This is a genomic window from Lewinella sp. 4G2 (genome assembly GCF_001625015.1).
Lineage (GTDB): Bacteria > Bacteroidota > Bacteroidia > Chitinophagales > Saprospiraceae > Neolewinella.
Genome location: NZ_LVWJ02000014.1, coordinates 807,402 through 865,072 on the forward strand (window position 1 = coordinate 807,402; position 57,671 = coordinate 865,072).

General features: G+C 56.6%; 43 protein-coding genes (1 of these 43 only partly in view). 18 read left to right on the forward strand and 25 right to left on the reverse strand.

Going from position 1 to position 57,671, the window contains the following annotated elements; genetic code table 11:
• From A3850_RS04735 to A3850_RS04745, 3 genes are all read left to right on the forward strand, one after another.
• Nucleotides 1–345 carry the 3' portion of a diphosphomevalonate/mevalonate 3,5-bisphosphate decarboxylase family protein gene (locus A3850_RS04735; RefSeq protein WP_068214703.1) on the forward strand. The gene continues 759 nt to the left of window position 1, outside the view, so only the last 345 of its 1,104 coding nucleotides appear in the window; its start codon lies off the left edge, out of view; its stop codon occupies nt 343–345.
• Between the two features lie 66 nt (nt 346–411).
• Nucleotides 412–942: a rhodanese-like domain-containing protein gene (locus A3850_RS04740; protein WP_082921625.1), complete on the forward strand. Its 531-nt coding sequence runs from the start codon at nt 412–414 to the stop codon at nt 940–942.
• 182 nt (nt 943–1,124) lie between these two features.
• Nucleotides 1,125–2,393 (forward strand): pyridoxal phosphate-dependent aminotransferase family protein, encoded by a 1,269-nt coding sequence (locus tag A3850_RS04745; RefSeq protein WP_068214705.1) that lies wholly within the window; start codon nt 1,125–1,127, stop codon nt 2,391–2,393.
• Between the two features lie 85 nt (nt 2,394–2,478).
• On the opposite strand, the gene A3850_RS04750 is transcribed toward A3850_RS04745, so the two are convergent.
• The 3 genes from A3850_RS04750 to A3850_RS04760 all read right to left on the reverse strand — a co-directional run bounded on the left by A3850_RS04750 (nt 2,479) and on the right by A3850_RS04760 (nt 6,193).
• Nucleotides 2,479–3,342, reverse strand: coding sequence for a DUF58 domain-containing protein (locus A3850_RS04750; RefSeq protein ID WP_068214707.1), 864 nt, complete (start codon nt 3,340–3,342; stop codon nt 2,479–2,481).
• A 51-nt stretch (nt 3,343–3,393) separates the two neighbouring features.
• Nucleotides 3,394–5,166: an SLC13 family permease gene (locus A3850_RS04755; protein ID WP_231915280.1), complete on the reverse strand. Its 1,773-nt coding sequence runs from the start codon at nt 5,164–5,166 to the stop codon at nt 3,394–3,396.
• 250 nt (nt 5,167–5,416) lie between these two features.
• Nucleotides 5,417–6,193: an SDR family oxidoreductase gene (locus A3850_RS04760; RefSeq protein ID WP_068214712.1), complete on the reverse strand. Its 777-nt coding sequence runs from the start codon at nt 6,191–6,193 to the stop codon at nt 5,417–5,419.
• A 172-nt stretch (nt 6,194–6,365) separates the two neighbouring features.
• Here A3850_RS04760 and A3850_RS04765 point away from each other — a divergent pair, with 172 nt between their 5' ends.
• Nucleotides 6,366–7,547, forward strand: a complete 1,182-nt coding sequence (locus A3850_RS04765) for a hypothetical protein (protein ID WP_068214714.1) — start codon at nt 6,366–6,368, stop codon at nt 7,545–7,547.
• A 339-nt stretch (nt 7,548–7,886) separates the two neighbouring features.
• Here A3850_RS04765 and A3850_RS04770 read toward each other — a convergent pair whose 3' ends face one another.
• From A3850_RS04770 to A3850_RS04800, 7 genes are all read right to left on the reverse strand, one after another.
• Nucleotides 7,887–8,525 (reverse strand): hypothetical protein, encoded by a 639-nt coding sequence (locus A3850_RS04770; protein WP_068214716.1) that lies wholly within the window; start codon nt 8,523–8,525, stop codon nt 7,887–7,889.
• 151 nt (nt 8,526–8,676) lie between these two features.
• The gene (locus tag A3850_RS04775; protein WP_068214719.1) at nt 8,677–10,950 is read right to left on the reverse strand and encodes an aconitate hydratase; all 2,274 of its coding nucleotides are present in this window, start codon (nt 10,948–10,950) and stop codon (nt 8,677–8,679) included.
• 239 nt (nt 10,951–11,189) lie between these two features.
• The gene (locus tag A3850_RS04780) at nt 11,190–13,670 is read right to left on the reverse strand and encodes a zinc-dependent metalloprotease (RefSeq protein WP_068214721.1); all 2,481 of its coding nucleotides are present in this window, start codon (nt 13,668–13,670) and stop codon (nt 11,190–11,192) included.
• Nucleotides 13,671–13,857: 187 nt separating this feature from the next.
• The gene (locus A3850_RS04785; protein WP_068214723.1) at nt 13,858–14,478 is read right to left on the reverse strand and encodes a CoA pyrophosphatase; all 621 of its coding nucleotides are present in this window, start codon (nt 14,476–14,478) and stop codon (nt 13,858–13,860) included.
• Nucleotides 14,479–14,528: 50 nt separating this feature from the next.
• Complete coding sequence (locus tag A3850_RS04790) at nt 14,529–16,439, reverse strand: right-handed parallel beta-helix repeat-containing protein (RefSeq protein ID WP_068214725.1); 1,911 nt, start codon at nt 16,437–16,439, stop codon at nt 14,529–14,531.
• A 204-nt stretch (nt 16,440–16,643) separates the two neighbouring features.
• On the reverse strand, nt 16,644–17,420 hold the full coding sequence (locus tag A3850_RS04795) for a uroporphyrinogen-III synthase (protein ID WP_068214727.1): 777 nt from the start codon (nt 17,418–17,420) through the stop codon (nt 16,644–16,646).
• Nucleotides 17,421–17,489: 69 nt separating this feature from the next.
• Nucleotides 17,490–18,392 carry a DUF4271 domain-containing protein gene (locus A3850_RS04800; protein WP_068214728.1) on the reverse strand — a complete coding sequence of 301 codons (903 nt, stop codon included), beginning with the start codon at nt 18,390–18,392 and terminating at the stop codon, nt 17,490–17,492.
• Between the two features lie 269 nt (nt 18,393–18,661).
• Here A3850_RS04800 and A3850_RS04805 point away from each other — a divergent pair, with 269 nt between their 5' ends.
• The gene (locus A3850_RS04805) at nt 18,662–19,963 is read left to right on the forward strand and encodes a sensor histidine kinase KdpD (protein ID WP_068214730.1); all 1,302 of its coding nucleotides are present in this window, start codon (nt 18,662–18,664) and stop codon (nt 19,961–19,963) included.
• Nucleotides 19,960–20,694, forward strand: a complete 735-nt coding sequence (locus tag A3850_RS04810) for a response regulator transcription factor (RefSeq protein ID WP_068214733.1) — start codon at nt 19,960–19,962, stop codon at nt 20,692–20,694. The genes A3850_RS04805 and A3850_RS04810 overlap by 4 nt, the downstream gene beginning before the upstream one ends.
• Before the next feature lie 58 nt (nt 20,695–20,752).
• Here A3850_RS04810 and A3850_RS04815 read toward each other — a convergent pair whose 3' ends face one another.
• The 5 genes from A3850_RS04815 to A3850_RS04835 form a co-directional block, all read right to left on the reverse strand.
• Nucleotides 20,753–21,439 carry a hypothetical protein gene (locus tag A3850_RS04815; RefSeq protein WP_068214735.1) on the reverse strand — a complete coding sequence of 229 codons (687 nt, stop codon included), beginning with the start codon at nt 21,437–21,439 and terminating at the stop codon, nt 20,753–20,755.
• A 259-nt stretch (nt 21,440–21,698) separates the two neighbouring features.
• The gene (infB, locus tag A3850_RS04820; RefSeq protein WP_068214737.1) at nt 21,699–24,509 is read right to left on the reverse strand and encodes a translation initiation factor IF-2; all 2,811 of its coding nucleotides are present in this window, start codon (nt 24,507–24,509) and stop codon (nt 21,699–21,701) included.
• A gap of 509 nt (nt 24,510–25,018) precedes the next feature.
• A complete protein-coding gene (gene nusA / locus A3850_RS04825; RefSeq protein ID WP_068214739.1) occupies nt 25,019–26,254 on the reverse strand; it encodes a transcription termination factor NusA in 1,236 nt (411 codons plus the stop codon).
• 3 nt (nt 26,255–26,257) lie between these two features.
• Nucleotides 26,258–26,728 carry a ribosome maturation factor RimP gene (gene rimP / locus A3850_RS04830; protein ID WP_068214741.1) on the reverse strand — a complete coding sequence of 157 codons (471 nt, stop codon included), beginning with the start codon at nt 26,726–26,728 and terminating at the stop codon, nt 26,258–26,260.
• Between the two features lie 204 nt (nt 26,729–26,932).
• Nucleotides 26,933–29,128, reverse strand: coding sequence for a S9 family peptidase (locus tag A3850_RS04835; RefSeq protein WP_068219429.1), 2,196 nt, complete (start codon nt 29,126–29,128; stop codon nt 26,933–26,935).
• Between the two features lie 178 nt (nt 29,129–29,306).
• Between A3850_RS04835 and dnaB the strand changes: the two genes are divergently transcribed.
• From dnaB to A3850_RS04850, 3 genes are all read left to right on the forward strand, one after another.
• Nucleotides 29,307–30,851, forward strand: coding sequence for a replicative DNA helicase (gene dnaB, locus A3850_RS04840; protein ID WP_068214743.1), 1,545 nt, complete (start codon nt 29,307–29,309; stop codon nt 30,849–30,851).
• 86 nt (nt 30,852–30,937) lie between these two features.
• Nucleotides 30,938–31,894, forward strand: coding sequence for a class I SAM-dependent methyltransferase (locus A3850_RS04845; protein ID WP_068214746.1), 957 nt, complete (start codon nt 30,938–30,940; stop codon nt 31,892–31,894).
• 77 nt (nt 31,895–31,971) lie between these two features.
• A complete protein-coding gene (locus A3850_RS04850; protein WP_068214748.1) occupies nt 31,972–33,816 on the forward strand; it encodes a cystathionine beta-synthase in 1,845 nt (614 codons plus the stop codon).
• A 132-nt stretch (nt 33,817–33,948) separates the two neighbouring features.
• Here the strand turns inward: A3850_RS04850 and A3850_RS04855 are convergent, their stop codons facing one another.
• Nucleotides 33,949–35,004: a trans-acting enoyl reductase family protein gene (locus A3850_RS04855; protein WP_068214751.1), complete on the reverse strand. Its 1,056-nt coding sequence runs from the start codon at nt 35,002–35,004 to the stop codon at nt 33,949–33,951.
• A 132-nt stretch (nt 35,005–35,136) separates the two neighbouring features.
• On the opposite strand from A3850_RS04855, the gene A3850_RS04860 reads away from it, so the two are divergent.
• The 4 genes from A3850_RS04860 (at nt 35,137) to A3850_RS04870 (ending at nt 38,816) form a co-directional block, all read left to right on the forward strand.
• Nucleotides 35,137–36,978 (forward strand): zinc-dependent metalloprotease, encoded by a 1,842-nt coding sequence (locus A3850_RS04860; protein ID WP_231915281.1) that lies wholly within the window; start codon nt 35,137–35,139, stop codon nt 36,976–36,978.
• A 90-nt stretch (nt 36,979–37,068) separates the two neighbouring features.
• Nucleotides 37,069–37,575: a hypothetical protein gene (locus A3850_RS20390; RefSeq protein WP_231915282.1), complete on the forward strand. Its 507-nt coding sequence runs from the start codon at nt 37,069–37,071 to the stop codon at nt 37,573–37,575.
• Nucleotides 37,576–37,629: 54 nt separating this feature from the next.
• Nucleotides 37,630–38,094: a GNAT family N-acetyltransferase gene (locus A3850_RS04865; RefSeq protein ID WP_068214753.1), complete on the forward strand. Its 465-nt coding sequence runs from the start codon at nt 37,630–37,632 to the stop codon at nt 38,092–38,094.
• 77 nt (nt 38,095–38,171) lie between these two features.
• Nucleotides 38,172–38,816, forward strand: coding sequence for an MBL fold metallo-hydrolase (locus A3850_RS04870; protein ID WP_068214755.1), 645 nt, complete (start codon nt 38,172–38,174; stop codon nt 38,814–38,816).
• Nucleotides 38,817–38,881: 65 nt separating this feature from the next.
• Here A3850_RS04870 and gltX read toward each other — a convergent pair whose 3' ends face one another.
• The gene (gene gltX, locus A3850_RS04875) at nt 38,882–40,411 is read right to left on the reverse strand and encodes a glutamate--tRNA ligase (protein ID WP_068214756.1); all 1,530 of its coding nucleotides are present in this window, start codon (nt 40,409–40,411) and stop codon (nt 38,882–38,884) included.
• 367 nt (nt 40,412–40,778) lie between these two features.
• On the opposite strand from gltX, the gene A3850_RS04880 reads away from it, so the two are divergent.
• From A3850_RS04880 to A3850_RS04890, 3 genes are all read left to right on the forward strand, one after another.
• Complete coding sequence (locus A3850_RS04880) at nt 40,779–41,462, forward strand: polysaccharide deacetylase family protein (protein ID WP_068214758.1); 684 nt, start codon at nt 40,779–40,781, stop codon at nt 41,460–41,462.
• Between the two features lie 153 nt (nt 41,463–41,615).
• A complete protein-coding gene (locus A3850_RS04885) occupies nt 41,616–46,130 on the forward strand; it encodes a gliding motility-associated C-terminal domain-containing protein (protein WP_068214760.1) in 4,515 nt (1,504 codons plus the stop codon).
• Entirely contained in the window at nt 46,127–47,086 is a 960-nt protein-coding gene (locus A3850_RS04890; protein WP_068214762.1) for a type IX secretion system membrane protein PorP/SprF, read from the forward strand. Before A3850_RS04885 ends, A3850_RS04890 begins: the two co-directional genes overlap by 4 nt.
• A 19-nt stretch (nt 47,087–47,105) precedes the next feature.
• On the opposite strand, the gene mnmG is transcribed toward A3850_RS04890, so the two are convergent.
• From mnmG to A3850_RS04930, 8 genes are all read right to left on the reverse strand, one after another.
• Nucleotides 47,106–48,971 carry a tRNA uridine-5-carboxymethylaminomethyl(34) synthesis enzyme MnmG gene (gene mnmG, locus A3850_RS04895; protein WP_068219432.1) on the reverse strand — a complete coding sequence of 622 codons (1,866 nt, stop codon included), beginning with the start codon at nt 48,969–48,971 and terminating at the stop codon, nt 47,106–47,108.
• A 139-nt stretch (nt 48,972–49,110) separates the two neighbouring features.
• A complete protein-coding gene (locus A3850_RS04900; protein WP_082921627.1) occupies nt 49,111–50,706 on the reverse strand; it encodes a sulfatase-like hydrolase/transferase in 1,596 nt (531 codons plus the stop codon).
• A gap of 1 nt (nt 50,707) precedes the next feature.
• Nucleotides 50,708–52,072: a YHYH protein gene (locus A3850_RS04905; protein ID WP_068214765.1), complete on the reverse strand. Its 1,365-nt coding sequence runs from the start codon at nt 52,070–52,072 to the stop codon at nt 50,708–50,710.
• Between the two features lie 133 nt (nt 52,073–52,205).
• Complete coding sequence (locus A3850_RS04910) at nt 52,206–53,183, reverse strand: cytochrome-c peroxidase (RefSeq protein WP_068214767.1); 978 nt, start codon at nt 53,181–53,183, stop codon at nt 52,206–52,208.
• Entirely contained in the window at nt 53,180–53,872 is a 693-nt protein-coding gene (locus tag A3850_RS04915; RefSeq protein WP_068214769.1) for an MbnP family protein, read from the reverse strand. Before A3850_RS04915 ends, A3850_RS04910 begins: the two co-directional genes overlap by 4 nt.
• On the reverse strand, nt 53,862–54,320 hold the full coding sequence (locus A3850_RS04920) for a hypothetical protein (protein WP_068214771.1): 459 nt from the start codon (nt 54,318–54,320) through the stop codon (nt 53,862–53,864). The genes A3850_RS04915 and A3850_RS04920 overlap by 11 nt, the downstream gene beginning before the upstream one ends.
• Before the next feature lies 1 nt (nt 54,321).
• Nucleotides 54,322–54,591 carry a hypothetical protein gene (locus tag A3850_RS04925; protein WP_157500891.1) on the reverse strand — a complete coding sequence of 90 codons (270 nt, stop codon included), beginning with the start codon at nt 54,589–54,591 and terminating at the stop codon, nt 54,322–54,324.
• A 2-nt stretch (nt 54,592–54,593) separates the two neighbouring features.
• Nucleotides 54,594–55,154 (reverse strand): RNA polymerase sigma factor, encoded by a 561-nt coding sequence (locus A3850_RS04930; RefSeq protein WP_068214775.1) that lies wholly within the window; start codon nt 55,152–55,154, stop codon nt 54,594–54,596.
• 247 nt (nt 55,155–55,401) lie between these two features.
• On the opposite strand from A3850_RS04930, the gene A3850_RS04935 reads away from it, so the two are divergent.
• Both A3850_RS04935 and A3850_RS04940 read left to right on the forward strand, forming a co-directional pair.
• Complete coding sequence (locus A3850_RS04935) at nt 55,402–56,265, forward strand: AraC family transcriptional regulator (protein WP_068214776.1); 864 nt, start codon at nt 55,402–55,404, stop codon at nt 56,263–56,265.
• Nucleotides 56,266–56,355: 90 nt separating this feature from the next.
• The gene (locus tag A3850_RS04940) at nt 56,356–57,225 is read left to right on the forward strand and encodes an NAD(P)-dependent oxidoreductase (RefSeq protein ID WP_068214777.1); all 870 of its coding nucleotides are present in this window, start codon (nt 56,356–56,358) and stop codon (nt 57,223–57,225) included.
• Nucleotides 57,226–57,671 lie beyond the last annotated feature (446 nt).

Here is a 57,671-nt window from a genome sequence, read left to right on the forward strand (position 1 = left end):
GTACTCAAAAGGGGAGACGTTGAGCGCTTCGGAGAGATCTTGGAGAGCGAGGCCCTTACTCTTCACGCACTGATGATGAGTAGCCAACCACCCTATGTTTTGATTCGGCCAAATACCCTGGCAGTGATTGAACGCTTGCAGGAATTTCGTTCATCAACCGGTATCCCACTCTACTTCACTTTGGATGCTGGCCCTAACCTCCACTTACTTTATCCAAATGTGGATGCCGCAAGTGTAAAACGCTTCATCCGGGAGCAGTTGCTGTATTTCTGCGAGGACCAAATGTACCTGGCCGATCGGGTAGGTAAGGGACCGGAGCAACTTGAAGTAAGTGTAAGTGATTGATAATCAGTATTTTACGTTCATATTGAGAGATGGTGAACCATGTTTTAACTCTAGTGTACTCTAGTTATGCGCATCGTCCTGACCCTAAGTGCTCTCCTCGTCCTTTTCGTAGCTACTACGGCTTGCGGCCAACAAGCGGTGCCCGAGCGCCTGCTGACCCGCCACGCTCCACTTGATGATAAACTGAGCCGGCTACTATCAGTGGATGCTTACACCATCAGCGCAGAGGAGGCCGTCGATCTACGTGATGCCCTCTTTTTAGATGCCAGAGAAAAGGAAGAGTACCAAGTCAGCCACCTTCCCGGTGCGCTTCACCTGGGTTACGACCGGGTGAAGTACGATCTACTGGAATCTTACGGTAAGGACACTCCTATCGTAGTCTACTGTACCGTCGGTTACCGCAGCGAAAAGATCGCCGAAAAGCTTCGGAAGCGAGGTTATAGTAGCGTACATAACCTTTATGGAAGTCTGTACGCCTGGAAACTGGCCGGACTCCCCTTGGTGGACGACCAGGGTTCCATGACGGACCGTATTCACACCTACAACGAGAAGTGGGGCCGGCTAATTCCCGATGATTTAGGTGAAAAGGTGCACTAGCAAGTTGAGCTATATCATTCGCGGAACTCACACATTCCTGTAGATAATGGAAGTTACCTCAGTAAAAGCCACGAGAGAGTTGAGCAATTTCCTACCGTGGAACCTTGCAAATCACTGACTGGCCGAATAATGACCCTTCCGGCGAAACACGTACCTTTGCAGCGCTAAAAATACCCTCCGCTATGAAGGATCTATTCGACAAATTTGACCACAAAGGCCCCCTCGGCCAGTACCAGGATGTTGCCCACGGCTACTTCTCTTTCCCCAAGCTGGAAGGTGAACTCGGCCCCCGCATGACCTTCCGCGGTAAGGAATGCATCATTTGGAGTATCAACTCTTACCTCGGGATCACCAACCACCCGGAAGTACGCAAAGCTGACGCTGAGGCTGCCGCTGACTACGGAATGGCCTACCCCATGGGCGCTCGCATCATGAGCGGGGAAACCGACGCTCACCTCCAGCTGGAGAAAGAGCTTGCTGAATTTACCCAGAAGGAAGACGCTCTCCTCCTCAACTTCGGTTACCAGGGTATCATGTCCATCGTAGATGCCTGTTTGAGCCGCCACGACGTCGTTGTTTACGACCGTGACGACCACGCCTGTATTATGGACGGAATCCGGATGCACCAGGGCCCCAAGTACGCCTTCAAGCACAACGATATTGACCACTTCCTCGTCCGCATGGAACAAGCCAAGAAGGAAGCGGAAAAGCGGAATTCTGGCATCCTCGTCATCACCGAAGGTGTCTTCGGTATGCGCGGTGAGCAGGGTATCCTCAAAGAGATCTGCGAATACAAAGAAAAATACGGTTTCCGCCTGCTGGTGGACGATGCCCACGGCTTCGGAACCATGGGTGCCACCGGTGCCGGCGCCGGCGAAGAGCAGGGCGTTCAGGATCAGATCGACGTCTACTTCTCGACCTTCGCCAAAGCGATGTCCGGATTCGGCGCCTTCGTATCCGCTGATAAGAGCATCATCGACTTCTTCCGCTACAATCTGCGTAGCCAGGTATTCGCCAAGAGCCTCTGTATGCCCATGGTGAAGGGTGCCCTGACGCGCCTCCGCCTCCTCCGCGAACACCCTGAACTGCGGGAAGACCTGTGGCGCAACGTGAATATGCTCCAGAAGGGTCTCCGCGATGCCGGGTTCGACATCGGTAACACCGGTGCCTGCGTAACGCCCGTCTTCATGAAGGGTACCCCCTACGAAGCCGGAGCGCTGATCTACGATATGCGCGAGAACTACGGTATCTTCTGTTCCATCGTGCTGCCTCCCGTCATCCCCAAGGGCCAGTTGATCCTCCGCCTCATCCCTACCGCCGAACACACCGTCGAGGATATCGAGACCACGCTCGCTGCCTTCCGCGAAGTACGCACGAAGCTGGAAGATGGCACCTACGCGAAGATGGCTGAGATGCTTGCACAGGGTGTTGTGGAAGGAGTTATTCAGTAGTTAGTCGGGCAGTATTTAGTCTGGTAGTCGGGTAGTGCACGTATGTCATGCGCGCACTACCCGACTACCAGACTACGCTACTACATCATCTGCTCTTAAAGAACTTCAGTAGCCCCCGCGTATAATCTTCCGTCGTTTCCAGACTGAGGCTATCCGCACCGGATTTCTTAAACGCATCCTGGTAATACGTCTGGTGCCGGTCGTACCATTCCTGGTATTTGCGCCTCACTTTGCGGCTACCGGTATCTACCCACTGCATTTGCCCGGATTCGGCGTCCCGCGCGTGGATCAATCCTACGTCGGGCAATTCCTTTTCACGGGGGTCGTAGAGGTGCATCCCAATGACGTCGTGGCGGCGGGCGGCCAGCCGGAGGGAACGTTCGTAGCCGTCAGCCAGGAAGTCAGACACGAGGAAGCAAATACTGCGTTTCTTCACCATGTTGGTAAAGAAGGTGAGGGCTTTGCTGATGTCCGTTCCCGTCCCCGTAGGGCGCGTATCGATGAGTTCACGGATGATGCGTAGGATGTGTCCCCTACCCTTTTTGGGAGGCAAGAACTTCTCTACTCTATCGCTGAAGAGTAGCAAACCTACCTTATCGTTATTATTCGTCGCGCTAAAGGCCAGTACGGCGCAGATCTCGGTGATGAGATCATTCTTCATCTGCTTCGTGGTACCGAAGAAGCTGGATTTACTGATATCCACCAGCAACATAACGGTCAGTTCCCGTTCTTCCTCGAATACTTTGACGTAGGGGTCGCCCGAGCGCGCCGTAACGTTCCAGTCGATGTTCCGCACGTCGTCGCCGTACTGGTAGCCGCGGACTTCGCTGAAGGACATCCCCCGGCCTTTGAAGGCACTCTGGTACTCCCCCGCAAAGATCTGCCGGCTGAGGCCTTTAGTCTTGATCTCGATCCGCCGGACGCGCTTAAGTAATTCGCTGGTTTCCATACGAACGCAAGTTAGGTAATTCCGTAGGCCCAACGCCGGACATTTCTCTACCTATAAACCGAATAAGAGAGGGACTAATAACGATGTCAGACCCCAACAGATCAGGTTGAGGGGGGTACCCACCCGGGTAAAGTCCAGAAATTTGTAGCGGCCGGCACCGTACACCATGGCGTTGGTCTGGTACCCCACCGGCGTCATGAAACTGGCGCTGGCGGCGATGGCTACTGTAACCAGTAAGGGTTGCGGATCAATCCCCAACTGGGCGGCGGCGGCAATGGCGACGGGTGCCAGCAGGGCTGCCGTTGCGTTGTTACTCATGAGTTCCGTCAGCAAGTTAGTTGTCAGGTATAGGGCGGCGATTAACGCGAATGGCCCCCAACCGGCTACCGTACCAGTGAGAATACCGGCAATGTCTTCATCGAGGCCACTATTACTCATTGCCTTCCCCAGGCTGAGGGCGCCGGCCAGTAAGAAAACGATCCTCCAATCAATCGCTTCGTAAGCTTCCTGCATGCTTAAGGTGCGGCCTAGCACGAGCATGCAGACACCCATCAGCGCCGCGATGCTGATGGGCAGAATACCCGTCGTGGCCAGCGTCACCAGGCCAATAATGGTAGCCAGGACGAAGTAGAAGCGGTTGCGGTTAAAGTCACCCAACGCATCGCTGGAGAGGAGAATGAACGGGCTATCCTGCCGCTGCTCGATCTTCTGCAGTTCGGTGAGGTAGTGGCTCTTCACTTCGGCCAGGATGACGTCACCCGCCAGCAGGGGGAGTTCGTACAACTGCTCGTTCAGCGTCTCTTCCCGATGGCGGATGGCCAGCGGGACGGCCCGGTAACTCCGCCGGAAATCCACCTGCCGGAGGGTTTTACCCACAAACTCTGAGTTGGGCGTTACCACCATCTCCACGAGGCTGGAGTTATCCCGTTCCAGGCCGGTGCCCATTACCTGAACGCTGCCGGAATGGTCCACCAATTTGACCCAGTCTTTCAGGTTCTTGATCTTTTCCCGGTCGCAACGCACCTTTAGGGTATCACCGGCTAACAACCGAAAATCCCCGGGTGGCAGGGTGAAACGGTCGTTATCGCGGCGGATCTCGATGATGTCCATGTCCATTTCCCGCACGATGGGGCTATCCATGATCCGTACGCCCGCCAGGGTTTGGTTATCCAGAATAACAATCTCGGCCAGGTAGTCGTGGAGCGCAAATTGCTCGGCGAGGCTTTCCTCGGCCTCCCTGTCCGGGAGCAAACGTTGCCCGAAATAAGTCAAGTAGATCACCCCTACGACGAGTAGCGCGATTCCAATCGGCGCCAGGGTGAACACGGAGAATCCCGGTAACCCATTACTCTCCGCAATGCCACTGACCAGGATATTGGTCGAGGTACCGATCAGCGTACACATTCCTCCGAGGATACTCGCGTAGGAGAGGGGAATCAGCAATTTTGCGGGGTTGATCTTCGCCGAAGCCGCAATTCTACCCACGATCGGGATGAATACGGCCACCACCGGAGTATTATTGATGAAGGCGGAGATCACTGCCACCAGCAACATCAGCAGCAGGGTGGCGTAGCGCGGGCGCGTTCGGAACCGCTCCGCCATTCCGCCGGCCACCAGTTGTAGGGCACCGGTTTTTAACAGCGCCGCGGAGAGCACGAACATGAAGGCAACCGTCAGCGTCGCGCCGTTACTGAACCCGTCCAGCCCCTCGGTGGGCGATACTACCCCGGTCGCTACTAAAGTGACGATGATGAGCATCGCGATGAGGTCCACCGTCAGCCATTCGGTGACGAACAGGATCACGGCGCCCAGGGCAACGAGCAAGGTTATGGTAGCGGGGGTGAGGATACCGAAAGAGGATTTTCGTACTAGCCCGCAAATATACTCCGGTGCCGCGTGGTGGTTCGTCCCCTACCCCTACCGTCCCGGAGGGTTCCGTCCTGACATCAGGGCGCTGCCGCAGGTGCGGGGGAGGTCGGCAAGTAAGCGCTTTATCCCCTTTCCCATCACTCAGCACCCGCGGCAGCGCCAAATGGTGACGTTCAGAAAATGACGATTGCAATGCGGCACGGGATTAAGCCTTCGCCTGCATCTTCTCAATCATAGACAGTTGAACGCTCTTCGGCAGGAGGGGCAAGCCGCCCTTGATCATGAATTTGAGACCTACTTCGGTAATGACCTCCAGTTTACCGGCCTCCATGCCCTTGTAGCCGGCTTTTGCGGTGTACTCCGGCGTCTTGGCGTCCTTGAACAGATCGGTATCGGACATATCCGCCGTATCGGCAAACTCGGTGCGGACGGCCCCCGGGTTGAGGGTGGTCAGCATAACGCCCGTGCCCTCCACCTCCTTAGCAACCGCCCAGGTAAAGGAATTTACGAAAGCCTTGGTCGCGAAGTAGGTGGCCTGCAGCGGCCCCGGCATGTAACCGGCCGTGCTGCTCGTGTTGAGGATCTTGCCCCGCCCGTGCCGCACCATCTCGTTGAGAAATAGATGGGTGAGTTTGACGACGGCCTTGACGTTCAGGTCGATCATTCCCAGGTCGGCTTTGAGCGCTCGTTCGTGGAACTTTCCGTGGCCGCCAAACCCTGCGTTGTTGAAGAGGTATTCCACCTCGATCCCGGCTGCCTTGACGGCGTCAAACACCTCCTGACAAGCATTTTCCGCGGTAAGATCTTTGGCGATGACCATCGTGGCCACGCCGTACTGCTTGGTGAGCTCGGCGGCCAATTCTTTCAGTTCCGCCTCCCGCCGGGCGACGATGATGACGTCCCGTTTGCGGGAAGCGTGTTCGTGCGCCAGGGCGCGGCCAATGCCAGAGGAGGCACCGGTAACTAGTCCTACGTTGACCATGAGTTTGTGTTTCTTATTCAAAGGGTATGCCGGTGGGATGTTCGCTCATCGGCCATTCATCCCGCGCAATCGAGATTCGATCCCGCTTCGTCGAGAATGGCTTGACACGGCTGATTTCGGGCCTAGTTTTGGTGGAAACAAGTAATCACAAACACCCTTTAAATACCGCATTATGAAAATTTCCAGTAAGCAAATCCTCATCATCGTCGGCCTGTTGGTCACCGCCGTCGCCGTCTTCGCTTTCAACCCTTTTTCCGTGAATGACCAGGGTTACCGAACGGTCGTACAGGGCATCACGGGCGCCGAAACGGTGCGTTTCCAACCGGGTATGTACTGGGCGGGCTTCTTCAGTAAAACCACCAAGTATGCGGACGTAGTAACCGTACAAGTGGAGAGAGCCGAAAAGCGAAAATCGGACATCAGCTACTTCTCCGAGCCAATCCGCTGCCAGTTTGCGGACGGTACCTACGCCAACCAGGTAGGGTACTCCGTAAAGTGGAAACTCCCCAACAGCGAAGAGCGCATGCTCGCCATCCACAAGGACTACCGCGAGCAGAGCCGGCTGGCCGCTAGCCTGGCCGACTACTCCAAAGAATGTGCCAATTATTCCTTCCAGTTGATGGATAGTGAGCGCCATTACTCGGGAGGCAAGTCGGAACTCGCCGAGGCCTTTAAGTTCCAGCTTCGCAACGGGCAGTACATCATCGACCAGCAGGAGAAGATCCGTATTGACTCCGCCAGCGGGGAAAAGATCCGCTCCTACGAGAACAACCCCCGGACGAACCCGGACGGAACCTTCATCCTCGCCAAGAGTGACGTGCAACAGTACGACATCATCCCCAACTTCGTCGCGATCACGCTGGTCGACTACGAAAGTGTCGTCAACGAGAAGCTTAAGGCGAAGGTCGAGCAGAGCACCCGCGAAGCCATCGCCAAGCAGGAACTCGTCACCGCCCAGCAGGAAGCCCTTACCGCCGAGATGCGCGGCCGCCAGAAGGTAGCCGAAGTACGCGCCACCGAGGAAGCCGCCAAGATCGAAGCCGAGATCCGCGCCCAGGCTGAAACGGCCGTCAGTAAGGAGCAGGCCCTCCAGGCTAAATTCCAGGCCGACAAAGCCCTCGCAGAGGGTCGCGCTTCCGCCGAGGTTGCCCGACTGAAAGTACAGGCCGGTCTCTCCCCCCTCGAGAAAGCTCAGATCGAAAAGGAGACCCGCATCGGGGTAGCCGCTGAGCTCGCCAAAGTGAAGGTCCCCCAGATCGTCATCGGTGGCGGCGACGGCCAGGGCGCGGACGCCATGGATGCTATCGGCGTCAACATGCTCATGGAAGTCATGGGTAAGTTGGAGAAGAAGTAAGGCACTTCTCTGATCTCTACCACGTGGAGCCAAAACATACGAAAGCCCATCCCGCAAGGGATGGGCTTTCTGTGTCTAGTCCCGGAGGGGCGCCTAATGTAGCGAGGGACCGCCGCGCCAGCATGGGGCAACCTTTCTCAACATTATCGATGCGGAATTACTAGTCCCGGAGGGGCGTCTACCGTAGCGAGGGGATGCTTCCCCTCGTTTTCGTTTTTCCCTCGCATTCGTTATTCCCTACGTTTTCAGTATTCCTCGTACTCAATTCGCATTCGTTGTTCTGCCAAATTTTATCGCCACCAAAAATTCAATACCCCATCTCCCAAACATAAAACTCCTTTAATACCGGTACCTAAACTCCATCTCCTCAGGATTAATATTTAAATACCGAGTAACGTAGGTGCGAATGCCCAGTCCTGATTTTTTAAAAGATTGATTCAATACCTTTTCTGGTACTTCTAGTGTTGATGGGAAATCAACTTTCCACCGCCCATCCTCAAGTTCATATTGGTAGGTGGATAGGATCGAAACCTTACCTCCAGTAGGGACTACCACGTAAAGATTAGCGGTTGTGCTGCTGGTTGACATCGCATCATCTAGTTGCAGGCCCGGTTGAAAAGGACCAGTCCCCAAGAAAGTAAACGCACTGAGCAAATCGGGCGCTTCAACACCATCCAGCGAAGTAGAATCTATCCTTAGTTCATTCACCAGTTGCTGAAAGAGCATCATGGTCATCAACGGACGTTCGCTAGAATGGCCTAAATGCAGCATTTCGGTTTCATTGTCCGTCCTGGCGCTTTCGATAATCGTATTCAAATATTGTAAAGAGCCGGTAGTGACCATTGCAGGCAATTCGTCAAACGCTTGGTTTTCTGCGGCGGAACAAAGGTCTGTGAAGGATTGCTTTACGTCATTAGTGCTGCTACACGAGTACAACGTAATCATGAGCAGTAAGGAAAAGAAAGGGGTAAATTTCATTAGGGTTCTAGTTCAGGTGGGCAAGTTGCCCAAAATACAAAAGCTCCCATTCTTCAGAAGAAGAATGGGAGCTTTTGATCTCTAGTCCCGGAGGAGCGCCTAATGTAGCGAGGGGATGTTTCCCCTCGTTTTCGTTTTCCCTCGTTTCCGTCTACTTCCCAGCCGCAACGTCCTCCCGAATCTTATTCAGCGCCGAACCAGCCCGCACCCAGTCAATCTGAGCGGCGTTATAAGTGTGGTTCGTCACGACGACATCGGAGGTGCCATCAGCGTGGTCAAAGGTCAGTTCCAGCTGCATGCCGGGGGCAAAGTCGCTGAAGTTCTTGATGCTCACCTTGTCATCCTGGCGGATGAGTGCGTAATCATCCGGGTTAGCGAACGTGAGGGCGAGCATACCCTGCTTCTTGAGGTTCGTTTCGTGGATACGGGCGAAAGACTTTACCAGTACCGCGTGGACGCCGAGGAAGCGGGGCTCCATGGCAGCGTGCTCGCGGGAAGATCCTTCACCGTAGTTCTCTTCACCCACGACGATCTGGCCAACGCCGTTATCACGGTACGTAATGGCGGAAGTTGGTACCGGGTGGTACTCGTTCGTGAGGTAGTTGATGACCGTGTTGGTCTTTTCGTTGTAGGCGTTCACCGCGCCGATCAGACAGTTCTGGCTGATGTTCTCGAGGTGGCCACGGAACTTGAGCCACGGTCCGGCCATGGAGATGTGGTCCGTCGTACACTTACCCGCCGCCTTGATGAGAATGCGCATATCCTGCACCTGCTCATTCTTGATTGGCTTAAAGGGATCCAAAAGCTGGAGACGATCGGAAGTTGGGCTTACAACAACGTTAATACCGGAACCATCTTCGGCGGGTGCCTGGAAACCGGCGTCCTCTACGGCAAAACCATTCGGGGGTAGTTCGTAACCCTGGGGTGGGTCAAGCTTCACCTGCTCGCCCTTATCGTTGGTCAGCGTATCCGTCAGGGGGTTGAACTTCATGCTACCACTCAAAGACATGGCCGTTACCAACTCGGGGCTGGCGACGAATCCACGCGTCTGGGGGTTACCATCATTCCGCTTGGCGAAGTTCCGGTTGAAGGATGTGATGATGGAGTTGGCTCGGTTCGGGTCGTCCGTATGGCGGGCCCACTGGCCGATACAGGGGCCACAGGCGTTAGCGAGGACGACACCGTCAATTTCTTCAAAGGCATCGAGGATACCGTCGCGTTCCACGGTGAAGCGGATCTGCTCGGAACCAGGTGTTACGGTAAATTCAGATTTGAATTTCAGGCCTTTTGCCTTCGCGTCCTTAGCGATGTTGGCGGCGCGGTCCAGGTCTTCGTAGGAAGAGTTGGTACAGGAGCCGATCAGGCCAACCTCAAGTACGGGCGGGAATTCAAACTCCTCCACGGCAGCGGCAAATTCGCTGATGGGGAAAGCACGGTCCGGCGTGTACGGGCCATTAATGTGTGGTTCCAGTGTATTGAGGTCGATCTCAATGACGCGGTCGAAGTACTTCTCGGGGTTGGCGTAACACTCAGCGTCGCCGGTGAGATGTTCAGCGACCTGGTCGGCGAGCTTCGCTACGTCGGCTCGGTCGGTGGCTTTCAGGTAGCGGCTCATGCTCTCGTCGTAACCGAACGTAGAGGTGGTAGCGCCGATCTCGGCACCCATATTACAGATGGTGCCCTTACCGGTACAGCTCATGGACTGGGCTCCTTCGCCGAAGTATTCGACGATAGCGCCGGTGCCACCCTTCACGGTGAGGATACCGGCTACTTTGAGGATGACGTCCTTTGGGGTCGTCCAACCACCCAATTTACCGGTCAGTTTAACGCCGATCACTTTGGGTTGCTTGAGTTCCCAGGGCATACCGGCCATCACGTCGACGGCGTCAGCACCACCAACACCGATGGCGACCATACCGAGGCCACCCGCGTTGGGCGTGTGGCTGTCGGTACCGATCATCATACCGCCGGGGAAGGCGTAGTTCTCGAGCACGATCTGGTGGATGATACCCGCGCCGGGCTTCCAGAAACCGATGTTGTACTTGTCGGAAACCGTGCTCAGGAAGTCGTACACTTCTTTATTCACGTCGTTGGCAACCGCGAGATCGACGTCAGCGCCAACCTTGGCCTGGATGAGGTGATCACAGTGTACCGTTGAAGGCACGGCAACTTCCGTGCGGCCAGCCATCATGAATTGTAGTAGGGCCATTTGCGCGGTAGCATCCTGCATCGCTACGCGGTCGGGCTGGAAGAAAACGTAGTCACCACCACGGGTGTATTCGCGTAGCGGGCTTTCGGGGTGAAGGTGGGTGTAGAGAATTTTCTCGGTCAGGGTCAGGGGGCGCCCGAGCTTTTCACGGGCTGCGGCTACTTTGCCGGGGAGGTCTGCGTAGACCTTTTTGATCAGATCAATATCGAATGCCATGTGCTAGCGGTTTCTGTTTTCTTTATTTAGATAATCGACTTTCCCAGTTCATCTTTTGCGCTGCCGCAGGTGCCGGGCAAATGGGATAAGTGGCCGTCGTCGGGAAGATAACGCACCACTCTTGAAAAGGTGGACAAAGGTAGAGATTAGTACCGGACTCTGGTAGTATTACTAAGGCCGGTAGAAGATATCGTTTACCTTCCGCCGATCCCCCACGCTATGGGTTTCAACCAAACGGGTTAGTCTACCTCGAGTACCTCATCAACGCGGGCCACCAGGTCCTCCAAATGGTAACGAACGATACCTCTGGGATAACGAGTTGCGGAAGTAATTGCCCGGTCACGGATGTTGCTCAATTCTGCTCGCGCGGCAGCGTTGACGTCGCTTACTGCCTCCCCGTCTTTCACGGTCATCAATTTACCAAGTTGGGTAACGTAGGAGCGTTGCACGTTCCGGCGCACTCCATCAATTGGCGTACTTCTCTTTAGCTCCGAAAAGATGCCGCCGCTGAGGTCCGTCAGGAGTTCCGTCAAACTATAGGCTGAGTTAGCTCCAGTAGCAAAAGCGGACTGTTCCACGAGCCGATCCAAACGGTCTTGCCGCAAAAGGCTCCGCAACTGCCGGTCGTGAAGCTCATGGATCCGCTCCAGCGTGCCGGTGGGGCCGATGTTGCGGATGATGTTCTCCTGAAGTAACCACTGCGGCGTAGTGAATACGTGCTCATTAAGGAATTTTACACTTCGCTTCTGCTCGGCGGCACTCAACGGCGTGTAGGTAAAACCGGCCTGGTCCGTCGTCTTCGGAAGTTCGTAGACGCCACCTACGTTGGCGATGACGTGGCCACCAAATCGGCGCCAAACACCCAGTAATTCACCGTAGAGTTCCTCCAGGTCCGCGTACCCTTCGCCTGGCGTGGCCGTCCATTCCGCCAGGCGGGGAGCAACGCGTTTGAGATTCTTCAGTGCGAGCGTAGAGGCATAGACGGGGTCATCACCGACGGCCTCCGTTTGGCTGGAAGGGTCGAAGCGGTTGCTGCCGCCGAAGAGGTACTTCGGGTCATTATTCTTTTCGTCGATCCAGGAGCGGAGGATGGGGACTTCCGCCGCGGCCGTCTCCGCACCGGGGATGTACCGGTAACCCCAGTTGATGGCGTACAGATCATAGGGGCCGAGCATCCGTACCCAGCGCACGCCCTTGTCCTCGGGTTGGGCGACGTAATTGTACCGGGTGTAGTCCATGATGGTCGTTGCCAATCCCCACTCATTCGTAAAGGTGGCCGAGCGGAGGGAGTCCACGGGGTAAGCAAAGCTGGCCTTCATGTTGTGGGGTAAACCCAGGGCGTGGCCCACCTCGTGGGCAATGACCATCCGCATCATTTCGCCGATCTCCGCTTCCGGCGTATTGAGCGTCCGGGCACTGGGGTTGGCCGCACCAGTTTCGAGCAGGTAACGGTTGCGGTAGGAACGGAGGTGGTTATGGTACCAGATGATGTCCGACTCGATGATCTCACCGCTGCGGGGGTCGCTCACGCTTGGGCCCATAGCATTCCGGGTTTCACTGGCGACGTAGCGGACGACGCTGTAACGGGCGTCCTCCGCGCTCCAGTCCGGATCTTCTTCCCGGGTCGGGGCCACCTTAGCGACGATGGCATTCTTGAAGCCGGCCACCTCAAAGGCTCTCTGCCAGTCCTCAATCCCCTGCTTGAAGTAGGGCACGAATTTGGTGGGCGTGGCCGGGTCGATGTAGTAGACGATGGGCTTAACGGGTTCCACCAATTCACCACGGGCGTAGGCGGCCGGGTCTTTGGGTTCCATTCTCCAGCGGCGGATGTAGCGTTTCCGGTCAGCCTTCAGTGCTTCGGATCCGTAATCGACCTGGCTGACGGTGAACCAGCCCACCCGCGGGTCGTACATCCGGGGCGTCATCGGTTCTTCTGGAAGGAGGTACAGGCTCTGGGCCATTTCCAGGCTGATCGTACCCGTGCGGGAGTTGCTGGGTGGTTCCCCGGCGCTGTAGGTCATTTCGTGGCGGACCTCCACGTTTTCTGGATAGGCTGCCATCCGACTGATGAAACTGCGCTTCCCGTCCAGGCTCCGGACCTTGTATTGTTTTCGGATCCGGCTGGAGAGGCCACTGATGGCCGGAACGTCCGAAGTAAAGAATTTGCTTACCTCAATCACCGCCGCCGTACTGTCCGGATTGAACGTAACGATGGGGAAGGAATTGATCAGCGGTGCAAAGTTGTTATTCTGCACCGAAATATTGATCGGAAGCCGCTCATCGGCCACGCTGCTGAAGCTGACGGACCGCAGGTGAATATTATCAAAACTGCGTTCCCAGTGGACGACCTGCTCGTTCGTTTTCGTCCCCGCATTGAAGTATCCGCCCCCCAGGTTGGCGGGAATCTTCGCGATCCGGCTGACGAGTAACATGTCCTGGCCAAAGCGCCCGAAGGGCACCTCGAAGTAATACTTATCCCCAACCCGGTGGGTAACGAAGAGGCCCCGGGTAGTCTCCACCTCTTTGGTAATCACTTCGTCGTACTTCTTGAATTTTGGCTTAGCCTCCTTCTTCTTTGGGGTAGGTGGCGTGGTGTCTTGCACCATGGTGGTGACCGCCGCGGCTGGGTCAGCCTGTTTTTTCTTCCGTCGTTTCTGGGCGTCCAGTGGGCTGGAAGTAAGTAGTAGGAACAGGGAAAGGAACAATAAATAACGGGTCATACGGGGCTGGTTGTGAGTAGCCCAAAATCAGAACGAGCGGCTACTTTAAATTGGTTAGGGGAAAAAAGCGACCCTAAAGTACAATGATGATCATGGCTTCCCCCCAGTTTACGGATCGTTAACAGCGTCTAGACCAGTGATCGTTGGCTAGTAGACATTAGGACTCCACCTCGTTGACCCCTGCTCTTTATCCAGTAATTAACGCCACCAACTCCGCCGTCATCATGGCGGTGGCGCCCCAGATCTCTTCACCGTTCACGGCGTAGTAGGGGACGTCCTTAATTAATAGCCCACGCGACGTTTTTCGGTCACCCACTTTCCGGTTAGTTGGGTCCAGGAGTTGTTGGAAGGGTACCCAGAGTGTCCGCTCCACTTCGCTTGCTTGCAACTTAAACTCCGCACCTGCGGCAGCGCCCCAGTACCCGACGAAGGGGTCCACGATGAAATTGCTGACGGGAATATAAAGGGGCGTGAGGGCGCCCAGGATCTCAACGTCATTGCGGTCAATACCGATCTCTTCCTCTGCCTCCCGTAGTGCGGTGTCCTTCGCGTCCGTATCGCCGGGATCGACTGAGCCGCCGGGGAAGGAGATCTGTCCGGCGTGGCGGTCGTTCGGCGGGCTCGTCCGCTGGATGAACAGCAGGTTGAGCTCGCCCTCGAAGTGGTGGAAAAGGGCCAGGACGGAGGCTACGCGCGCATTCTTGGGTGGCTCGGGAAAATCCCCCCGGCCGGGAGGGGCAAGACGTGCCTGCGCCTGCCGGCCGGGAAGTGGAGAAGTGCTCAGGGCAAGGCGAATCTGATCTAGCATACCCGCCTAACAGTTAGGCGCCGGTAATGATTAGCCCGGCTGGAGATACCTTAGCGGACGAGCAGCCGAACCGCCTGACCACTATTCAGATCCTGCACGGTGTAGATACCTTTCGGCAGGCCTGCGAGCGATAGTTCTGTTTGACCGGGGCGCAGTTGGTGTGTAGCCAGGGTAAGACCGCGCAGGTCGATGAAACGTAGTACGCGGCCGGCTGGACTCGGTGCGAAGCTTGACCGGTCACTTACCGGATTGGGCCATACGCGCAGGGGTTCGCTCGATTGACAACCATCCACCATTACTACTTTACTGTACTCATAGCTACCATCTACATCAACCATTTTAAGGCGGAAATACTGTTTATTAAGGGCGGATGTAGACGCGGTGTGTTTACCCATCGCCGCTGCGTCACTAGCAACCTTTTGGGAGGCTACTACAGACCAATCCGTCAGGTCATGCTTTGACTCCAGGATGAATTCAGCGACGTCGAGTGCCTCCTCAACCTCCCAAAGGAGCGTGGTTTTGCAAGACGCAACGTCCGTTTTTGCCGTAAAACTGCTCAGCGTTACTGGCAGGACGGTGCAGGCGGTAACATCCAGGGTGAAATTGGCGCAACGCTCGCTATCAAATACCGTATCGATCGGTGTGCCTGCCGCCGCACCGACCTGCTCTACGCAAATGTCTCCCGTAATATCCCGCGGACCGGAGGGGCCGGGGCGGTAGTCCTCAACCGTAATCTGAAAACGGTTGGTCTGGTCGTCGATCAGGCGCACGTTCTCAAAATTGACGTTGCCGTAGCAAGGGTCGTTGACGCCCTGATTAGTATCATCGTAAAAAGGTGGCTGAACGAGAATTGGGCCGGCGCCCTGGTTACGGAAAGAATTGGAGACGTTTTCAACCGTCGTATTGATGATGCTGACCGCGAGCCCATCCGCCCACTGGCGGACGTTGATGCCCGACCATGGCTCATCACGAATTTCGGAATTGCTGAGCACGAACGTGCCCGGAGAAGAGGATCGGTCCGCAACGTTATTCGTGATGTCCGCCCCGTCAAAGGGGTTAAAGATGTTCTGGATATCGACGGCATTCCGTCGCCTTGTTGCATCCTGCCCGTTACCGGTCACCAGCGCCCGGTCGATAACAATGTCCGTTGCGGGGGTGGTGGCGTTGATGTCAACACCTGCGAATTGAATGCCATTACCGGCGTTGCCGGAAAATTCACAGTCGATAAATTCGATATCCTGCATGACGTGGTAACGGCGGAAGGGCTCAAAATCGACGCCCGATTCCGGTTCCGCACCTTCCGTGTTGATGAACTGACTGTTCGTTACCAGTAAACCGATCACGCTCGATACGCTGATGCCCTGCCGGTTATTGTCGTCGCAGATCACGTTATCAATCACGATGTTTTCGCAGGGCGGAATGGGTTCAAAATCCGTGACGTCGCCATCTCCATCGATGTCATTTAGATCTTGTACGAAGGCCGGGCCGACAAGAATTCCGTCTCCGGGCGCGCCCGTAATGGTCAGGTTTTGAATGGTTGCGTTCGTGGCACCGTAGACGTCAATACCGTGGCGAAATTGACTGGCGCGATTATACTCGGTTTTATCCAGCAGGAAATTGCCTCCGTTGCCTTCGATGGTTACCCCGTCCACTTGGCGAATTTGTACGAGGGACTCAAATTCAGAAAGCGCATTCGGCTCTGCTTGTAGCGTTACCGCAGTGTTTTCCAGTTCTAGCGTTACCCCATTTCGGCGGATAAACAGGGCGTCGCTGATCCAGTTTTGACCGACGTCCGCAAGGACAATGCGGGTAAGCGCGGGGTCGTCGAGGGCTGCCTGAATACAAGCCGTGGCGTCGGTAGGGTTACAGTTACTGGCGTTAAGGGTAAGGGTTTGGGCATGAGCGTGGTGGCTACTGAGCACAAAGAGGAGGCTCACGCAGAGGTGTAGAATGGATTTCATCAAAAAAGTAGGTTGCGGGCTCAGTCCGTTCGGGGGGGATAAGACCGCAGAAGTGGGTTTTGTTTGGGTTGGCGGTGTTAAAACGCTAACTGAAGTACGCATGGGTAACGGATACTGCACGGGCGTGCACAACCCATCCGCTCATGGTTACGCCATGGGGCTCAAAGCATACAATTCTTAAGGGATCTATCGCAGTTTCGCCACTTAGGCGTTACTAACCTTGAGGTAATTATCCAAGGCCTTTTCCATGCTGGGCACGGCCGGTGGGCTGGGGGAAATATCCACCCGCAAACCGTGGTCTTCACAGGCCTTGGTTGTCTTACGGCCGGCTACGGCAAGGCGCGTTTCTTTCTGCTCGAACGTAGGGAAATTCTCGTAGAGGGAATCAATACCCATGGGGCTGTAGAAAACAAGGATGTCGTAGTACACCTCTTTTAAATCCGAGAGATCTGCGGCTACGGTGCGGTACATCTGGGCCGGCGTCCAGTCAAAATCGTTATCGTCGAGGTACTTAGCGACGAACTTAGAACCGAGGTTGTTGGTAGGCAGTAAAAACTTCTCCTTACTCCGGTGCTTCTTGAGCGTTGGTGCCAAATCCTGAATGGTACGCTGGCCAAAGAACACCTTGCGTTTGCGGTAGACGATGAACTTCTGCAGGTAGTTGGCCACCGACTCCGTCATGCAGTAGTACTTGGTATCCTGGCTCATTTCAATGCGCATCTCCTTACAAAGGCGGAAGAAGTGCTCGATAGCCAGTTTTGAGGTAAAGATGATGGCCGAGTACTCATCCGGGCGGATGCGCTCTTTGCGAAACTCCTTTTCCGTCAGCCCCTCTACCTCGATGAAGGAGCGCCAGTCAATTTGTAGATCATACTTACTCTCCAGGCGGGAGAACGGGCTGCGTTCCGGAACGGGCTGAGAGACGAGGATCGTTTTAACGGGCTTGCGGGTAACCGCTTGGTCTTCAGATTGGGTAGCCATAACGGAAAGATTTTAGTTGAATGGGGGTGGGGTGTCAGAAAAAAGGGAGGCGCGCCAAAGGGCATGAGATCAAATCAAACTACTGTTCAAGTAGCGGTAAAAGAGGAGGAGCGGCGCAATTTCAATGGCGCAAATATACAAAAGTAAATGCACGGGCCGCGTGGCGGCCACGGGACCAATGATGAAGAAGCCGCGCGTCAGGTGCAGGAAATAGAGGAGCGCAGCCACCGCTACGCCGGCGTACAGAAACGTCACCCGCAGGTTCTCCGGAGCGTAAGAAACCCCCAAATTAATGGGCACGAAAACGATGCCCGCCAGAATGGAAAATACCATCAACACAAAGGCGTAGCGGCTCGTTTCTTTCCGTACGGGGAACAGCCTGCCAACCACCCAAACAACCCACTGCTTGAGATTCACGGCCGCGGCGGCCACCAGGGAATACGTCAGCCAGCTCAACCAAACGTTGCGGCCCAGCCCCACGCTATAGTGCGCCGTGAGTAAGTGCAGAAAGAACCCAATCACCAGGAAATAAAATGAATAGCAAATCCAGAGCGCCGTCTCCTCGCCACCCGACCGGCGCGTATACAGCTGGTTCATCAGGCTTTCGTTGACGGTACCGCGGATGCACTGCCGCAACAAACCACCAAACAATACCCACAGACTAGCCAGGCCGACGAGCAAAATCAGTTGAATGGCCACGATGGCGCCCTTACCCTTATTGGGGTCCGCCGTCTGAATCACGAGCGGCCCGGAGCGCGGTAAATTTTGCGCTGCCGCAGGTGCACTGTTGGAGGGGTTTACGGTACCAGGCCCCCGGCGAATGTCGAAGGGCGTCAACGGAGGGCCCTGCGCTACCGTCGTATCCCCTACCCTGGTGGATTGAGGCAAACGGGCGGTGATCTCGAAGGGGTTGGACCGGTCCTGTGCGCCCAACTCCCCACCCAGCGAAAGGAGTAGAAAAAGGACGTACAATAAGGATCGGTATGTAAGCAAACGGGCCACTAAGCACGAAGGTAAGGCGCGTGGGGCTTGGTCCTACAGTTCGGTGATTCGGGTAAGGAGGGGAAGTCGGGTAGGGAGCCAATTTAGCTGGCGCGGTGTCCGTTCACCCCGTATTAATACCTTGTTAACCAGTCGGGTAATTACCCGGTGGTGGTACCGCAGCCGCCACATTTGCGTTAATTGGTGGGCTGCCACGATATTGTAGCTACCGACCACCCTTCAGTAGTGGGAACCTCATTATGCAAGAAAACGTATTACGCCGCGTCATTACCCTGGGGGTGATTGCCATCCTCGGCATCGTCGGGATGCAGTCCTACTGGGTGATCACTACCTGGGATCTGAACGATACGGAGTTCAGCCAAAAAGCCAAACTGGCCCTGATCGGTGTGGCCCGGCAAATCGCGGCGGCCAATAATGCGGACTTACCAACGGCGGGGATTATCCGTCAGCAATCAAGCAACTACTTCATCGTCAACATCGAGAGCGAGATCGACGCCTTCCAGTTGGAGGACCTAATGGAGCAGGAACTCATCCGGCTGGGGCTGGACGTCCCCTTCGAGTACGCCATCTTTGATTGTACCTCCGACCAGATGGCCTACGGAGCCGTCTGCCAGGCCCCCGGTGGCGATAAAAAAATGGACCTGGACCTCACGGGGAGCTACCTGCCCCCGGATAAGGAACTGCTCTACTACTTCGGAGTGAAGTTTCCTACCCGGACGGGGTACATCTGGAAGAAGATGCAATTGGTCCTCTTCCTCTCGCTCATCCTTGCCCTGACGGTGGCCTTTTTTATCTATTCCGTGATTGTGATCATCCGCCAGCGCCGCCTGGCAACGATGCAAAAGGATTTCATCGATAACATGACCCACGAGTTCAAGACGCCGCTTTCCACCATCCGGATTGCGGCCGGGGTCTTCTTGCGGGACGACTACGTGAGCCACGATAAACGCCTTTCCCGCTACGCGCAGTTAATCCACCAGCAGTACGAACGGCTCAACGGTCAGGTCGAGAAAGTGCTCAACATTTCCCGCATTGAAAAAGGCAACTTTGAGATCAAGCAAGAAAGGGTAGATCTCCAGGATCTCCTGCCCGACCTCCTCAACAGTACGCGGGCCCGCACGGAAGAACTTAACGGCAGCCTCCGCACGGATTTCCCCGACACTCCCCTACCCGTAATGGCGGACCCACTCCACCTGTCGAACATCCTCCATAACTTGTTGGACAATGCGGTTAAGTACAGTGGTAATACGCCTGAATTAACGGTTGCCGGCCACCGGGAAAGCAACCACTTGACGGTATCCGTAACCGACCGTGGCCCCGGGATTGCGCCCGAACACCAGGCTAACCTTTTCGAAAAGTTCTACCGCATCCCTACGGGAGACGTTCACGACGTTAAAGGCTTTGGCCTGGGGTTGTTCTACGTTGCTCAGATCTGTAAAGCCCACGGTTGGCCCATCGACGTAAAGAGCACCCTGGGTAAGGGGACAACTTTCAGCATTCAATTTCCCCTCTTGCCCGTTTTAGAAACCATACCCGCATGAATTCCGCAAGCCAATCCACCACGAGTACCGACGTTGCCCGCGCTCATCTTTTCTACGTAGAGGATGATGAAAGCCTCAGTTTCGTAACGAGGGACAATTTGGAGTTCAGCAACTTCCGGGTGACGCACTGCGCAACGGGTGATGAAGCGTTGGAAAAAATCAACGCGGTAAGCTTTGATTACGATCTCTGCCTATTGGACGTCATGCTGCCGGGTGTGGATGGTTTTGAGTTGGCCGAACGAATCCGGGCACGTAATCAGGACATTCCCATCATCTTCCTTACCGCAAAGAGTCTGAAGGATGATCGCTTGCGTGGTTTGCGGTTGGGAGCGGATGATTACATCACCAAACCCTTTAGCATTGAGGAATTGATCCTTAAGGTGGAGGTATTTCTGCGCCGTAACCGCGTTCGCCCCGCCAGCCCCGCTTACGACCCCAAGCAGATTGGGGACTATCACTTTGCCCTCGATAAGCTTCAGCTGACGTACAAAGACGAAGAACCCCGCCGCCTCACCCGCCGGGAGGCGGAATTACTGCAGTACCTCTCTACGCGTCGGGATCAAGTCAGTGAACGTGGAGACATCTTGGAGAAGATTTGGGGAGAGAATGACTATTTCCTCGGTCGTTCGCTGGATGTATTCATCAGCCGCTTACGTAAATACCTTAAGCAGGACGAGCGGATCGCCATTGAGAATATTCACGGGGTAGGGTTCACCCTGACGGTTAAGTAGATTACCCCATTCTATTGAGGGGTGGAATACATTTCCCATTAGGGCAGCCAGAAGTCCGTTAACGAATTCGGTAGGGAAAACCTCTACTTACCCAACGGGCTACCCGCTCGACGGACTCATTGGCAGTCGTCTGCCAATCGATGTTGATATCGGCTTCATCTCCGTAGAGGACAATGCCATCAGCATCTACGAGGCTGGCTACAACGCCCACGGAATAGGTGCGGGCTCCCCGGTTTGCGATTGCGCCCGGCAATGGCCCGCCAGCGTTGTTGAGCACCGCCCCCACCACGGAGATTGTGGCCGAAGCTTCATCACTAATGAATCGTTCCTTAGTAATGCTGGTGATGACAATAGCATCTACACCTAGTGCAGCGGTGAGAAACTCTGGAGCTTCTAGATGGGCTAGATGAGGTTCAATTCCCGCTTCGCGTAATTGGTTATTCGTCGTATTGATGGATTGAAAATTTATGCGAAGCCCCTGCCGGTAACTATTGGCTCGGTTTAGTAATGCTGACTGAATAGTTCGCTGCAATAGTGTGGCTTCCTCCCTGCGCGTAACGTCTTCCTGTTCCTCTGACCAGTCTCTCGGCATCCGGCCGGTATAGAGTACTTCAGCCGGAATTACCGCAATGACGCGATGTTCTGCCGTGCGGTCATCAAAGTCGTTCGCAACGTAGGCGGGTTGGCGTTGGCAGCTACTTAGGCAAAGCGTGTAGAAAGCGGTAAGGACGAGTAAATAGCGCATGTCGTAGGGTTTGTGGTATTTGTTAATGGATGATTACTGGGTACGACAAACATATGGGGTGGCGTGTGCGGGGTGTCTTATCTGCTTATTAAAGAATAAGCATCAAACCGTTAAAGTGATTTTTTACTAATTAAAAAATGATATTCAATTAATTATAGGGCGTTAGCAAATCACTACGTACCATCACAAAACAAAACCGGCCACCCAACGTATCGTCGGGCGGCCGGTCATTCCTTTTACGCAGGCTGGTTGGCGTGGCTTACTTCATCTTCTGAGCAATTTCCACGATCTCGTAACCTTCAATTACGTCGCCTTCTTTAATGTCATTAAAGTTCTTGACGTTAAGGCCACACTCGAAGCCGGCGCGAACTTCTTTCACGTCATCCTTGAAGCGTTTAAGGCTGGCGAGCTCGCCGGTCATCCCCTCTTTAAGTGGGTAGACAACGATACCGTCCCGAATAACGCGGATGAGCGTGTTACGGGTAACCTTACCCTCGTCGACGTAACAGCCGGCGATGGTACCGATCTTGGAGATCTTGAAGGTCTCCCGAACGGTGATCTGGCAAACGGTACGCTCTTCCTTGGTTGGTTCGAGCATGCCTTCGATGGCATCCTTGATCTCGTCGATGGCTTTGTAGATGACCGAGTAGGTCTTGATCTCTACTCCTTCGCGTTCGGCCAGTTTCCGGGCGGAGCCGGATGGGCGAACCTGGAAACCAACGATGATGGCATCCGAAGCCGTAGCCAACAGAATATCCGAGTCGATGATCTGGCCAACGGCCTTGTGGATCACATTGACCTGTACCGTTTCCTGGCTAAGTTTGATCAACGAGTCAGACAGGGCTTCTACGGAACCATCTACGTCACCTTTTACGATGAGGTTGAGCTCTTTGAAGTTACCCAGTGCGAGGCGGCGGCCGATCTCGTCGAGGGAGATACGCTTGCTGGCCCGGTTAGCCTGTTCACGAGCAATCTGTGCGCGGCGGCCGGCCAATTGGCGGGCTTCCTGCTCACTACTCATCACTTTGAGCATTTCACCGGCCTGTGGCGCGCCGTCCAATCCCAGTAGGAGAGTCGGGCTGCCGGGGTAGACTTCTTTGACGCGTTTGCCACGTTCGTTGAACATGGCTTTGACGCGTCCGGAGTTCTCACCGGCTACGATGATGTCCTGAATTTTCAGGGTACCGTGGTTAATGATGATCTTGGTAACGTAACCGCGGCCCTTCTCCAACGATGCCTCCACGATGGTGGCAACTGCCGGGCGGTCCGGGTTAGCTTTCAGTTCGAGTACCTCTGCTTCCAGTTCGATGAGTTCCATGAGGTCCTCGATTCCAATCCCTTTGAGGGCGGAGATATCGGCGCTCTGGTACTTACCACCGTAAGCTTCGATGGCGTAGCCCATGCTGGCGAGTTCACCCTTGATCTTATCGGGGTTAGCACCCGGCTTATCGATCTTGTTGATCGCGAAGATCATCGGAACCCCCGCCGCTTCGGCGTGGCTGATGGCTTCCTTCGTCTGGGGCATGATGTCGTCATCCGCAGCGATGATGATCACGGCAATGTCCGTCACCTTCGCACCACGGGCACGCATGGCAGTAAAGGCTTCGTGGCCCGGTGTATCGAGGAAGGTGATCTTCTTACCGTTGTCCGTCTTCACTTCGTAGGCACCAATGTGCTGAGTGATACCACCCGCTTCGCCCTCGGTTACGCTGGCTTTACGGATGTAATCTAGCAGCGAGGTTTTACCGTGGTCAACGTGACCCATAACGGTAACGATCGGTGGGCGCTCGACGAGGTCTTCGGGGTCGTCTTCGTAAACGTCTTCTTCTTCGACGTCTTCTTCGGCGGAGATGAATTCCGTTTCGTGGCCAAATTCTTCGGCAACAAGTTCGATGATCTCGGCGTCCAGTCGCTGGTTGATGGAAACGATCACGCCGGCGTTCATACAGGCCATGATGACTTCGCCAATACCGACGTCCATCATGTTGGCCAGTTCCTGCGCGGTGACGAATTCCGTTACCTGGAGCTTATCCGTGGTGCGTTCCGCCTCGACGGCTTCCTGGCGTTCACGAACACGTTCGCGGTGGTCACGACGGGCACGCTGGCGCTTCTTCTTGCCACCACCGCCCTGGATGCGGGCCATGGTTGCTTTGATCTTGTCCTCAATTTCCTTGGCGGAAACTTCTTTGGGTTCGTCCCGACGTCCCTTTCCGGGAGCGGGGCGGCCACGGTTATTACCGGGGCGGTTGCCACCTCCGGTAGAGGGGCCAGTAGTGATCTTCTTGCGCTTACGCTTGCGGCGTTCACCGGCATTTGCGTCAGGCTTTTTGATCTCAATCTTACCCATGACCTTGAGGCCACGGAGCGCTGGGGTCTTAGCACGAACGCGAGGATCTCCCTCGGTCGGGGTACTGGGCGTAGCACCAGGCGTGGTGGGCGCAGCAGGAGTTGCAACGGCTGGTTTGGGAGCATCCGCCGCGGGAGCGCGGTCACCCTGCGGCGCCGGAGCAGCTGGCTTGGGTGTATCTGCTTTAGCGGCTGGCTTTGGAGCTTCCTCCTTCTTTTTGGGTTTCGGCTTAGCCCGGTTCTTGGCGGCGTCCAGATCAATGGTGCCCATGACCTTTAGGCCAGGAACCTTCCGGCCTTCCGTAGCCTCACTACTTTCCTTAGCGGGCGCGGCTGGTGTGGGTGCCGCTGGAGTAATCGGAGCCGCGGCAGCAGGTGGTGGCGGCGGGGTAGCTCCGGGAACGCTCGGTGGAGGCGGCGGTGGTGGCATGCCTGCGGGGCGTGGTGGTGGGGGCAAAGAAGGGCCTTTACCCGCGGCACCGGGAGGTGGTGGGGGTGGAGGTGGTGGAACAGCGGTGGGCCGGGTGTTGAACTCCATGGCATCCGCCTTCTTCTTATCCGACGCGGCGCTGGCAAAGGCGGAACGCACCACGGACATCATCTCCGGCGTAAGCTTCGAGGTTGGCTTATTGTCAATCTCAAAACCCTGCTTGGAGAGGTGCTCGACGATGGTCTGCGTCCCAATATTTAACTCGCTGGCTACCTTGATTAGTCGTTTACTCATTCGATCAATTACGCACAAACAAAAGGTGACCGCGCTGTGCAGACGCGGGGCGATTTAAGACAACCCTAAATAGCCGGTTTTTCCTCTCTTGGCACCACCCTGAAGAGGAACAGGACCGGGACAAATTCCCGGAAGCGATGCAAAGATAAGTCTTTTGGTACAAGCCCCCACGTGATGTGGAAAGTTCGCATTCAGATAACTTATCGTTCAATTTTACCCGCCTGACGGCCACCATTTTAGCTTGGTGCATACACCTCGTAACATACGAGACACGTCCAGCGGGCTATATCCAACAAGGCGAGATAAGCCTTTGTTGCAAACTACTTTTATCTAATACTTCTAGCGCCCACGTTTGGACGGAGTTAAATAGGAAATAGCAGTTGTATGGAGCCATTTTACCAGCATCGAACAACAGTGAACACCTGGTGGTACACCGCCGCGGCGAAGGCTTCCCCAGCCGGAGTAGGGTGATTCTACCTAAAGGACCACCCTACTCCGAAAGGGACTGCTTACTCTTCGAATTCCGCAGCCAGGACGCTGAGGACGGCCATGACCGTTTCCTCCTCCAGGTCCGTACGGCGGATGAGTTCTTCCGAAGACAGCTCGAGTACGGACTTCGCCGTATCCAGACCAATGGCCTTGAAGGAATCCAAAACCCAGGCTTCGATCTCGTCCTTAAATTCGTCGAGGTCGACGTCTTCAATTTCGACTTCGTTGTTGCGGTATACGTCAATCTCGTACTCCACCAGGCGGCTGGCCAGCTTGATGTTGGTGCCACCCTTACCGATGGCCAGGCTGACCTGATCGGGCTCGAGGTAGACCTTTGCGCGGCGGGCTTCTTCGTCCAACTCAATGTTGCTGACGCGAGCCGGCGTGAGTGAACGCTGGATGTACAGCGAGGTATTATTCGTGTAGTGGATCACGTCGATGTTCTCCGAGTTGAGCTCACGGACGATACCGTGGATCCGGGAACCCTTCATACCGACACAGGCACCGACGGGGTCGATGCGATCGTCGTAAGACTCAACGGATACCTTGGCGCGTTCGCCGGGGATGCGGACGATGCCCTTGATGGTGATGAGGCCATCCTCAATTTCGGGGACTTCCTGCTCCATCAGCTTGGCGAGGAAGCGCTCGTCGGCGCGGGATACGATAACAACGGGGTTGTTGTTATTGCGCATCTCGACTTCCTTGATGATGCCGCGGACCATATCGCCCTTGCGGAAGTAATCTCCCCGGACGGTTTCGGTGCGGGGCATCACGAGTTCGCGGCCGTTGGAGTCGTCGATGACGAGTACCTCGCGCTTGAGGATCTGCTGTACTTCGCAGAGTACGAGTTCCCCTACCCGCTCGGTGTAGCTGCGGTAGAGTTCGTCCTTCTCGAGGTCCATGATCCGGCTGATGAGCGTCTGCCGGGCGGCCATAATGGAGCGGCGGCCGAAGTCTTCGAGGAAGAGTTGCTGGTAGCACTCCTCACCGACTTCGTAGTCGTCGTCCACCGCCAGGGCTTCGGAGAGGCTGATCTCGGAGAGTTCGTCGGTTACTTCACCGTCCGGGACGATCTCGCGTACGCGCCACAATTCGAGGTCTCCCCGGTTGGCGTTTACAATGATGTTGAAGTTGTCGTCCGTCGTGAACTTCTTCTTGATGAGGGTGCGAAACACATCCTCCAGTACCCGCACCATGGTGGGGCTGTCAATGGCTTTGCCGGAGCTGAACTCCTTGAAAGTATCTACTAAATTCATGGCTTAGAAGCTGATTTTTACGAGTGCTTTTTTGATGTCGCCAAACACGATGGCCGTCTCTTCCACGACGGTCAACTTACGCTTGCCCTCCTTGCGGCGGACTTTGGCGGTGAGGACAATCCCTTCTTCCGTAACGGAGATGAGCTCGCCCTTATATTTTTCGCCTTCCTGGGTGGTTACATCCAGGGTGCGGCCTTTATTTTTTACGTACTGCCGGTGGAATTTCAGGGGGCGGTCCACCCCGGGGCTGCTGACGTTGAGGGTGTACTTCTCCCCCAGCGGCTGTTCTTCGTCGAGGTAGGCTTCGATGACACGGCTGGTCTTCTGGCACTTCTCAAAGGTCATGGCGGAGTCGCTATCGATGAAGACGTCGAGTTTGGTGTTCGTCTGCTTGACGTCCACCACGTAACAGTCGGCGAATGCTTCGTTCTCCGCAAAAAAGGATTCCACGATTTCGGTGATCTTATCGACCATGTTCGGCTGGTTTGTTTATCCCAATTTCTTCGCACCCGCGGCAGCGCCCAAATTGAAGAACTGCTAAAGGTGATAAGCGACCGACCGGCAAAACGGACGGTACTGGCATAAAAAAGAGGGAATCTTGCGATTCCCTCTGGGTAGTTTTTTAGACTTGTTTGGCAAAGATAACGCTTGTCGCGCACATTGGTTGAATGGCGATTTTTAGCGGGCGCTGTTACCCAGTTTCTCCACGAGGAAATTGGTCATTTTCGTGTAGAGGTGCAGCCGCGTCGGGCCACCGTAGATGCCGTGGTTGCGGTTGGGGTAGAAGTAGGTATCGAACTGCTTGTTGTTCATGATGAGGGCGTTGGCCATCTCCGCGGTGTGTTGGAAGTGGACGTTGTCATCCCCCATCCCGTGCACGAGCAGCAGGTCGCCTTCGAGGCGGTCGGCGTAGTGGATCGGGCTGTTCTTGTCGTAGCCATCCTTGTTCTCCTTGTAGGTACGCATATAGCGCTCGGTGTAGATGGTGTCGTACCACTTCCAATTGGTGACGGGCGCCACGGAAATGGCCGCGGCGAAGGTGTCGTTACCCTGCAGGATGCAGTGCAGGGCCATGAAGCCACCGTAGGACCAGCCGAAGATGCCAATGCGATCCGCGTCGATGTAGGACTGACCACCGAGGTACTTCGCGGCGGCGATCTGGTCTTCTGTTTCCTGCTTACCGAGCGTCAGGTAGGTTTGCTTTTTCATCAGCTCACCCCGGGCGCCGGTACCGCGGTTATCGACGACGGCCACGACGAAACCCTGCTGGGCCAGCATCTGGAACCAGGCCATGTTGGCGCCGCGCCAGTTATCCAGCACCTGCTGGCTGCCGGGGCCGCCGTAGACGTGCATGAGCAGCGGGTGCTCCACGCTTTCGTCCATTCCGGCGGGCTTGATCATGTAGCCATTCAGCGTGGTACCCTCCTCGGTGGTGAAGTCGAAGAATTCTACGGGTTGGTAACCGTAGGCCTGAGTTCTGGCCAGCAGGTCCTCGTTGCTGATGATCCGGCGTACGGATTCTCCGCTGCCGTCCATCACCGAGATTACGGCGGGCTGGTTGATGGTCTGGTGGTTCAGCACGAAGTAATCGTAGGTGCTGGAGAACTGGGCGGAGCTCGTACCTGGCTCAGCGGCCAACGGACGGGGCAGGTCGCGGCCGCGGAGGCTCTTTACGTACACCTCCCGGCCCAACGCGTTCTTTTTGGCCGCCTGGAAGTAGACCTGGCCGTCGTGGAAGCCGTAGAAGTCCGTCACGTCCCACTTACCCATGGTGATCTGCTGTTGCTCCTTGGCGTTGTTCAGACCGTGGAGGTAGATGTGGTTGTAACCATCGATCTCGCTCGTCCAGATGAACTGCTTGCCGTCCGCGAGGAAGGTCAGGTTATCATGCACGTCGATGTAGTACTTACTGGCTTCCTTCAGGATGGTCTTTTCTTCGCCGGTCTTCAGGTCGAAAAGTTGAAGTTGAGTTTGGTTCTGGTAGCGGTTCATGACTTGAGCGACGACCTGATCGCCGCGGGTCGTCCACGTCACGCGGGGCAGGTAGTGCCAGCGGTCGAGTTTGTCCTTATTTACCGTGATCAGGTCTTTGGTCGCGCCGGTGCCGACATTATAAGCGTGGAGGGAAACGGTGCTGTTCTCCTCCCCTACTTTGGGGTATTTGAAGGTGTTGTACTCGGGGTACATGTCGTTGTGGAAGTCCGTGTAGGTGAACTCGGGTACCTGCTTCTCGTCGAATTTCAGGTAAGCGAGGTGGCTGCCGTCGGGGCTCCAGTGGATGGCGGAACTGAAGGCAAATTCTTCTTCGTACACCCAGTCGGCCGCGCCGTTGATGATGGCGTTCACGGCACCGTCGGTGGTGACCTGCGTGAGCTCACCGCCGTCCAGGTTTTTGATCCAGATGTTATTGTCCACCACAAAAGCGACGCGTTTTCCGGTGGGGTCCAGCGAAGCCAGTCGGTGCTTCTTTTCGGGGTAGACGGCCGTCAGTTTTTTGCTGTCCACGTCATAGACGTAGAAGAAACTCTGGCTGCTGCGGCGGAAGAGTTGTTCCGATTCACTACTGATGACGAGTTGCTTTTCGTCGTCGCTCAGGTAATAGTTATCGATGCGGCCGCTGAACCCGGCCTGGCCTTCAAGGTCGGCGCCATCCACGATCACGCCGGTCTCTTTTCCACTGGTGATGTCGTAGGTCCGGATCTTGTTTTTCGAGAGGCGGGTGTAAGTCTTACCGTCGGCCAGAAAGTTGAACCCACTGACGCGGTCGGCGCTGAAGATGTAGTTCTGCCAAATGTCCTCCAGCGAGATGTTCTTGGTCTGGGCGCTGGCGCCGGTGCAAAGGAAGAGGGCGAGTAAAAGGGATAGGTAGCGCATTGGCTCGGTTTGGTTCAGGATAGTAAAGGAACGGCCCGTAAATATGGTTGTATTGTACGGATGGAGATGGGTGCCGAAGGTCTGCAATTTTACCAACAGGTTTTTCCACACCATTCTCCACATTTTGTTTGAAGTATTGTGCCCGTGCAACACGGCCAGTCCGTAACTTTGTGGGGTTATGGCAAAGGACAGGACTTACGATCGCAGAGAAGGGGCAAAGGGCTCTAAATACAGCAACCGCAACACGTTAGCGGAGGCGAATTTACCCGAATACAGCAAGCTGCCCCCCCAGGCAACGGACTTAGAAGAAGCCATCCTCTCCGCCCTGCTCATCGAGAAGGAAGCGATGACGAAAGTGATCGACATCCTGGCGCCGGAAGCTTTCTACAAACCGGCTCACCAGGCCATTTACCGGGCCATGCGCCGCCTCTTTGAGAAAAGCCTACCGATCGATATTCTGATGGTCCGCGAAAACCTGAAAAAGGAGGGCGAAGCGGAGATCGCCGGTGGCGCCGCCTACCTGGCGCAGTTGACGAATAAAGTGTTGAGCTCCGCCAACATCGAATTCCATGCCCGGATCGTGGTTGAAAAGTTCATCCAGCGGGAGTTGATCCGTACGAGCACCGAGGTGATCAAGGAAGCCTACGAGGAAGGCACTGACGTGCTCGACCTCCTCGATCAGGCCGGCCGTAACGTCTTCGAGATCACCGAAAAGAACATGGGCCGCCAGGTGGCCGATATGGGTACGCTGGCCCAAAAACTGATGGACCAGCTCACCATGCTCCGCGAGAAGGAGGATGGGCTGACGGGGGTGCCCACCGGCTTCACCGAGCTGGACCGGCTGACCTCCGGCCTCCAGGGCTCCGACCTCATCATCATCGCCGCCCGCCCGGCGATGGGTAAGACCTCATTCGTACTGAGTATGGCCCGCAACGCGGCCGTGGACTACAAACGCGGCGTGGCCATCTTCAGCCTGGAGATGAGCGCCACCCAGTTGGCCGGCCGGATCTTCAGTCAGGACGCAGAAGTGAATGGCCAGAAAATGCGGAACGGCAAGTTCGACGATGATGAGTGGATCCGCCTCACCGCGGCGATGTCCCGCGTCGGTGAAGCCCCGATCTTCATCGACGACACTCCGGGCATCAACGTATTCGAACTCCGCGCCAAGTGCCGCCGCCTCAAGCAGGAAAAGGGTATCGATATGGTCATCATCGATTACCTCCAACTTATGTCCGGCGCCGGCGAAAGCAACAAGGGCATGAACCGGGAGCAGGAAGTCTCCGGCATCAGCCGTGCCCTCAAAGGCCTGGCCAAAGAATTGGAAGTACCGGTGATTGCGCTGTCTCAGCTCAGCCGGGCGGTAGAGAGCCGTGGTGGAGATAAACGCCCGCAGCTCAGTGACTTACGCGAATCTGGTAGCATCGAACAGGACGCAGACATCGTAATGTTCCTCCACCGCCCCGAATACTACGGCATCCACGAAGACGAAATGGGTAACTCCAACGCCGGTATCGCCAACGTCATCGTCGGGAAGAACCGCCACGGTGAAGCCAAGGACATCCGCATGGCCTTCATCAACGACTTCGCCCGCTTCGCCGACCTCGAAGACCCCGATTTCAACCTCCTGCCCGACGGCGCCATCTCCCCCGAATCCGGCGGCCAGCCCTACGGCTCCACCACCATCCCCTCGCGAATGAATACGGACGAGGATATACCGTTTTAAAGTAGCGAGATTCGAGTATCAAGTACCGAGTTGCTAGACTCAGGCCATGCTACTCGTTACTTGCCACTCGTAACTCGCAACTCCCCATGCTCCCCTTCCAAAACCGCCTCAAGAAAATGGCCCGCCACCACGGCAAATGGGCCCGCCGCCAGGAACTCGACGCCTACCGGATCTACGATGCGGACCTGGACGAGTACCCCATCACCGTGGACCGCTACGGCGAACAACTCTACGTCTCCATCTACCACCGCCGGGGGGAAGAATGGACGGACGCAGACTTCCAGGACCGCAAGCTCGCCTACCGCGATGCCATCACCGAAACCCTGGAAGTGGGCCGGGACCAGGTTTTCTTCAAACTCCGCAAGCGGCAATCCGGGACGGATCAGTACGAAAAACTATCCGTCGCCCAACGCGAATTCACGGTGGCGGAAAATGGCCTCGGCTTCATCGTCAACCTCACCGATTACCTCGATACCGGCCTTTTCCTGGACCACCGCCAGACGCGGATGATGATCGCCAAGGACGTTCAGGCCACGGAGAACGCCGTCGTGCTCAACCTCTTTGCCGGGACCTGTTCCTTCACCATCTACGCCGCGGCCGCGGGTGCCAAGCGCGTGGATTCAGTGGAACTCTCCAAAACCTACCTGGACTGGGGGGAAAGGAACCTCGCCCTCAACGAATTGGAAAAGGGGAACCACCGCTTCCTCCAGGAGGACGCCATGCAGTGGCTGAAGAAGGACCGCAACCCCAATTACGATATCGTGATCCTGGACCCACCCACCTTCTCCAACTCCAAACGAATGCGGGACAGCCTAGACGTACAACGCGACCACGTAGGCCTCATCAACCGCTCGCTATCCCTCCTCAAGCCCGGTGGCCGGCTTTACTTCATGACGAGTTTCCGCAAGTTTAAACTAGCCGAGGACTACCTGAAGGGGGCCGCATCCGTTAAAGAGATTACCGGACAAACGGTACCGCCGGATTTCCGAAAACGAAAGCCACACCGGTGTTGGTTGTTGGTGCGAACTGACGAGGAAGCGTAACCGCTCCGTGAGAAGGCTACCCTTTTAACTTACTCGCCGGATAGGTGTTGGCAACATCACCATTTGAATCTCCTGCCATGCCCGCCCCCGAACTGAATACTTACCTCCGGAAAGTCCTCCACAACTTACCCGCAGACTGGCTCAACCTGACCACCCACCGGCTCAATATCTACGACGAAAGCCAGGCCAAAACCGAGTTTACCGCAGCCTTCGAAGCACACTTCGCCGCTAATAGCGTGGACCGGGTAGCCCTCACGAATTTGCCAACCGCTTACGACTACATCCGCCTCGGCCATCCGCTGTCGTGCGTGTTGGAATGGGCGCTGGCCAAACGATTCTCCCTTCCCGCCACCCACGTCATCAGCTTCTCTTCGCGGACGATGCCGCTACTGGCCATCCTGCGGCAAAACGCCCTGGACGGCAGGGCTACGCGGATCGTAAACGGGGCCGCCCTGCCCAATCAATTCTCTGCGGAAGTCGTCCGCGAAGTCTATGGGTACAGCTTTGAACTGGTTGCTGCATCGGAACTAGCTGCCAGCACGGAGTTTGCCGGCACTACGGTGCTTTACCGTTCGGATACTGAAGAGGCTGCGACGGAAATTCCCGCATGGGTGGACTACCTCGTGCAGTCCTACGGAGACAGCGGGAGCATACTCTACATCGGGCCAGACCACGGCGCCAACATCAGCAATATCCAGCACGTGCGCCGGCGGGAAACCATTGCCATGACGCCGGCCAACTGCCTGCGCGAATTGGAAAAGATGGTTGGATTACCCGTCGTCGAGCCCGTCGCCCAGCTTAATCTCGAAGCGAATCGCAGGGCCGTCCGCGCCGACATCGCCGCAGTGACGGGTACCAAAACTCAACCAATCGTCGGCTCCAGCGGCCTGTCCGTGCAGTACGCCATCATGATGGGGCTGGTGGACGATGCCGCCGCGCGCTACCCCGGTAAGCCAATTCGGTTCGTGGTGCCGCCCAACTGTTACGGGGGGACGAACGACCAGGCCCGCCGCGTCGCCGCTTGCCTGGAAAACGTCACGATCGTCGACCTGCCCGTGGACGGCGATAACGACATGGTCAACAGTACCGAACGGGCGCTGGAGCAACTCGCGGCGGAGGACGCCGTCCCCTATATCATCGCCGAGATCCCCACGAATCCCCGCGTGGAGGTGCCCGATCTGGCCGCCCTCAAATGGGTGCTTAGCACCAAGCGTCAGACGGCGAAGGGTACTGACGCCATTCCGCCCGTATTCATTCTGGACCAGACCTTTTGCCCCAACGTCCACTTTTTGGGGCCGGACGATACGCTTTCCACCGTGCCGGCGGTGGCCTACGCGAGTGGCTCGAAGTTCCCCAGCGGTGGCCGCTGTACGGCTGGTTACTGCGTCGGCAATGCCCTGGCGGAGCCGTTAATGACTAAGATCGAACGCCACTTGTTGCTCTGCGACAACGAGGCTACGGCGGGGCAGTACGCGGTTCTCGCCGAGCAATTTCCGTCCATGCTCGAGCGCATCGAGGCGGCCTACCGGAACACCCGCGCTTTTGTCGATTTCATCGGCCGGGTGCTCCCGGAGGCGAAGATCAATTTCGTCTCCCCCGAGTTGGCGGAGCGGGGCTTCACGCCGTCGGTATTCTCGCTCGATCTACCGACCAAGGGCGCCACGCCGGCCGAGCGGGAGGCCCACAAAAGAGCCCTTAACCACCGCCTAATCAAAATGATGATCACCGAGCTGCCAGAGGAATCAAAATACTGCGTCAGTTACGGTCAGCTGAAGGGTTGTTACTGGACCATCCCGGCCACCTCTACCCAGGGTACGACCAAGGAGGCGGATAAGGACTACATCGCCCGCGTATCACTCTCGCCGGACCTCGATCTGGCCCGCCATCAAGAAGTTTTTCAGGATTTCGTAGACAGCATTTGATGCTGACCCGGTAATTGTTTTAATATCATTTGGGCGCTCACGCAGGTGCCGGGTTATGGAGGATTAAAAAGGATATATCGCCACGGATAAAACTATCCCATAAACTGGTGTATCAGCCTTACTGCTGATGGGCTACAGCACTTCGCGGGTCGTCCCCTCGACTTTCAGAATCAAGTCCGCTCCGTAGCAACCGGCGGGTGTTTGGTAGCCAGGCTGAAGGTCGCCGTCCAGTACGCGTTTAGTGATCATCAGTGCCGTTTCAGCCGTCAGGGTGTAGCCCTCAATCGTGCGGAGGCGCGCCGCGAAGGTCTCGCCTTTTGCATTAGTTGCCCTTCCGTAGACGTAGCTTTCGGCGCGTTCACGACGCTCCGATCCGGGGCCCGCGGGCCGGTCGGCTACCCGTTTCTTGAGGAAGTTCTTAACGAATGAGGATCGGAGTAACGGCCCCAGGTAATTCCCCATTTTCATGAGTTGGATCTGAGAGGTAGGGACGGCGAAATAGGTCTCCACGTTAGGTATGCCGGTCGTATGGTAAGCGGTGAATACATCTCCCCAGGGGATGGTGACGGCACGTAGTTCGTCCTCTTTGGTGAAGGGAAAGGTCTCGGTTTTGTAGGCGCCGGGTACGTCCTGGATCTCACCGTTCCGGCGGACCTTGCCGGGATGGCCAAGGCTTTCCAGCATCGTTTGGGCCGTGCCGTGGGAGATGCTACCACCCTTCCAGGCGAAGGCAAGAACCAACTCCGTGGCATCCGGAAGCTGCTGGTGGCAGAAGGCGGCAATGCAGTCGGTGGGGACGACATCGAATCCGACGCCCGGCATGGCCATCAAACCGGCTTCGGCGAATGCATTACTCAGGCTGGCGGCGTGGGCGAACACGTCGATCTCACCCGTAATGTCCAGGTAGTGCGTTCCGGTGGCGAGGCAGGCAGCAAGCATCGGTGCGGCCGTCTGGCTGAAGGGGCCTGCGGCGTGGAGGACGAGTGGGTAATCCGCCAAGAGTGCCTCGAGCGCAGAGGTGTCGGACAAACTGACGGCGCGGTAATCCAATCCCTTCTCTGCCGCGAGGGGTTTTAGCTTTTCCTCATTCCGTCCACAAAGGAGTGGCCGTAACCCGTAGGCGGCGGCGCGTTCGGTAATCAGCCGACCGGTATACCCGTAGGCGCCGTAGAGGACGAAATCATTCATAGCTTGTCATCAGTAATTATCCGGGACCATAAAGGTAACGAGTTGGCGGGGGCAGCTACCGGTTTACCGCGGGCTCCTTTGTACCTTGGGACGTTCCCAATCCGCTGAGTTTTCATCCCGAACCTTTGTGTTATGTCCTTACCCAGAATTTGCCTCATCAGCTGTTTTTTCCTATTGCTTTGCACCTGCGTCAGCGCCCAAAAAAATGGGGATAAGGCCATTAAAAGTATTGCGGAAGTGACGGCAGGAATGGAGAAGGCCGAAGGCTACTTCACGACCTACTGGAGCGATGCGGAAGGAAAAGTGTACGTGGAGATCGACCGGTTTGACGAGGATTTCCTGTACGTGAACAGCCTCGCCGCCGGCCTGGGAAGTAACGACATTGGCCTGGACCGGAACCAACTGGGGGACAACCGCGTGGTGCGTTTTCAGCGGGTAGGGCCAAAGGTTCTACTCGTGCAGCGCAACCTGGATTACCGCGCCGTAAGCGACAACGAAGACGAAGTCGCCAGCGTGCGCGACGCCTTTGCCCAATCCGTACTCTTCGGTTTTAAAGCCGTAGCGATGACTGGCGGCCGGGCCCTGATCGATCTCACCCCGATGTTGCTGAGTGACGCCCACGGCGTGATCCAAAATCTGAAACGGGGGAAGCAGGGCAGCTTCAAAGTGGATGCTTCCCGCAGTGCCGTGTACCGCGACCGCACGAAGAACTTCCCCAAAAACAGCGAATTTGAAGCCACGCTCACCTTTACTGGAGAAGCTACCGGCAGGCAGGTAAGGAGCGTCGCGGCCACGCCAAACAGCTTCTCGCTGCGGATGCACCACAGTTTTGTGGAATTGCCGGACGATAATTACCGACCCCGAAAGTTTGACCCCCGCTCCGGCTACTTTCAGATGAGCTACGCGGATTACGCCACGCCGATCGACCAACCCCTGCGTAAACGCTTCATCACCCGCCACCGGTTGGAGAAGAAGAACCCTGCCGCCGCCACGAGCGAAGCCGTCGAACCAATCGTTTACTACCTCGACCGGGGTGCCCCCGAACCCGTGAAATCCGCCCTGCTGGAAGGGGCCCGCTGGTGGAACGAAGCCTTCGAGGCGGCGGGGTACAAAAATGCCTTTCGGGTGGAAGTCTTGCCGGAAGGCGCGGACCCGCTGGACGTGCGGTACAACGTCATCAACTGGGTGCACCGCAGCACCCGGGGTTGGAGTTACGGGAGTAGCGTGATTGACCCCCGGACCGGTGAGATCATTAAAGGACACGTCCTGCTGGGTAGCCTGCGGGTGCGGCAGGATTTCCTGCTGGCGCAAGGATTGGTACCCGCCTACGCGGAAGGGGAAACGCCCGACCCCCGGCTACAGGAAATGGCCCTCGCCCGCCTGCGGCAACTGAGCGCTCACGAAGTTGGCCACACGATCGGCCTGGCGCACAATTTCGCGGCCTCCGTAAACGGAAGAAGCTCGGTGATGGATTACCCCCACCCCTACGTCACGCTGAAGGATGGGGAAGTTGATTTCAGCAAGGCCTACGGTGTAGGAATTGGCAGCTGGGATAAACGAACCATCCAGTACGGCTACCAGGAATTCGCCGGAGCCAAAGCGGAGCGGGAAGGCCTGGCCACCCTTCTGGAAGAAAACGAACGCATGGGCCTCCTCTACCTGAGTGATGCCGACGCCCGCCCGGTGGGGAGCAGCCAGCCGAACGCTCACCTCTGGGACAACGGGGTGGACGCAACCCAGGAACTCGTCCGGCTCCTGGAGCTACGGGAACACGCCCTGGCCAAACTGGGTGTCGATAACCTCGCCCCGGGCCAGCCGGTCTCCGAACTGGAGAAAGTGCTTACGCCCGTTTACCTGATGCATCGCTACCAGGTGGAGGCCGTCGCAAAAAAGATCGCCGGCTACCACTACCAATACGAAACCGTGGGCGGCTACGAATCCTCGGGGATCAAACCCGTAAATGACGACGAGTAGCGCCGCGCCATCGCCGGCCTCCTCGGCACCCTGCAGCCGGAAACCCTGAAGTTGCCGGCGCACCTCTACCGGCTAATCCCACCCCCCGCCATGGGCTACGGCCGTGACCGGGAACTCTTTACGAGCCGGAACGGTGGCGGCTTGGACGTATTCGCCATGGCCGAGCTATCGGTGGATAACACCCTGAAGTTCATGCTCAATCCCCACCGGCTGGCCCGGCTGGCGGAGCAAAGGGCGCTCTACCCTGATCTGGAGGTACCTGATTTGGCCACCTACCTCAGCAATACCTGGAAAGCGGCCGGCGATGAACCGACTACGCAGACGGCCGATGCTTACGGGATGGCCCTTGCACGGATGGTCCAACGGCGCATCGTCGAGGCCCTGATGCGGGTTAGTAAGGATGCCTCCGCCGCGGAACTGGTTAGGGTTGCGACTATGAATGAACTCCACCGCATCAGTACTCAGCTAAAAAGTGATAGCCAGAACTACGTCTACCTGAAGGGCCGCATCGATAATTTTCTGCGCAGCCCCGAAGAAACGGTCCTGCCACCAGTGGGAAGTCTACCCGACGGCTCGCCGATTGGTTGTGGGCAATAATTTTCGGATCATTACCACGCTAATACCTACCATTTATTTAATCAGGGAAGACCGATGAACACCTCCCCCGACTTCCGCCGAACGGACTCTACCGACCCGGCGCTGCTACCCCTCATCAAGGAACTCGATGAACACCTTTACGGCATCTACGGCGACCGAATGGAATTTTTCAATCTCTACAATGGGCTGGAGTACATCAAGCACGTCGTGATCGTCTCCTTTGAAGACCAAGCGGTCGGTTGCGGCTCGCTGAAAGAGTATGAATCAGGGACCGTAGAACTTAAACGGATGTACGTTTCACCGGATGCCCGCGGCCGGGGTATCGGTTCCGAACTCGTGGAGGAGTTGGTAAGTTGGGCCAGTGAGCTCGGCTACAGCAGAATGATCCTCGAAACTGGTCACGAAATGCCGGACGCCGTCGCCCTCTACAAGAAAAACGGGTTCTCCCGGATACCCAACTACGGGCAGTACGTGGGCGTGACGGAGAGTTGGTGCTACGAAAGAGTATTTAATCGGTAGACGATCTCCCGCACCTCATTTTCGGAACAATAACCGCTACTTCAACTTACTTCTACCCAACTCGTAACCTCTACCCTATGCCAACTTCCATCGTCACGCTGACCTTCAATGCCGTTCAGGAAAATACTTATATCGTTTACGACGACGATACTCGGGAGGCCATCATCTTCGACCCCGGTTGCTTCAGTAACGCGGAGGAGCAGGAGTTGAGTAAAGCGATCGAGGATCGAGACCTGAAGCCGGTCAAGCTGATCAACACCCACTGCCATTTCGACCACGTGTTTGGCAACGCCTTCGTGAAAGAGAAATACGGGCTCGAATTGGGTATCCACGAGTTGGAGGCGCCTATCCTGGAAGCGGCACCCCTCGTAGTGAGTATGTACGGTATGCCGCCAATGACGGCCTCCCCACCGGCGGACCACTTTATTCAGGAGGGCGACGTCATTTCACTGGGCGAGGCACGCTTTGAGGTGCTGTTTTGCCCCGGCCACTCCCCGGGCAGTATTTGCTTCTATAACCGGGGCGAGGCCTACGTGATTGCCGGCGACGTCCTGTTCCACCGCAGTATTGGCCGGACGGACCTGCCGGGCGGCGACCACAAAACGCTGTTGCGCAGCATTAAACGGGAGTTGTTGGTGCTGGACGACAACGTCCGCGTCTACCCCGGCCACGGAGAACCGACCACGATTGGTGAGGAACGAAGGGAGAATCCGTTCTTCTAAGGAATCCAGCAAATTAAGCGGCCTCTATTGCCAGCGTTTTTTCACCAGGAATAAGACGGCGTGGACTATCCCTTGATCGCATCAAAGGCATCGTACCCAACGCGAAGGCGGCGAACGGATTCCTCCTGGCCGACGACTTCCAGGATTCCGAAGGCATCCGGCCCCTGAACGGTACCCGATACGGCAACGCGGAGAATGGGGAGCACCTGGCCGAAGCCCAACTCGTTGGCCTTCATGAAGGCAACAACGTCTTCCTTGATGCAATCTGCCGTCCAGGTGGAGGAATTACTTAGTTGGTCCGCCAGCGCATTGAATTTTTCCCGGAGTTCGGGCTTCCACTTTTTGCGGATGGGCTTTTCCTCGTAGTCGGTTACGGGCTCCACGAAGTACTTACCCTCCAAGTAGAATTCGGGGATGAGGTGGATTCGCTCCTTGAGGAGGCCGGCAATTGCGGTAGCCTTTTCCACTGGTATTTCGTGGCCATTGGTGGCGAATTGCTCCTGTACTATGGTTGCCAACTCCGTGTCTGACGTAGCGATGAGGTACTGTTGATTGTACCATTTGGCCTTTTCGATGTCGAAGCGGGCCCCGGAATTATTGATGCGGTCCAGCGTAAAAGATTGGGCTAGCTCTTCGAGGCTGAATACTTCCTGCTCCGTCCCCGGGTTCCAGCCGAGGAAGGCGATGAAGTTAACCATGGCTTCCGGCAGGAATCCATCCTCCCGGAAACCGGCGAATTGTTCTTTTTTGACGTGGTCATCCCAGCGGAGGGGGAAGACGGGGAAGCCAAGGTCGGCGCCTTTGCGCTTGCTGAGTTTCCCTTTGCCGTTAGGGTTGAGGAGTAGCGGGAGGTGTACGAAAGTAGGCGCGGACCAGTCCGAAGCCCGGTAAAGCAGGACGTGGAGGGCGGTGCTGGGTAGCCATTCTTCCCCCCGGATGACGTGGCTGATCTTCATCAGGTGGTCATCCACGATGTTGGCGAGGTGGTAGGTGGGCAGGCCGTCGGCCTTCATCAAAACCTGGTCGCCCAGCTCATCGGTTTGGAAGGATACTTCGTTGCGGACGACATCCTGAAAGGTGACCGTCTGGCCCGGATCGATCTTGAAGCGAACGACGTATGGCGATTTGTTTTTGAGCAACTCCTCCGTTTCATCGGTGCTCAGCGAGAGCGAGTTGCGCATGCTCATCCGGGTAGCGGCGCCGTAGCGGAAGTTGTGGTTACCGGCTTCTTTTTCCGCGGCGCGGCGGGCTTCCAGCTCGTCCTCCGTATCGAAAGCGTAATAAGCCTCCCCTTTTTGTAGGAGGTATTCGACGTGCGCTGCGTAGAGTTCCCGCCTTTCGCTCTGTCGGTAGGGACCGTAATTCCCCTCTTTTTCTGGCCCTTCGTCGGGGCTGATCCCGCACCAGGCCAGGGCATCGATGATGTACTGTTCGGCGCCTTCTACGTAGCGTTTTTGGTCCGTATCCTCAATGCGCAGGATGAATTTGCCACCGTTCGCGCGGGCGAAAAGGTAGTTGTATAGGGCGGTGCGCAGGCCACCGATGTGGAGGGGGCCGGTGGGGGACGGGGCAAAGCGTACGCGGACGGGATTCATGGGATCGTAATTAAAAATGGGAAGGGTATAAAAATTATGTTTGGTAAGCAGCGTTTCGGACCGACTGATCGTTCATTTAACCAACCAGCGAAGGGGAACTTTTTAAAATAACTTCGAGTTATCAAGGTAAGGTTCCGCAAATGTAGCTGATATAGTTATAGGCCCGATTGTGCTTCTCCGTTTCCGGGGGATTCCCTTCGGAGCCGCTAGCCTTCTTCCGGTGGTCTTTTGGTCTGCCACCGTATACAACTCCAGATTTAAGCTTTCACTCAACACACCGACTACACCTGCGCAATTGCGGAGGTGATAGACTTTTCTATACACCTGTTTTACATCCATCAACCGTTCTCTCGAAAAAACCGACGTTATGTATTTAGTTAAAACACCACGGCTCGTTCAGAAGCTACTCCCTAATTTTCACTGGAAGGTAACTTCCAGTACGGATGCCCCTACGATCTATCTCACTTTTGACGATGGCCCGATCCCACAAATCACACCCTGGATCGTGGAGCAGTTAGCGGCCTTCAACGCTAAGGCTACCTTTTTCTGCGTGGGCAATAATGTCCGCAAGTACCCCGCGATCGTGGAAGCAACGCTGGAAGCCGGCCATACGATTGGTAACCACACCATGCACCACCTGGATGGTTGGCAGAGTGATAATATGCCGTACTTCCACGACGTACGCCACTGCGCCGTTCAGATCAAGAGCTCTCTTTTCCGCCCGCCCTACGGTCGGTTAAAGCCCAGCCAGGCACAATTTCTGCAGCGTCACTACGAGATCGTGATGTGGGATGTGCTGTCCGGCGATTTCGATCCCGAACTCACTCCGGAGGACTGCTTCCAGAACGTTATCCGTAACGCCGGCCCCGGCAGTATTGCTCTCTTCCACGATAGCCTGAAGGCGGAGCAAAACGTGCGGAATATTCTGCCGCGCATTCTTGCCCATTACGCAGCGCTCGGTTACCGCTTCGAGGCACTCACACCGGAGTTGCTTACCCAAACTGCCGCTGATCCAGTTGTTGCGGGCACGCAGTTACGGACGGCTAGCTAAGCCCCGAACCATTGCTTAAGAAGACGGCCACTCCAGAAAATCTGGGGTGGCCGTCCTGATTTGAGGCCTTTACCAAAAGGTCAATTTGCGCCTTATCTTTATACCCATCCCCTTCGATCGGGCAGATTTACCGGTACATTTCCTCACCAGAACTTGCGCACCATCATCCTTACTCAGTTCAAAACCGCATTTACGCTGGCCCTACTGTTGTTCGCAGGCGGTGCCTACGGTCAGGTAACTCCCTTCTTCTTGGATGCCGCCCCGGCGGATACGATGGTTGCCTGCCAGCAAGATTTGCCGGGGACAGATTCCCTCCGCGCCGTCGTGTTACTCAGCGATGGCGTTTTATTGGATACGGTCAACGTGGGTGCCATCAATACCTTCGGCGTCACTTCTGATGATTGTTCGGGAACCATCCTCCGGATCTGGGTAGTGAGCGACGTTGCTGGGACGGCCCGGGATACCCAGGCCATCGATTATCGGGATACCATCGCTCCTTCTTTTGCGCTGCCGCAGGATACCGTGATCAGTTGTTCAACAACCCTTTCCACTCCGGAACTGACCGGCATACCGACGGACCTCTCCGATAACTGTAGCCCCACCGATTCACTAGTTGTGGGGTACGCCGACACGACGAGCGTGGACCCCTCCTGCAATAATTGCCGGATCGTCCGACGCACGTGGCGCGTGACGGACGAGTGCGGGAACGAAAGCAGCGGCATACAAACCATCCGGGTAGCGGATACGATCGCTCCCTTCAGTAACTGTCGCCTCGTCCGCATCAGTATTGACCCTTCCGGCCTCGGACCAACTCTGGTGGACCCACAGTTATTCAATGATGGCAGTACGGACAACTGCGGTATCGAAACCCTCTCAACTAATATTCTTTCGCTCACCTGTGAGCAAATTGGCCAAACCCTCCCCGTAAGCTTGGTGGTTGCGGACAGCAGCAGTAACCGCGACACCTGCTTTACCACGATTACGGTCATCGGGGAAGTACCCAACCCCACGGCGAGTGACATGACCTGCGGTGGGGATACCCTGCGCCTGTTCGCCAACCCACCGACGGCAACCTCCGGCGGCATATCCTTCTACACCTACCGCTGGTTCGGCCCCTTCAACAACCTCCTGAGTACCGACGAAAACCCAGTGCTTCCCCAAGTGAATCAGAATGCCGATGGTGGTTACCGGGTAGAAATCCGCGGACTCACCGGCTGTACGACCGACAATGTGGTGAACGTCCAAATTGGTGATGTCCCTACCACTCCGACGCTAACTGTTCCGGCTACAGTGATTTGTTTTGGAGACGCCGTTTCCCTCTCCTCGCCGAGTAGTTACGTTGGTGACGTGCGCTACCTCTGGTTTCGGGGGACGCCAAGCGCTGCTACCCCACTGGACACTACCGAAACGGGGTTCCTGATCACCGAATTACCGGCTGATGCAAACTCCGCCACATTTTACGTCGTGGCCGAAGTGGATGGCTGCGTCAGCGCTCCTTCCGATCTGGTCAGCGTGCAAGCCGTGCCCCAGCCAGTAATTTCCGTGGCGACGGCTACGGCCAGCGTTTGCCAGAACGAAGAAATTATCCTGATGGCACAAGGGGATCCCACCCTGACGTACCGGTGGGTAAGCCCCACGGGCGTCCAATTCGCCGGCGCGAACCTGGTTGTCAGCAACGCCCAACCCGGCGATGCCGGTCTGTATACCGTAGTAGCCTTTTCCGACGAGCGCTGCCAGAGTGAACCCGTAACGGTAAGGCTGGACGTACTGCCCTCGCTTCCACCTTCCGCCGTCGAGGGACCCGTGGAGGTTTGCCCGGGCACCACATTCCGACTGTCCGCCGCTAACCCCAACGCGGACGGGTACGAATTCTCCGGCCCCTCCGGCCAACTCATCAACTCAGCTGGCCCGACGATTACCATTGAGAATGCGAATGCCAGCGTGGCCGGAAGCTGGACGGTCAGGCTTTTGAACGGTACCTGCCTGTCCCAACCGGGCCCCCCGCTACGAATCAACCTGTTGCCCGGCGTAACGGCCGCCGCCCGGGTTACCCCCGATCCGGTTTGCGAAGGCAATGACCTTCGCCTGATTGCCACTAACGTCGGAGCCGGTGGTACTTACCGCTGGTCCGGCCCCGAAGGTTTTTCCGAGGTAGGCCGTACCCCCATCATCCAAAACGTAACCCGGGAAAATACCGGCCTCTATAACCTGACCGTCACGGACGGTGCCGGCTGTACGGATGAGACTACCGTAGACATAACCGTCCGCCCAGGCATCACTATCAATGCCATTACCGCCATCGGAAACGAGTGCCTGGAACCCGGTCAGGTCGTTAGTTTGTCTGCTGATGTCACGCCGACGCTCAATCCTGGCGCCTATCGTTATGAGTGGACGGCTCCGGATGGGACCATCAGCGAGAATGCAAACCTGACCATCGCTACCCCTACCCCGGCGGCCAACGGCACCTACCGCCTAAGGGTGGAAAACGCACTGGGCTGCCGTTCCCCACAAGCAAGTTTCGACCTGGAACTCGATTTTGCCCCCCTCGCTCCCGGCCAACCTACCACTGATAATGCCCGCTACGATTACTGTTTCGGTGAGTCCATTGAATTGCGCACGAACCCCATCGGAGGTGCGAGCAGCTACCTCTGGTCTGGCCCTAACGGGTTCCGGCGCGAAACCGCCACTCCAGTCTTAACGCTGGAAGAGCTTACTGCATCCCGGGCGGGAAACTACAGCGTCGTAGCCTTAGAGGGGAACTGTAGCTCACCGAGTTCCAGCCCGCGTGCCATCAGCGTTACGCTCCCGCCGGATGTCTCGGCCGCTGTGCTCGATCCTGTCTGTACCGGCGGTCCCATCCGTTTTTCTACCCAGGATCTGGCGGGTGTCACTTATGCCTGGTCCGGGCCGAACGGCTTTACTTCCAGCGAAGTGAATCCGACTATTCCTGGAGCGGACCCTGCGGCGAATAATGGAACCTACCAACTCATTGTCTCCCGGAACGATTGCCCGGCGGCGCCAATCAACGTGGACGTTACCGTGCGCCCCCTTCCCCAAAGGCCCGCCCTGGACCCCGTTACGGCAATTTGCGCGGACGAACCGGGAACATCCATAACGCTTACTGTGGCCGCCGGCTCCCGTACGCCGGGTGCGACCTACCAGTTCATCCAGGTACCTGGAGGACACATTTTGAATAGTGGCCCTGACCCCGATTTGAATATTGATGACCTCACCGTATTTGCTGGCCTGACCCAAACCAACGTACGGGTCACGGCTACGGTGGACGGTTGTACGAGCGAGCCATCACCAACAACGACCGTTGCGCTCAACCGGACCTTTGGTCTTAATGCGAATGCGGGGGTGGACACCACCGTTTGCCCTGGCCAACTCTTCCTTGGTGCCGAACGCTCATCTCAAGTTTCCGGGCGCTGGACGCAGGTGCAGGGTAACGACCAGGCCAGCTTCGTGGACCCGACCGACCCCAGCACCCGGGTAACGGGCATCACCGAAACGGGCAGCCCCTACCAATTTGTCTGGACGCTCAACAATGGCGCTTGCGTTGACTTCAGTAGCGATACCGTGACGATCGGGGTTACCCCAGCCGTTGTGGCCGATGCCGGCGAAAATTTGGTGGCTTGCATTGGTTCCCCCGTTATCCTCAATCCTGGCCCTGCCCCAGCGGGTGCGACCGGGCGGTGGACCCAACGCGCTACCCAGGCCCTCATCGGCGTAGAGATCGACGAGCCGGCCAACCCGAATACGACCATCAGCGGTCTGAGAACGGACAACGTATACACCTTCACCTGGGTGGTGTCCGACCGGTGCGGAGAAAGCAGTGACGTCATTGCCGTCAGCGTAAGTGACCCGGACCCCCGAGCGGGTGCTAACCAACGGATTTGTGCGGAAGACCCTACCATCAGCCTGCGGGCGGTTTCCCCCAGCGTGGGATCTACGGGCAGGTGGTACGGCGCGGATAGCGACCTGACCTTCTCCAACCCCGCCGGCCCCGCGACTACGGTGACGGACCTCATCCCCGGAGAGAACCGCCTGGTCTGGGAACTAGACAATGGCGTTTGTGGAGACCGTTCGCGGGATACCCTGTTGGTCAATTTCCTCCTGCCCCCTCTTCCCGCAGCGGACGTAGTGACGGTACCCTTCCAGGGGAGCTCTGACTTCAACCCTACCGCGAACGACGATAACCCATTTGACGCCGTCATTGATTTCGGAGGGCTCACCCCGGATCTGGGCAACCTGATGGGTAATGGTGACGGCACTTACTCCTTCGTCGCCCCCGCCAATTTCGTCGGGGTAGTAGAAGCGACCTACCTGGTCATTACCGAAGGGTGTGAGGATACGCCCGCTACCGTCCGCTTTGAGATTGGTGAGGATGCCTCCTGTGAGATCCCTAACATTTTCACTCCCAACGGCGATGGGGTGAACGACAACTTCGTTATCCCCTGCCTACTCAACGGCGAAGCCTTCCCTCGGAGTGAGGTGACCGTCTATAACCAGTGGGGCGACGAGGTCTTCCGTAGCGGCCAACCCTACCGGAATGACTGGTCCGGTACTTTTCAGGGTGGTGATCTGCCAGTGGGGACCTATTTCTATTTAGTGAACCGCGGGGATGGTACCCAGACCATGACCGGTGACGTAAGAATCGAACGATGAAAGCAACCTTTACCTTTCCGGCCTTCCTTCTTGCGTTACTTGCCCTCTTACCCGGCACCCGCGTCAGCGCCCAACAGGATGCGCAGTATACCCAGTTCATCTTTAATAAGTTGGGATATAACCCGGGCTTTGCCGGCGCCGTGGAATCTGGTGAGATATCCGTGATTGCGCGCCGGCAGTGGTTCGGGCTGGCCGGGGCACCGAGCAGCCAGATCGCTACTTTTAATACGGCGTTTGCGGACCAACGCTCCGGCGTCGGCCTGCGCCTTAGCCAGGTATCCGTAGGCTTGGAACAACAGTTGAACGCCGACGTGAGCTACGCTTACGGCTTCCCCATCGGGCCGGGAGTACGGATGGGTCTGGGGATTTCCGCTTCCGCCCGCTACTTCCGGATCGACTATCAAAACGCCCGCCCCGTGCAGGGTGGTGGAGTGGATACGGCCATTCCCGGAGCCGCATCCTCTAAAGTCGTACCAAATTTCGGCGCCGGTGTTTACGTGAATGGGCGGAAATTTTACGTGGGATTGAGTACGCCCCGCCTCCTACAAAACAACCTGGATCTGGGGACTGACGAGACCATCATCGCCCGCGAGGCCCGCCATTACTACTTCATGGGTGGATTGAAGATTCCGCTCGGCGAAAGCGTGAAAATGCAGCCGCAAGCCCTGGTCAAGTACCTTCCCAACGCGCCCTTCGATGCGGATCTGAACTTGCTATTCTACTTCGGTGAGAATGTCTTTGCCGGCGGTGGCTACCGGGTGGGTGGTGACGGGAGCGGGGAATCCGCCAACGTGCTTTTCGGTGCCATCCTGGCGCAACACATCACCTTTTCCTTTGCCTACGACCTGGGCCTAAGCCAACTGAATACCGACCAGGGGGGAAGCCTGGAAGGAATGGTGATGTACAGTTTTGGCCGCCGCGGCAGTGGCTCGGTGATCGATCCGCGGGATCTCTAAACCAAGCTTATGGCCAATACTACCGACCCAGGTGCACGAGTAGCACCGATACATCGGCGGGGCTCACGCCACTGATCCGGCTGGCCTGACCAATTGTACGTGGCTTAAGCTTATTCAACTTCTGGCGGGCCTCTTTTGAAAGCGCGCTCAGTGTTTCGTAGTCGAAGGAGCTACCCAGTTTGATGCCTTCCAGACGGTTCATTTTATCGACGGCCACTTTTTCCCGTTCGATGTAGCCCTCGTACTTCATGGTCACCTCTGCGAGGTTGATCGTCTCGGCGTCGTAGGCGTTGAGAAATTCCTGAAAATCAGGAACGGCTTGCCCGAGGCCATTGATGCTGACTTCGTGTCGACCCAGCAGGGACATCATTTTTACGCCCTGTTTGAGTTGGGCGGTTCCGAGCGTTTCCAGCCACGGGTTCATTTGGTCCGGCGTAACGCTCAGGGTGTTCATCTTGCGGCGGATGTCTTCCACTGCGGCCCGCTTGGCTTCCACCCTTTCCATACGGCCGTCCATGTTACGGACGCCTAGTTTTTGGGCGAGGGGGCTGAGCCGCAGGTCAGCGTCGTCCTGGCGGAGTAGGATGCGGTATTCGGCCCGGCTGGTGAACATCCGGTAAGGCTCCTCGGTGCCCTTATTGATAAGGTCATCGATCAGAACGCCGATGTAGGCCTCGCTGCGCTTGAGCACGAAGGGATCGCGCTCCTGTACCTTGAGGGCGGCGTTCATGCCCGCCATCAAGCCCTGGCAACCGGCTTCTTCGTAGCCCGTCGTGCCGTTGATCTGGCCGGCGAAGTAGAGGCCCTCGACGAGGTGGGTTTCCAACGTCGCCTGCAGTTGAGTTGGCTGAAAGAAGTCGTACTCAATGGCGTAACCGGGGCGGAACATCTTGGCATCCTCAAAGCCCACCACTTTGCGGATGGCCTTGTACTGTACATCCTCCGGAAGGCTGGAACTGAACCCATTCACGTATATCTCGCACGTATTGCGCCCTTCCGGCTCAACGAATAGCTGGTGGCGATCGCGGCCGGCAAAGCGGTCAATCTTGTCCTCAATACTGGGGCAGTAGCGGGGCCCAAGGCCACGGATGCGGCCGTTGAACATGGGGCTGCGGTCGAACCCTTCCCGCAGGGTATCGTGTACTTCCTTGCTCGTATAGGTGATGTGGCAGGGCAGTTGGTCCACCAGTGGCGGGGTATCCGTGTAGCTGAAGCGGCCGGGGTTTTCGTCGCCAGGTTGTACTTCCATACGGTCCCAGTGGAGGCTGCGTCCGTCGAGGCGGGCGGGGGTGCCCGTTTTCATGCGGCCGGCTTCGAAGCCGAGTTCCTGGAGTTGGGCCGTCAGGCCGGTTGCGGCCCGTTCACCCGCCCGGCCACCACCAAACTGCTTTTCACCGATGTGGATGGTACCATTGAGAAAGGTCCCGTTCGTCAACACGACGGATTTAGCGGGGATCTCCAGACCAAGGGAGGTGTAGACACCCTGCGCTCGGCCGTCTTTGACGATGATGCCGGTGACCATTTCCTGCCAGAAATCTACGTTCTCGTGGGCTTCCAGTTTTTCGCGCCAGTTGAGGGCGAAGGCCATCCGGTCGGACTGTGCCCGGGGGCTCCACATGGCCGGCCCCTTACTCCGGTTGAGGAGGCGGAACTGGACCATCGTTTCGTCCGTAATGATTCCGGAGTAACCACCCAGGGCGTCAATCTCCCGAACGATTTGTCCTTTACCAACGCCACCCATGGCGGGGTTGCAGCTCATCTGCGCGATGGTCTGGAGGTTCATGGTGGCGAGCAGGACTTTACTGCCGAGGTTAGCCGCGGCGATGGCGGCTTCACAACCGGCGTGGCCGGCACCAACTACAATGACGTCGTACGTAGGGAACATAGCTTTGCACTTTTTCTCATCCAATTACCTCGCACCCGCGTCAGCGCCCAAAGTTGTTTGGCGCTGACGCAGGTGCAGTGTTAGGAAACACGGATGAGCGCCGCAAAGTTACGGCCTTTCCCACCCTTAGTGAAAGTAACTACCGGCGGACGACCCGGTGTGTTTGCCAGGCCCCGGACGAAAACCGAACGCCCACGGAATAAACACCGGCTGGTAGCGACCCGAGGTCAAGTTTGAGAGATTGACTGTAACCTGCTTTTTGCTTAAAGAAGAACTGCCCCGCAGCGTCGCACACTTCCACGTAGTTGATCAACGCCTTCTCGCTGAAAAGTGTCAGCAAGTCGTTCGTGGGGTTGGGGTAAAGTCGAAGCATGGTGTGTTCGGCCGGCGCGAGCGTGGAAGTAGTACAACTACCACAGGCGGACGTACCACAGTCAATACCGGTTTCGTCACCGTTCTGGATGAGATCGTTACAGGACCAACCGTTGCGGATGGCTTCCCCCTCCGCGAGAAGCTCGGAGAGGATATCGGAGGTAGCCGGCGTAAGGGAGTTGATCAGGTCATTCGTCTCGAACGAGTCGGTGGATACCGCGTAAAATTCCTGGCCGCCGTCGTCGAATTGAATGAGCTTATAATCGTCGTTACGAATCGCGTAACCACTGCGAGCGTTGCCGTTTGTATTGACCAGATCGATGTAATTAAAGGGTCGGGTGGTTGCCGTACCATCCGTTAGCAAGCCGGAAAAATCGAAGCTATTTTGGAGGCCCCCAGCGAGCTCCGCCCCGACGACGGAAAGAATGGTGGCGTGGAGGTCGACGATGTTCACCAGCCCGTCCTCCCGTTCACCCTTGCGCGTGATGCCAGCGCCGGCCAGGATGAATGGCACCCGTAAACCACCCTGATAGAGTGAGCCTTTGCCCCGGCGATCCGGATAATCCTTCAACACATTACCGGGGGTGCCATTGTCGCCAACAAAAATGACGAGCGTATTGGCCCGCTCTTCCTCAGTCAGGCCGTTGAGCAGCGAACCGATCTCGTGGTCAAGATTCTCGATCATGGCCAGGTACTTACCGGTATTGTCCGCAGTATTTGCCACGGAAAAGGTACCCGCCGGTGGGATGTGGTAGGGCGTGTGCGGGGTGCCGTGAGCGAGCCAGAGGAACCATGGTTGGTGTCGTTCGCTGACCCATTCCGTGGCGGCATTCGTCAGGGCCGCCGAAGCATATTCAGTTGAGGTAGAGGTGCTGCCGGATCGCGTCCGCGGCCAACTGAAGTAGTCTCCGACGGAACCACTAAGGAAACCATCGTAATGATCCATGCCAAACGCAAGCGGGTCATTAGCCGATGCACGTTGCGTTAAGTGCCACTTCCCGATGAGGGCGGTGGCGTAGGCATTGTTCGTGGCTACGTCAATCTCGCGAAACAGCGAAGGCAAGAAAACGGATAGGTTGCCGGGCACGCCCTCTACCCCATTGTTAACGCCGTACTGGCCAGTCATCAACGCCGCGCGGCTCGGAGAACAGACGGGTGCGGCCCAGGCATTCGTGAAGGTGAGGCCAACGGCCCGCAGGCTATCCAGGGTGGGCGTGGCGGCCAGGCCTTCACCGGTGTGGTACCCATTCAGGCGGTCCACCCCCAGATCATCCGCAATGATGAGTAGCACGTTGGGTTGGTCTTGACCCGTAAGGGGGGCGATCAGAATAATCCACAAAAAGAGTAAGATTGACTTTTTCATGCTATTCCAGAATGATTTTGCGGACGGTCGCTTCGGAGCCCTCCCCGATGCGGACGAGGTACAGGCCCCGGTGCAGGGTTTGGGTGTCGAAGTAAGCAATTGTCTGTCCGGACCGAATGGATTTTTCCGTGATGACCCGGCCACTACCGTCTAGTAAAGTGACGGAGTAATCCTGGCGTGCCAAACCCGGCAATTGTACGGCGATTAGATCGGCGGCGGGGTTGGGAAAGACGTTCACGGATAGCAGATCGGTCACCGTTTCAGTAGCCGTCGTGCCGTTGAATACCGTTGTGGCCTCGGTCACACTAGTCACTTTACGGTTCTCCGAGACGCCGGCGAAAGTAGGGCCGACGGCGTAGGGGTAGGCGGAGACCCAATTCTCGTCCACCGTAGCAAAGTAAGCGTAAGTGCCCTCGGGGTATTCCGGAGTGACGCAGAAGCGACCATTGTGGCTGTCCAAAAAGTCTTCCGCGTTCGCGGCGGGGGGGACGAAAACGTAATCCTCACGGAAGTAACCGAGCGGGTAAGTCGCGCTCACCGGTGGCCCGTCGGCTACGTCGGTGCCATCGCCGTGGGTGGTCCGCTCGGTGATGTTCCGTAATTCGTAGCTGGATTTTATGCGGGTGATACCGCCGGTCCCATCCGCGTTTTTGAAGCCATAGGCACCATAGATTGGGAAACCGTCGTAGGCAAAACCAATGAGGGGCGCGTGCTCAGTACTATCAATGGCGTACAGTCCCTCGGCATCGTAAAGGTTACATACCGTGGAGGTTACTTCCAGATCCAATTTGAACGCGGAAGGGTTCTGGTGGTGATGGTAGTTGCCCCGCGCCGGATGGCCCTTTGCGCAGTCGAACCCTTCCCGCTCTGCGGGGATGGCATCCCGATTCCAGGCCTGTTCGGCGCGCGGGCCACCGGGGCAGGCGGTCCGGCCGGGGCCACCGCAAAGGTCGTTGGTCGTGGTGTTCCAGGCTACCCCGTCCCGGTAGTCAAAAAGGGATACGCCGTTGATGAAGATGCCGATGTTGCCGCCGGTGGTGACGATCAGTGCACCGGTGTTGATGACCGGATTAAGCGGGATGCGGTAGATGGCCGCCTGGTCCTCCGCTTGCGACGGATTCCGATCCTGAAAGGGCCCGGTTGGGTAAGCCGGAATTCCAGCGGTAGAGACATAAACAAAATCATCGGAATACTCTACCCGCTGGCAGTTGACGGGTAAGTTGTTTTCGATCAGCACGCCGCTCCCTTGAACGTAATAGGTGCCGGTTTCCGTAGTGTTCTGTAACCAGGAGGTGATGGCGGGAGAGAGCTGAGCACTGGCCGGTATGGACAAGAGCAGTGAAACGCAAAAGATAAAGTGGCGCATAATTTGTAGTTATTTTCCGCTTGCGGGTAGGTGGTACGTTGCGGAAGAGTTCTGATAAAGTCGAATACTTGGTGTGAAAGGGCGCTGAAAGAGGTGGTCAGGTTGGCCAGCATTCCGGCCCCAACCACACGCCCTACCACGGTCGGTGCTCTTTGTTGAGCACAAATTCCCTGTCGTCCAGCGTCAGCAGGAAAGCGATCAGGTCAGACTGGTCGTTGGCGGAGAGTGGTATCGGATCTTCGCGGGTAGCGTAGTGCCGCAGCACCTGCCGCAACTTACGGAAGCGGCCGTCGTGCATATACGGATGCGTAAAACTGAGGTTCCGCAGGGAAGGCACCTTGAACCGCAAACTGTCCTCCGGCAAGTTCGTGATCATCATCCGCCCAAAATCGTTGAGCGTGGTATCCACCGCAAGGCCATTACGCTCGAAAGCATAATTGGTGAACAAAGGCTCGGTGTGGCAAGCATTGCAGTTGGCCTTAAAAAGTTGGTACCCCTTCAGTTCCTGATTCGTAAAGGAGTCTCGACCAGCCTTGATCCGATCGTAGCGGGCACCGGCCGAGACCAAGGTAAGCTGAAACTGGGCCAGCGCCTTTAACAGATTTGGCCCCGTAACCCCCTCCTCCCCGAAAGCGCGCTGGAAGTCCGCCGCGTAACTCGAATCCCCCCGCAGCCGGGTGATCACTTCGTTGATGCTACTCCCCATTTCATCTTCGTGATGAATGGGCGCGAGCGGCTGCAACTCGATACTGTGGTGGGCCCCGTCGTGGTGAAAACTGGTGGTCCAGGCCAAGTTGAACAGCGCGGGGGCGTTGCGCAAACCAATGCGGTCGTCAATCCCGTGGCTCAGGTCATGGTCCGTATGCGCAAAGGCAGCGAAGGGAGAGTGGCAGGTGGCGCAGGCGATCGTCCCATCCGCGGAAAGGATCTCATCGTAGAAGAGTCGTTTTCCCAACTCTACCCGGCCCTGACGCAAAGGGTTGGCGGCGAAGTCGTAGGCGGGTTCCGGAAAGTGAGCGGGACGCCAATAATCACGCAAGCCAACCGGTCCGGTGGCGGTCGCTAATAGCACCAGCGCCAGCATCACGAAGAGGTAGCTTAATTGCTTCACCGGGATGCACGTTTTATTGAGAAAGCACGCTGCAGCGAATCCGCAAATTCGAGGGCTTCAGCCGTGGGGCTCATAATGCGGTAATCGGTACTAAGATCACGGTTATGGATGATCTTATCCAAGTCCAGCCGGACCGTTAGGAAAGACGAGCCGTCCGTACGGAGTACCACCCGCCGCGCGGTATTGAAGGGTGCCTGAAATCCACCAATATGAAACTGGAAGCGGTGGCCCCGTGCCGGGCATTCCGCTGCGGTGCCTTCTAACTTAAAGTTGATATAGCCGCTCCGCCAGGTCCAATACATCCCCTTTGTCGGGTCGAGGTCGCCACCAAAAACCCCGGCTGCAGTCTTAGTGCTGTCGACGCCGATGGTGAATTGGAGGTCATCCCATTCTAGCTCCGGTGGGGTAGCTATTTCTAGGAGTTGGCTTTCGGGTATAGCGGCGTCGACCAAATGGTAGCTGTCCGGTTCGGTGTAAACCACCGTGCCACCATTGAGTAGTTGGACCCTCGTCACGTAATAGCGCAGGGTGTGGATCCCCAACTTTGTACCTGCGGCAGCGCCCTGATCTGCTGTAGTCAGATTAAGTGCCTCACCCTCCAGTACGGCCTCAAAACTAATGACCGTTGATTGGCCGAAAGCGAACGGTCCGGCGAGTAGACACAAAACAAGAAGGACTTTAGTGGCCATGCTTACCTCCTTTACGCCCCGGTGGGCCGGCGAGAATTCGGCGCAGGTTTTGGTCTACAAACTCCGGATAACGCGAGCGTTGGTCTTCCCCCAGCAGGCTCTTTACGTAGATGAGGTGAGCATAAGTCTTTTGGATTTTTTCTCGCTCGAGGCGGTCGATTGCAGATGGGATGGTTGGGTTTTGGGGTGCGGGCTCCGTTTTAAGTTGTTGAAACCAGTCGTGAAGCACGTCCCGGTGCTGGCGGTTGATGTCCTCCATAGCCCGCTTGTGTTGGCGTTGGCTCTCGTGAAAGAACTCCTGCTGCTGCTCGGTCAGGTTCAGGATATTTTTGGCTCGCGGGCCCGAATGCCCACCGTGATGTGGCCCCCTGAAGAGTAGGAAAGCAAGGCCAATATTAGCCAGGAGCAGCAACAAACTGGCTACTTGGTATACGCGTAATTTGTCCATATCAATCTTCGAATTCGTAGTTGTTCAGTAGCGACCACTCTTCGGCGGCACCAGCCTCCGTGAGTGATGTTTGGTAGCTGATCAGAGCCGTGACGTTGAGACTCAAAATGAGTACTGCCGCCGCGGCTAGGGCCCGCCATTCAGGGGGGGTGAAGGTGCGCGTGCGGGCCAGGCCGGTCATAATTCTGGGAAGGAGGTGCTCCGGTGCTTTGGCCCGAGGTAGCGCTCCAAGCCGTTCAATCTCCCGATCCAAATCTGGTAATTCTGCCATGATCATTTTTTGCGGTTGGGGTAGGTAGATTCGAGGTTGACCCTGAGTTGTTTTTTGCTGCGCATTAGTAAGCCTTCGATGGATTTGAGACTGACCTCCATGATGTCCGCCACTTGCTGCCGGGGTAGTTCTTCGACGAAACTGAGTACGAAGGCCGTCTTCTGGCGGTCGGGCAAGCCGTAGATCGCCGCGAATAAAGCCCGGTTGCGCTCCCGGTCTTCAAGTAAACTGCCGGGATGGTCAAAGTCTACCGGAGAGGTTTTCCGCTCCCGTAGGCTCAGCAGGCTTCTGCGCTGGCGTTTTTTCAGTGCCGTCAGGGAGGTATTGACGGTGATTCGGTACAACCAGGTGGTAAACTGGCTTTCCCGTTTGAAGCTGGCGGCGTTCCGCCAGACCTTCGTGAATACATCCTGCGTCACCTCCTCCGCGTCCGCCGTTCTTTGCAGGTAGGTCAGCGCCGTATTGTACACCCTATCCGCATGGCGGGTGTAAAGCGCGCGCAGGGCTTCCACCCGGCCTGCGGCTACGTCATCGATCAGATCTGCGTCCGCCGCTTGGGGCATGGAGGGAATTCGCTTTTGTGGGTTAGACGGAGATGGACAGCGAAATCCTTCGCGAGAGTCCAGCTTTTTAGCTTTGGCTAATAGTGGTATGTGGGCGCTGCCGCAGGTGCTAGCAAATTGGGAAGGGGACCAACCGGCACACCTGCCGTCACAATCTATCTACAATAGCCACCCTAAACAAACGTACCGGAACTACGGCTGACGTTTTTGGACTATTTCCTGCTGATGCCACCTTTACCTTGTGGCCATGGTCATCATCCCCCAACGCTTATTCAGTGATGAGAACGTCCGCGTCTTTGCCCGCGACGGGCAGAATGCCATCTTGCAGAAACGTTTGCGCAAGGACCTCATTCGCCGGGAGGCTTATGTGGCAAGCCACGCCATCAGCATGGTACTCAGCGGGGAGCAGACCATTGAAACCTACGAAGGCAATGGCTGTACCATCCGGGAGGGGGAAATGATCCTCATCCCCCGTGGTGTCTATTACGTGACCGACATCCAGGTTAGTGACGACGCTTTTGAGAGTATCCTCTTCTACTTTGATGACGACACTGTCCGCCAATTCACCGCAGGGTTGGCCGTAACGGTGGCTGATCGGCTGAGGGCACCCGAATACCTGCACCTTCCGCAGCCAACGCTGGTGCGCAGTTTCGTAGCTGCCCTTACGGCTACTTATAGTAACGCTAAAATGAGTCCGGAACTGCTCCGGCTAAAGACCCTCGAATTGCTGCATTTAAGTGCCCCCGCGTTCCCGCAGCAGACGTTCGCCAACTTCCTGTTTCGATTGACGATCCCCGCCAAACGAAACATCCGGCCCTTCATGGAGGAGAACGCCACTAAACCATTATCGGTGGCGGATTACGCCTACCTCACCGGTCGGAGCCTCTCCACCTTCCGTCGGGATTTTAAAGACCAGTTCGGTACCACCCCACAACGATGGATCAAGGACCGCCGGATCAAGCACGCCGTCAGCTTGCTGGAACACCAGGACCTCCACGTTACCGACCTGGCCGACGCGGCGGGCTACCAGAACGTATCCTATTTCATCCGGGAGTTCCGCTCCACGACGGGGCTAACCCCGAAACAATTTATGCTGCAACGTAAGGGCTAGCCAAGAGGCCATCCTTCCAACAGCTGTCTGCTCGCCCGACAGCAAGCGGATACCAAAAGCAAATAATTAACCCAACTCAACGATTAGACAATGAAAACTTCCTTCATCGGCCTCGGCATCATGGGTAGCCGCATGGCTGCCAATCTCCTGGCCAATAACTTCCCCATCACCGTTTGGAACCGGACTGCGTCAGCCTCCGCTGCACTAAAAGAGAAAGGTGCCACCGTTGCGGATTCGCTGGAAGCAGCCGTGCAGGACGCCGACGTGGTATTCAGCATGCTCTCCAAGCCCGAGGCCGTCGCGGATTGCTTTTTTGGGGAAGCCGGCGCACTGTCCCAAATGAAAAAGGATGCTCTCTGGGTAGATTGTAGCACTAACAACCCCGCCTTCACCCGCCAGGCTGCCGAGGAGGCAAGCAGCCACGGCGTGCGATTTTTTGAAGCACCGGTAGCTGGCTCCAAGCCGCAGGCGGAAGGTGCCCTGCTGGCGTTCTTCGTAGGTGCCATGGAAGCAGATATTCAACCCATCAAACCCATGCTGGAAGCAATGGGCCAAAAGATCGTCCCCTTCGGTAAGGTGGGTCAGGGCAGTGCCTACAAGATGTTGGTGAACATCATGCTGGCCCAATCCATGCTCGTATTCTCCGAAGCCGTCCTCCTCGGTGAAAAGCTGGGTATTGATCGTGAGCTGCTACTGAACGTCGTGCCGGATCTGCCCGTGATTGCGCCCTTCACCAAGTTCAAGACTGATATGATTCGGAAGGATGATTACCCCGTCAACTTCCCGCTGGAGCTGATGCATAAGGACCTCCACTTAGCAGCCCTCTCCGCTTATGAAGTTGGCCAACCACTCATTCTGGCGAATGCGACCAAAGAGGTGTACGCTGGCGCATTGCGTGCCGGAATGGGGCGGGAGGATTTTGCTGCGGTGCACCGGTTTTTGGAAGGTGAGCGTGATTAGGTTTTGGTTTTTGCGCTGCGCGCTGTTTTCGCAAAGGGGATAAAGGAGTTAAAGACGGAAGAGAAGATGTTGTAGCAAGCCCTTCTTACCCTTCTCTAGCGCCTTAAACTTCTCAGCAAAACCTGTTCCGCAAGGCAGTTTGGGTAGGTGCGCTACGCGCTTATTTCGCAAAGAAGATAAGGATGATTAAGACGAAAGAGAAGCTGTTGTAGCGTGCGCTTCTCAGTCTTCTCTACCGCCCTAAACATCTTTGCGAAACCAGTTCGCGAATTGGCACAATTAGTGCGCTGCGCGCTTATTTCGCAAAGGAGATAAGGATGATTAAGACGAAAGAGAAGTTGTTGTAGCGTGCGCTTCTCAGTCTTCTCTACCGCCCTAAACTTCTTTGCGAAACAAATTACCGAAGGCAAATCCCAGGTAACTACTTCAACTTATCCGCTTAAATA

Excerpts from the sequence above, each read along its gene's own strand:
- A3850_RS04740 (WP_082921625.1), top strand. The coding sequence starts at position 412 with ATGCGCATCGTCCTGACCCTAAGTGCTCTCCTCGTCCTTTTCGTAGCT.
- A3850_RS04745 (WP_068214705.1), top strand. The coding sequence starts at position 1,125 with ATGAAGGATCTATTCGACAAATTTGACCACAAAGGCCCCCTCGGCCAG.
- A3850_RS04750 (WP_068214707.1), bottom strand. The coding sequence starts at position 3,342 with ATGGAAACCAGCGAATTACTTAAGCGCGTCCGGCGGATCGAGATCAAG.
- A3850_RS04760 (WP_068214712.1), bottom strand. The coding sequence starts at position 6,193 with ATGGTCAACGTAGGACTAGTTACCGGTGCCTCCTCTGGCATTGGCCGC.
- A3850_RS04765 (WP_068214714.1), top strand. The coding sequence starts at position 6,366 with ATGAAAATTTCCAGTAAGCAAATCCTCATCATCGTCGGCCTGTTGGTC.
- A3850_RS04770 (WP_068214716.1), bottom strand. The coding sequence starts at position 8,525 with ATGAAATTTACCCCTTTCTTTTCCTTACTGCTCATGATTACGTTGTAC.
- A3850_RS04775 (WP_068214719.1), bottom strand. The coding sequence starts at position 10,950 with ATGGCATTCGATATTGATCTGATCAAAAAGGTCTACGCAGACCTCCCC.
- A3850_RS04780 (WP_068214721.1), bottom strand. The coding sequence starts at position 13,670 with ATGACCCGTTATTTATTGTTCCTTTCCCTGTTCCTACTACTTACTTCC.
- A3850_RS04785 (WP_068214723.1), bottom strand. The coding sequence starts at position 14,478 with ATGCTAGATCAGATTCGCCTTGCCCTGAGCACTTCTCCACTTCCCGGC.
- A3850_RS04790 (WP_068214725.1), bottom strand. The coding sequence starts at position 16,439 with ATGAAATCCATTCTACACCTCTGCGTGAGCCTCCTCTTTGTGCTCAGT.
- A3850_RS04795 (WP_068214727.1), bottom strand. The coding sequence starts at position 17,420 with ATGGCTACCCAATCTGAAGACCAAGCGGTTACCCGCAAGCCCGTTAAA.
- A3850_RS04805 (WP_068214730.1), top strand. The coding sequence starts at position 18,662 with ATGCAAGAAAACGTATTACGCCGCGTCATTACCCTGGGGGTGATTGCC.
- A3850_RS04810 (WP_068214733.1), top strand. The coding sequence starts at position 19,960 with ATGAATTCCGCAAGCCAATCCACCACGAGTACCGACGTTGCCCGCGCT.
- A3850_RS04815 (WP_068214735.1), bottom strand. The coding sequence starts at position 21,439 with ATGCGCTATTTACTCGTCCTTACCGCTTTCTACACGCTTTGCCTAAGT.
- infB (WP_068214737.1), bottom strand. The coding sequence starts at position 24,509 with ATGAGTAAACGACTAATCAAGGTAGCCAGCGAGTTAAATATTGGGACG.
- nusA (WP_068214739.1), bottom strand. The coding sequence starts at position 26,254 with ATGAATTTAGTAGATACTTTCAAGGAGTTCAGCTCCGGCAAAGCCATT.
- rimP (WP_068214741.1), bottom strand. The coding sequence starts at position 26,728 with ATGGTCGATAAGATCACCGAAATCGTGGAATCCTTTTTTGCGGAGAAC.
- A3850_RS04835 (WP_068219429.1), bottom strand. The coding sequence starts at position 29,128 with ATGCGCTACCTATCCCTTTTACTCGCCCTCTTCCTTTGCACCGGCGCC.
- dnaB (WP_068214743.1), top strand. The coding sequence starts at position 29,307 with ATGGCAAAGGACAGGACTTACGATCGCAGAGAAGGGGCAAAGGGCTCT.
- A3850_RS04845 (WP_068214746.1), top strand. The coding sequence starts at position 30,938 with ATGCTCCCCTTCCAAAACCGCCTCAAGAAAATGGCCCGCCACCACGGC.
- A3850_RS04850 (WP_068214748.1), top strand. The coding sequence starts at position 31,972 with ATGCCCGCCCCCGAACTGAATACTTACCTCCGGAAAGTCCTCCACAAC.
- A3850_RS04855 (WP_068214751.1), bottom strand. The coding sequence starts at position 35,004 with ATGAATGATTTCGTCCTCTACGGCGCCTACGGGTATACCGGTCGGCTG.
- A3850_RS04860 (WP_231915281.1), top strand. The coding sequence starts at position 35,137 with ATGTCCTTACCCAGAATTTGCCTCATCAGCTGTTTTTTCCTATTGCTT.
- A3850_RS20390 (WP_231915282.1), top strand. The coding sequence starts at position 37,069 with ATGGGCTACGGCCGTGACCGGGAACTCTTTACGAGCCGGAACGGTGGC.
- A3850_RS04865 (WP_068214753.1), top strand. The coding sequence starts at position 37,630 with ATGAACACCTCCCCCGACTTCCGCCGAACGGACTCTACCGACCCGGCG.
- A3850_RS04870 (WP_068214755.1), top strand. The coding sequence starts at position 38,172 with ATGCCAACTTCCATCGTCACGCTGACCTTCAATGCCGTTCAGGAAAAT.
- gltX (WP_068214756.1), bottom strand. The coding sequence starts at position 40,411 with ATGAATCCCGTCCGCGTACGCTTTGCCCCGTCCCCCACCGGCCCCCTC.
- A3850_RS04880 (WP_068214758.1), top strand. The coding sequence starts at position 40,779 with ATGTATTTAGTTAAAACACCACGGCTCGTTCAGAAGCTACTCCCTAAT.
- A3850_RS04890 (WP_068214762.1), top strand. The coding sequence starts at position 46,127 with ATGAAAGCAACCTTTACCTTTCCGGCCTTCCTTCTTGCGTTACTTGCC.
- mnmG (WP_068219432.1), bottom strand. The coding sequence starts at position 48,971 with ATGTTCCCTACGTACGACGTCATTGTAGTTGGTGCCGGCCACGCCGGT.
- A3850_RS04900 (WP_082921627.1), bottom strand. The coding sequence starts at position 50,706 with ATGAAAAAGTCAATCTTACTCTTTTTGTGGATTATTCTGATCGCCCCC.
- A3850_RS04905 (WP_068214765.1), bottom strand. The coding sequence starts at position 52,072 with ATGCGCCACTTTATCTTTTGCGTTTCACTGCTCTTGTCCATACCGGCC.
- A3850_RS04915 (WP_068214769.1), bottom strand. The coding sequence starts at position 53,872 with ATGGCCACTAAAGTCCTTCTTGTTTTGTGTCTACTCGCCGGACCGTTC.
- A3850_RS04920 (WP_068214771.1), bottom strand. The coding sequence starts at position 54,320 with ATGGACAAATTACGCGTATACCAAGTAGCCAGTTTGTTGCTGCTCCTG.
- A3850_RS04925 (WP_157500891.1), bottom strand. The coding sequence starts at position 54,591 with ATGGCAGAATTACCAGATTTGGATCGGGAGATTGAACGGCTTGGAGCG.
- A3850_RS04930 (WP_068214775.1), bottom strand. The coding sequence starts at position 55,154 with ATGCCCCAAGCGGCGGACGCAGATCTGATCGATGACGTAGCCGCAGGC.
- A3850_RS04935 (WP_068214776.1), top strand. The coding sequence starts at position 55,402 with ATGGTCATCATCCCCCAACGCTTATTCAGTGATGAGAACGTCCGCGTC.
- A3850_RS04940 (WP_068214777.1), top strand. The coding sequence starts at position 56,356 with ATGAAAACTTCCTTCATCGGCCTCGGCATCATGGGTAGCCGCATGGCT.